This window comes from Ruegeria sp. BG9 (assembly GCF_056538305.1).
In genome coordinates this window covers 222,715-278,221 of the sequence record NZ_JBQFSY010000001.1, presented here as the reverse complement: position 1 = coordinate 278,221, position 55,507 = coordinate 222,715, and the positions used below count along the sequence as shown (strand labels likewise).

Below are 55,507 nucleotides of genomic sequence, written 5' to 3'. Positions count from 1 at the left end.
GTCAATCTCAGGCGGCAAAATCACGTCAAGCGCCGAGATGACCGGCGATCGGCTGTGGTCCCCGAAATCCACGGGGAACCGCGCGAAAACGGGCAATCAATAGGTCCGGATCAACCCGACCAGACGACCCTGAACCTTTACTTTTTCCTGCGGCAGAACGCGGGTTTCATAGGCGGGGTTCGCGGCCTCCAGAGCGATGGCCTTGCCGCGGCGGAAGAACCGTTTCAGCGTCGCTTCCTGATCCTCGACCAGAGCAACGACGATATCGCCATTGTCGGCGGTTGAGGTTTCGCGGATCACCACAACATCGCCGTCGTTGATCCCGGCGTCGATCATCGAATCTCCGCGGACCTCAAGTGCATAATGCGACCCTTGGCCCGAGACCATCGGGCCGGGCACCGCCACGTGGTGTGAGACATGGCTGATCGCCTCGATCGGAACACCGGCTGCGATCCGGCCCATGACTGGCAGTTCCATCGCGTCGACCGAGACCGGCTCGAAATTGGCAGGGCGCGGGCCTTCGGGCTTGTCGCCCTCGATCACGCGGGGGGTGAAGCCCGCTGTGGGCTCTCCGCCTAAGCTCTCTGGAAGTTTGACAATCTCAATCGCGCGGGCGCGGTGCGCCAGACGTCGGATAAAGCCGCGTTCTTCAAGCGCGGTGATCAGACGGTGGATGCCGGATTTGGATCGAAGGTCCAACGCCGCCTTCATTTCATCAAAGCTGGGCGGAACGCCGTCTGCTTGTACGCGTTTGTGGATGAATTCCAGCAAATCCAGCTGCTTCTTGGTCAGCATCGCTCATACCTCGTCGCTTATGCGTTTGCATTTGTTCTACGCATGTTCACGTTTTGTGTCAACGATTTTGGGGATGTTCTACAGCTGCAGGTAGTGAACTTGGGTCCCTTCGGGCAAGGCCGGATCCTGAGGCGGGCGCATCAGTAAAGCATTGGCGTCGGCCAGAACACTCAGCAAGGAACTGTCCTGATTCGCGCAGGCCCGAACGCCGTTTTCATCGACAATAGCGCGCATGTAGTGTTCACGCGGACCATTGGCTGCAAGCGGTTCGGTCAGTACGGCTGTTTTGAACGGGTTGAGAACGGCCTCCAGCCCCAGCATCCGCCGTACCAGAGGAACAAGGAACAAATAGCCGCAAACCATTGCACTCACAGGGTTTCCGGGCAACCCGACCATCGCGGCATCCCCCATGCGACCGGCCATCAGAGGTTTTCCGGGTCGCATGCGGATCTTGTAGAAGGACCGATCCATGCCCAACGCCTCGGAGACGTCAGACACAAGATCATAGTCGCCGACGGAGGCGCCTCCGATCGTGACCACAAGATCCGCGCCTTTGGCCAGTCCAAAGGCGGTTTCCAGCGACGATGCGGTATCCCGCGCGATGGGGAGAATGCGAACATGCGCGCCTTCACGCTCCAACAGCGCCTTCAAACCGAACGTATTCGACGCGATGATCTGATCCGGACCCGGAACTTCTCCGGGCATCACCAACTCGTCCCCGGTCGAGATCAACGCGATCTGAGGTTTCCGCGTCACGGGGACCTGAGGGATATTCATCGCCGCCATAAGCGCTATATCCTCAGGGCGGATCACGCGTGGGGCGGTGATTGTTGTGCCTTTGGTGAAGTCAATGCCTGCCGGTCGGATATTGGTCTTTTGGCCGGGATCGTCGCTGATGGTGATCAGGTCGCCCTTACGGTCGACATCTTCCTGAATCACAACGAAATCAGCACCTTCCGGCACTGGTGCGCCGGTAAAAATCCGTACGGCCTGACCCGGACCCACTACGCCGTCAAAGAGATTTCCAGCTGCTGATTCACCCACCAGTTTGAACATGGCGTGCAATTCGACCTCGGCCGCTTTGACTGCATAGCCATCCATGGATGAGGCCGCGAAAGGCGGTTGATCGCGCGTTGCGCTCACGTCCTGCGACAGGACACGACCTGCGGCCTCGGCCAAAGGGACGGTTTCTGCGGGAAGGGTCTCAACCAGATCAAAAAGCAGGGCGCGGGCGTCTTCGACAGTGATCATGTCGCCTCGTAACGCCCTGATTTGCCGCCGTCTTTCAGTAATACGCGAATGCCGCCTATCTCCATCGCTTTGTCGACCGCCTTGGTCATATCATAGACGGTCAGCGCTGCGGTCGAAACGGCGGTCAGGGCCTCCATCTCAACCCCGGTCTGGCCCGAGGTCTTGACGGTCGCCTCGATCTGAACGCCGGGCAGTTCGGGATCAAGCGTCAACTCGACCGCGACCTTGGTCACCGGCAGAGGGTGGCACAGCGGGATCAGGTCTGGGGTTTTCTTGGCACCCATGATCCCCGCAAGCCGCGCGATACCCAGAACGTCACCTTTCTTGGCGCGACCTCCTGAAATCAAATCAAAGGTTTCCAAGGCCATCTTGATGTGACCGGCGGCTACGGCCACGCGGTCGGTCACCTCTTTATCCGAGACATCGACCATATGAGCCTGTCCCTGGGCATCAAAATGGGTGAGAGGCATCACATCACTCCGGGGATCAGCGGGTTGGAGAGGATGTGGCGGGTGGCCGCGGTGACGTCATCCTGCCGCATTAGGCTTTCACCGATCAGGAAGCAGCGCGCGCCGTAGCGGGCGATATCCGCCAGATCCTCGGGCGTGCTCAAGCCGCTTTCACAGACGATGGTGCGATCTCCAGGCACCAGCTTGGACAGGCGGCGCGTTGTATCCAGAGTTGTCTCGAAGGTCTTGAGATTACGGTTATTTATCCCGATCAACGGGCTCTTGAGTTCTGTTGCGCGCTCCAACTCTTCCTGATCGTGAACCTCGATCAGGACGTCCATACCCCAGTCGAACGCTGTCTGTTCCAACTCGGCGGCCTGAGTGTCCTCGACCGAGGCCATTATTATCAGGATGCAGTCGGCGCCCAAGGCACGCGCCTCGACGACCTGATAGGGGTCGTACATGAAATCCTTGCGCAGCGCGGGCAGGTTGGTCGCGGCACGTGCGGCGGTCAGGTAGTCTTTCGAACCCTGGAAACTGGGTGTATCGGTCAAAACCGACAAACAGGCCGCACCGCCTTCTTCATAGGCTTTCGCCAGAAGCGGCGGATCAAAGTCGGGACGGATCAAACCTTTGGACGGGCTGGCCTTTTTCACCTCGGCAATCAGGCCATAGCCAGACCGGGCGGCTTTACGCAGAGCTTCGGCAAAGCCGCGAACCTCGGGTGCGCTCCTGGCTTCGCTTTCAAGCTCATCCAGGGATTTTTGCGCCTTGTCCGCTTCGATTTCTTCCAGCTTGTAGGCTTTGATTTTGTCCAGAACGGTCTCGGTCATGCAGCTTCCTGTGTGATCCGCGCCAGCGCGGTAACTTTTTCTTTTGCTTTGCCACTGTCGATGCTTTCAGCAGCCATTTCAACACCTTCGCGCAGATCTGACGCGGCATCAGCCACGACCAGAGCGGCCGCCGCGTTCAACAGCGTCGCATCGCGATAGGCCGAGGGCGCGCCGTCGAGTAGAGCGCGGAACGCGACGGCGTTGTCTTCGGGTGTGCCGCCGACGATGTCTTCGAACGGATGGACGGGCAGGCCAGCATCTTCGGGATGCAGTTCGACCTCCTTGATGCGGTCGTCCTCCAAAGCGGCGACCCAGCTTATGCCGGTGATTGTCAGTTCATCCGTGCCGTCTGAACCATGTACCAGCCAAGCGCGCTCAGACCCCAGCAGACCCAGCGTTTCGGCCATAGGGCGGATCAGCTCGCGCGTGAAGGCACCGGTTAGCTGACGCTTCACGCCTGCAGGGTTGGTCAATGGCCCGAGAATGTTGAAGATCGTGCGGGTTCCAAGCTCTTGCCGCGAGGGCATGACATGGGCAATCGCAGGGTGGTGCATCGGGGCCATCATGAAACAGATACCGGCCTCATTCAGCGCCTTTTCAACAACTTGAGGGCCAACCATCACGTTGATCCCCATCTGCGACTGCAGATCAGCAGTCCCCGATTTCGAGCTGAGGTTGCGGTTGCCGTGTTTGGCGACCGTCACACCGGCCCCGGCCGTCACAAAGGCCGTCGCGGTGGAAATGTTGAGGGTGTGCTTGCCATCACCGCCCGTTCCAACGATGTCCATCGCGCCCTCGGGTGCCTTCACCGCGTTGCATTTGGCGCGCATCACGGCGGCGGCGGCGGCGTATTCCTCAACCGTTTCGCCGCGCGTGCGCATCGCCATCAAAAGACCGCCGATCTGGCTGGGCGTGGCTTCGCCGTCGAAGAGGATGGCAAAAGCCTGTTCGGCCTCGGCACGGGTCAGAGGGCGGTCGGCGGACGCTCCGATCAGCGGTTTCAGTGCGTCGCTCATGCGGGGACTTTCAACTCTTGCAGGAAGTTTTTGAGCAGGGCGTGGCCATGCTCGGACGCGATGGATTCCGGGTGGAACTGGACACCGTGGATGGGCAGCTCTTTGTGCTGCAGCCCCATGATGGTGCCGTCTTCCAGCTCGGCCGTGATCTCAAGGCAGTCGGGTAGGCTCTCGCGTTCAACAACCAGCGAGTGATAACGCGTGGCCTCAAAGGGCGAAGGAAGCCCTGCGAAAACACCTTTGCCGGTGTGGTTCATGGTACCCATCTTGCCATGCACGATCTCATGGCAGCGCACGACCTTGCCACCAAAAGACTGCCCGATGGTCTGGTGCCCCAAGCACACACCTAACAGCGGAGTTTTGGTCTCGGCGGCGGCTTTGGTCAGGGCAAGACAGATGCCCGCCTGATCCGGGTCGCAGGGGCCGGGACTCAGCAGGATACCGGCGGGGTTCATCGCCATGGCCTCTTGCACATCCAGCGCATCATTTCGGCGAATGACCATTTCGGCCCCAAGTTCGCCCAGATAATGCACCAGGTTGTATGTAAACGAGTCGTAGTTGTCGATCAGCAGCAGCATTTGGCACTTGTCTTCGTTTGGGCATTTCAGGCTGGCGATGCAGCCCCGGGCCACGGTATAATGTCGGAACATACATGCTCAGGCCTGTGAGGCAGCGTCAAGAGGACATCCCGTTCTAGACCCGCCATCAGGTCGAGCGCCACAGAAGATGGCGCAGGATGGGCGAGGCAAGATTAAAGTCGAGAGGCACGAGCAATGCGTGGATTTTTCGGAGGAATGATCGTCGGGGCGGTCGTTGTTTTGATCGTGGGGGTGATGTTGTCGCTCAACACGCCGCTGGCCAATAAGCCGGTGGTCAAGACCCAGGCTCCCGAACCGGTAGATGTGGAAACACCCGAAGCGCCGGAACAAATCGCCGAGACCCCGTCGGACGCAGATCTTGTCGAACTGCCGCCTGCTGGGCCGAAACCCGCCGAAGAGCCGGACGAGGCGCTTGATCTGTCCGATCTGGAAACAGTGCCGGACGAACAGCCTGTCGTGGCTGAAGCCGGGGACGCGTTGCAGGAGCCTCAGGCCGAGTTGCAGGAACCTGAGGCCGAAGATCAAACCAGCGTTACCGTGATGACTGACGCGCCGGCTGCTCCGCAGGCACCCAGTACCGCCCCCGCCTTGCCGGAAACAGACGCGGCGCCGGTTGTTGTGGATGAAGCCCCGGAACCCTCTGCCGAGCCAGAAGATGTGGCGACGCTTTTGCCTGAACTGCCGTTGCAGCTTGCACCGGAAGAGGCCGAGTTAGATGAAGAGAATCCATTTGAAAACAGCCCAATCGCGGTGGAAGGGGATGAGGATACTTTGCCCCGCAATCTGCCCAAACTTGCCGCACTTCCCCAGATTGGCGGAGAAGACACGACCTCGACCAACACACTGGTTGGCACGCGCGTTGTCCCCCTGACCGAACGGGACGATGCCCCGGTTGAAACCAATGAAGCAGTCGTAGAAGAGATGACCGGAAAGCCGATCGAGGACTACGCTGCCAGCTTTGAAAACCCCGAAGCAAAGCCGTTGATGTCGATTATTCTGATCGATGATGAGGGCTCTTTCGGAGCCGAAGCGTTGCAGGACTTCCCGTATCCCGTCAGCTTCGCGATCAGCCCCTCTGATCCCGACGCCGCCGAGAAAATGGCGCGCCACCGCGCCGCGGGTTTTGAGGTTCTGGCCATGGCCGATCTGCATGAATCCGCCAGCGCGCAGGATGCCGAGGTGTCGATGGCCGTATGGTTGGACACGCTGCACGAGACAGTTGGTATTCTGGAAGGTGTCGAAAGCGGAATTCAGGGCAATCGGAAACTGGCCGATCAGGTTGCGTCGATTGCGGCGGCCACCGGTCGTGGGTTAATCACGCAAGATAACGGCCTGAACACGGTGCAGAAACTGGCCGCACGCAATGGCATCCCCTCTGGCGTGGTGTTCCGCGATATCGATGGTGCGCGGCAGGACCCAAAGATCATGCGTCGTTTCCTGGATCAGGCGGCATTCCGCGCCGGGCAGGAGGGGACGGTTGTAATGCTGGGACGCGTGCGCCCCGAAACGATCTCGGCCCTGCTGCTGTGGGGTCTTGAGGATCGCGGCAACCGTGTCGCCATGGCGCCGATCTCGGCGGTTATGAAACGCGAGGTTCAGTAGCGGATCAGCAGAAAAGTGAAGGGCGGTTGATCAAGTGATCAGCCGCCCTTTCTTTATGAGTTTCGGTTGCCCGTGAACCGGGCTGCGTCTGCCGCTGCGCGTCGTATGGCGTTGGATTTATGGACCGTTTCCATGTATTCGGCCTCGGGGTCGCTGTCGTAGACCACGCCGCCACCGGCCTGAATATAAAGCTTGTGATCCTTCACGATGGCCGTGCGCAGGGCGATACACATATCCATGTCGCCGCCCGCACTGAAATAGCCAACACCGCCGCCATAAACGCCGCGTTTTTCAGGCTCCAGCTCGTCAATGATCTCCATCGCGCGAACCTTGGGTGCACCGGACACGGTGCCAGCGGGCATTCCGGCAAAGAACGCATCCAGCGCGTCTTTGTCTTCGGCCAGCTCTCCTACCACGTTCGAGACGATATGCATCACGTGGCTGTAGCGTTCGATGATGAACTCTTCGGTCGGGCGAACGGTGCCGATCTTGGCGACCCGGCCGGTGTCGTTGCGACCCAGATCCAGCAGCATCAGATGCTCGGCAAGTTCCTTTTTGTCGGCCAGCAGGTCAAGTTCGTTCGCCTTGTCCTCTTCCGGGGTCACGCCACGCGGACGCGTACCGGCGATGGGGCGGATTGTCACTTCGCTGCCGAAGACGCGCACCAGAATCTCGGGGCTGGCACCCACGACCTGAAAGCCTCCGAAGTTGAAATAGAACATGAAGGGCGACGGGTTGGTGCGGCGGAGTGATCGGTAGAGCGCAAAAGGCGGCAGCGGGAAGTCCTGCGTCCAGCGTTGGGCCGGGACGACCTGAAAGATATCACCCGCGCGGATGTATTCCTTGGCCTTTTCGACCGCCTCCATATAGCCGGATCTGGTGAAATTCGACACTGGCGGTGCGACCTCATGCGCGTCCCCAAGGTCGCGGGTTTCGGCAGGCATGGCGCGTTCCAGATCACGCACCGCGTCCATCACACGCTCGGCTGCCTGCGCATAGGCGGCCTTCGCCGACTGGCCTTCGGTCACCCACGCCGGGGAGACGACTGTCACTTCGCCCTTTACGCCGTCCAGCACCGCAATGACCGAGGGGCGTTGCATGATGGCGTCGGGCAAGCCCAGCGGGTCGGGGTTCACATCGGGCAGATATTCGACCAGACGGACCATGTCATAGCCCAGATAGCCGAACAGCCCAGCCGCCGCCTGAGGCAGATCATCGGGCAGGTCGATGCGGCTTTCGGCTAGCAGCGCGCGCAAGTTGTCCATCGGATTGCCGTCTTGCGGCGTGAAGGCTTCGCCATCGAACCGGGCCGAGCGGTTCAACTCGGACTCCTCGCCCCGGCAGCGCCAGATCAGATCGGGCTTCATACCGATGATCGAGTAACGCCCGCGCACCTCGCCGCCGGTGACCGATTCCAGCACAAACGCATCCTTCTGCGCGCCGGTCAGTTTCAGCATCAGTGAAACAGGCGTGTCGAGATCAGCCGCAAGTCGCGTATAAACGACCTGGTTTTCGCCCGCTTCATAAGCGCGCGCGAAGCTTTCATATTCGGGTGTCAGGGCCATTTGGGTCTCGTTCAGTAACTCGCCTGTACGGCGTTCAGGGCCTGCTGGTCGACAACCGGGCGCGCGCGGGTTTGGGCGTCGCGCACATAGGCGTCAAAGATGTTCTGCGCCAGCGCCTGATTCATTTGCGCGGACAGAGCGTCGCTCAGTTGACGCAGCTCATCGCTTTCGGCCGGGGGCAGAACCTCGTCCAGACGAACGATCAGGGCAGTTCCTTCGCCGCCAATGACGCGCAGGTCGCCCGGCTCCATCTCGAAGACTTCGTTCATGAAGTTTGCAGGGACGTCATCCAGGAACGCAGTCCGCGTCAGCGCGTTTTCCACGCGGAACGGCAGGCCGGTGGCGGTGAAATCGCCATCCGTTGCCAGGGTGGTGACGACAGAATTGGCCTGCTCTTGCAGTGCTTTTGCTGTCTCGGCGGCAATCCAGGCAGCAGCGACGCGGTCACGGGCGCTGTCCAGAGGCTCTGGGCGTGGCGCCAGTTCTTCGTTCAGACGCAGAGCGAAAATCGAGCCGTCTTCCAAGAAGTCGATCTCGGGGAAGTCGCCGTCGCGTACTGCCTCGGCCGCGCTGCGGAAGCCGTCATAGGCGGCAACTTCATCCACACTGTCGCGGGTCCAGTCGATTTGGCCCAGCTCCATGTCGGTTTCCTGGGCCAGCTCTTCGAGCGTGGCACCACCGGCGAGCATATCGTTGATGTCTTCGGATTGTGCTTCGATCAGACGACGCGCGCGATCCGAGGCCAGTTCTTCCCGCAGGACAGGCTCGGCATCCTCGAACGGGACGTTGTTGGCGGCCAGCGAACCGTTGATGCGGAACAGCGCCGGGCCGAACACGGAGGGCAGAGGGCCAACGACCGAGTCCAACTCCGCTGCAAAGACCTCATCCGCGGCCTCGCCCAGATCGTCGCGGGTTACGTCGCCCAGATCAATGTCGCTCAGCTCAAGCTCGCGTTCGCGTACGAGTTGCTCGAAGGTTGTGCCGCCGACCTCAAGCTGGGCTTTGGCGTTGTTCGCAGAGTCTTCATCCGGGAAATTCAGGCGTTCGACCAAGCGGCGCTCCGGCTGCTGGTATTCATCGGCGCGCTCATCATAGAGGCGGCGCAGCGTGTCCTCATCCACTTCGACCGTATCCAGCAGCATTTCTGGCGACAGGATCGCATAGGTCAGACGCTTGGTGCGGGGCAGGGTGAATTGGTCGGTGTTCTCGTCGTAGTAGGCTTGGATTTGCGCATCGGTCGGATCGCCCACCGGTGTTTCCAGCGCATCCGCACCCAAAGTCGCCACGGTAAAGCTGCGGCGCGCGCCGATGTAGTTGGTCAAGGTGTCGGTCAGCGTTGAGGGCATTTCGACACCCCCGATGATCGCGCCCTGCACGATGGTGCGCGAGGATTCTTTGCGCAGGTCCGATTCGAACTCGGTATCGGTCATCCCGATCTGTTCCAGCTGAAAGCGATAAGCTTCGCGGTCGAACGTGCCGTTCACGCCTTGAAAGGCCGGGATCGAGACGATCTCGTCCTGCAGGTTCTCGTCGCCGATGGACAGGCCCAATTGACCGACCTCATTGTCGAGAGCGGCTAAGGCGGTCAGACGGGACAGGGCGAGCTGTTCCAAACCCAGCTCGCGCGCCTGAGACATCTGCAGGGCTTGGCCGGTCTGCGCCTCAACCGCGCGGATTTCGCGTTGAAGCTCACGAACATAGGCGTCGACCGAGATGCTCTCATCCCCGACCTGCGCAACCGTGCGGATGGTGCCGGTCAGGCTAGTGGCGCCAAACCCTGCGAGGCCTACGAACAGAAGGCCCATCAGAATCCAGACAAAGGTTTTCGAGATGCTGTTTTTGCCTGCGGCCATGATGCCCTCTTACTGCTTGCCCTGTTGGTTGCGGCCCTGAATACGACGGGCACCGCCGGGGGGCAAGCTTAGAAGGACAGAGCCTGCAACCGGTCGAACAATTGGGCGATCCCGGCGCGGTCCAAATTGGCAAAGGCGATACGCACCTGACGTTTTCCAGCCGGGTCATGATCAGGCATGAACATGGTGCCGGGCAGCAGCAGAATACCGGCCTCAGGCACCAGTCTTTGCGCCAACTCGTCCGACGGGAAGTCGAACGGGTGTTCGAGATAGGCGAAATAAGCACCAAGACCCAGCAAGCGCCAACCTTTGGCCTCAAGCTGCGGCATGCCTTCAGCAATTGCTGCGCGGCGGTCGAGGATTTCGTCCCGCTCTCCGGCAAGCCATTGCGACAGGTTCTGCATGCCCCAAAGGGCGGCAAACTGGCCGATTTGACCAGGGCAGATGGCGACAGTGTCTAGAAATTTCTCGGCCTCGGCCAGCAGACTTGCGCTGGTTGCAACCGCGCCGACGCGATGTCCGGTCAGGCGGTAGGCTTTGGAGAAGGAATAGAGATGCACCAGCGTCTCATCCCAGCCGGGCTTTTGGAACAGGTCGTGCGGAGGGCCACTTCGGCTGTCAAAATCGCGGTAGGTTTCATCGACCAGCAGGCGAATGCCTGCCTCGCGTGCGAGATCGTAGAAGGCGCTGAGCAGTTCGGCGGGGTATTCGACGCCGCCCGGGTTGTTTGGTGTCACAAGAGAAATGGCGCGGGTTTTATCGGTGATCAAAGCGCGCGCCGTCTCTGGGTCGGGCAGCAGATCATCGCCCGTGGGCAGGTCAATGGCCCGCACGCCTGTCATGTCCAACCACATTTTATGGTTGAAATACCAAGGGGTTGGGAGGATGATCTCATCCCCCTCGTCGGTGAGCGATGAAATCACAGCTGAGAATGCCTGATTGCATCCCGACGTTATGGCGATCTGATCTGGCGAAACCTGTCCTGCGTAGTGATCGCTGATTTGCGTCGCCAATTCGGCGCGCAGATCGTGATTGCCAAGCACAGGCCCGTAAAGATGAGCGCTGTCCTCGGTCACCGCGAACTCTGCCATAGCCTGGCGCATGGACAACGGCGGAGGGTCAACCGGCGCGGCTTGACTGACGTTGATCAGGGGCTGGTCGTCATGAAACACGACTCCGTCCAACCAACGCCGCGCCTCCATTACTGGAGGGGGGAAGGTGGACCGGGTGCGTGTTTGGGACATGGCAGAATCTTTGCGAGGCTCTGCCTCGCGCTCCGAGGTATTTTTGAACAGAAGAAGTTAGTCGGTGCCGCGATAAGGCTCGACATATTGCAGGGCCATATCCCAGGGGAAGAAGATCCACGTGTCCTGGCTGACTTCGGTGATGAACGTGTCCACCATGGGACGGCCTTTGGGCTTGGCATAGACGGTCGCGAAATGCGCCTTAGGGTACATCGCACGCACCAGTTCCAGCGTTTTGCCGCTATCGACCAGATCGTCGATGATCAGAACGCCTTCACCATCGCCCATCAGATTTGCATCTGGTGCCTTCAAAACTTCGGCTTCGCCTTGTTCCTGATGGTGATACGAGCGGACGCTGATTGTGTCGACGGTGCGGATGTCCAACTCGCGGCTGACGATCATGGCAGGGGCCATGCCGCCGCGGGTGATCGCAACAACAGCGCGCCATGCGCCATCATCCGGGCCTTGACCATCCAGCCGCCACGCCAGAGCGCGCGAGTCGCGGTGAATTTGATCCCAACTGATGTGGAAGCCTTTTTCGTGGGGCAGGCGGTCTTTGGCGCTCATGTTGTCTTAACCCTTTTCAACGTCCGGGGCATCGACGGCTTTCATGCCAACGATGTGATACCCCGAATCCACGTGCAGATTCTCTCCGGTGACGCCGCTGCTGAGGTCGGACAGCAGATACAGGGCCGAGTTGCCCACGTCGTCGATCGTCACGTTGCGGCGCAGGGGCGAGTTGTATTCGTTCCACTTCATGATGTAGCGGAAGTCTCCGATGCCGCTGGCGGCCAGTGTTTTGATCGGGCCGGCGGAAATCGAGTTAACGCGGATACCGTCCTTGCCCAGATCTTCGGCGAGATACTTGACCGACGCTTCGAGCGCGGCTTTAGCGACACCCATCACATTATAATGGGGCATTACCTGCTCGGCGCCGTAATACGTCAGAGTAATGGCGCTGCTGTCCTCGGACATCATCTTTTCGGCCCGCTGCATCACGGCGGTGAAGGAATAGACGGACACATCCATAGTTAGTTTGAAGTTTGCTCGGCTGGTGTCGACATAGCGGCCGCGCAGCTCGTTTTTGTCCGAGAAACCAATGGCGTGGACAACGAAATCCAGTTTGCCCCATTTCTCTTCCAGTGAAGTAAACAGAGCGTCGATCGACGCCTCGTCACTGACATCACATGGCAGCACGATTTCACTACCGAGTTGCGCTGCCAGAGGGTCGACACGTTTTTTCAGAGCATCGCCCTGATAAGAAAAGGCCAGCTCGGCCCCGGCGTTGGACAAGGCGCGGGCGATTCCCCATGCGATTGATTTGTCATTGGCCAGTCCCATGATGAGGCCGCGTTTTCCGGCCATCAACTGATTTGACATGATTGGTTCTCCGCCTGTCGTCGCGTTATGTTGCGATGGGTTTATGCCATTGACTGCCCTGCTTCAAGGCCGTGTGGTCTTGCCCGCGGCGGGTAATCGCCCTAGGCTTCCGACAAATACTTTCCAGGGGATGGAAATGACCGAGCGTGATGGCATTTTTGCTGGCTCCGATCCGTTTGAAATAGCGGCGCGGTGGTTGGGTGAGGCCGAACAGAATGAACCGAATGACCCGAACGCGATTGCGCTGGCGACCGTTGACAAAGACGGCATGCCGAACGCGCGCATGGTACTTTTGAAAGACATCGAGCCGGAGGCCTTTGTTTTCTATACCAACTATGAAAGTGCCAAGGCGGCTGAGTTGGATCAGGCTGAAAAAGCCGCTTTTGTCATGCATTGGAAATCTTTGCGGCGTCAGATTCGTGTTCGTGGTATAGTCAGTCGGGAAAGCGGGCCCAAGGCGGATGAATATTATGCGTCACGGTCGCTGAAAAGTCGGCTGGGTGCTTGGGCGTCTAAGCAGTCGCAACCCCTTAGCAGCCGAACGGCCCTGATGGCCGAGGTTGCCAAGGTGACGGCAAAACTTGGATCCAATCCGCCACGCCCTCCATTTTGGGGAGGATACCGGTTGGTTCCGACTGAAATTGAATTCTGGGCCGACGGCGCATTTCGCCTGCATGATCGGTTTAGATGGCGGAGGGCTGATCCGGGTTCCGCTTGGGATGTGCAGAGGTTAAATCCATGACGTTCACGTATCGCGAAATGCAACAGACCGAAATCAAAGGTTTTTTTCAGCTTGAATTTGCCTGCCATTGCCATAAAAACCGAAACCTTAACGCACTACTAAATCATTCGATGGGAACACCGTGCCTGAAGACCTGAACAACATGTACCGCGTTCGTGGACACGTAAAATGGTTCGATCCCGCAAAGGGATACGGGTTCGTTGTGTCTGATGAAGGCGGCCCGGATATTCTGTTGCATGTGAACGTGTTGCGGAATTTCGGGCAGAGCTCGGTCGCCGATGGGGCAGGCATCGAGATCATGACCCATCGTACGGATCGCGGTGTTCAGGCGGTCGAAGTTGTTGCTGTCGATCCTCCGGTGCGCGCCGACTCAATGATGTTGGCCGACTTTGCCGAGCTGGATCCGGCGGCGATTGCGGCCGCGCCGTTGGAAGCTGCACGGGTGAAATGGTTCGACAAAGGCAAGGGATTCGGTTTCGCCAATGTGTTCGGCCGGGATGAGGATGTGTTTTTGCATATCGAGGTTCTCCGCCGTTCCGGTCTTGCCGATCTGCAGCCGGGCGAAGCGCTTGCCATGCGGGTGATTGATGGCAAACGGGGCCGTATGGCGGCTCAGGTCTTGGCTTGGGAAGCGGCGCTGGATCACTAACACCATGATGCGGTTTTGGGCTTCTCTGGCAGTATGCGTGACATTTCTGGCAGAAAGCGTGGCCGCAGAATGTCGTCCTGACCGGGTAGAGTTGCGCAACGATCAGACTCATGTCCGATTTGATGTTGAACTGGCCGTGACCGGTCCCGAGAAATCGCGCGGGCTGATGTTCCGCGAGCACTTGCCGAACCGGTCTGGCATGCTCTTCGTCTACGACCCACCGCAACAGGTGGCGTTCTGGATGAAGAATACGCTGATTCCTCTGGACATGATTTTCGTCGATCACTCGGGCGTTGTGACCCGCGTGCATGAAGGTGCGATTCCCGGTGATCTGACTCCGATTGAAGGGGGCGGCGACATCTTTGCCGTGCTTGAAATCAACGCCGGTTTGTCCGCGCGTTACGGCATTCAGCCCGGCACCCAGATGCGGCACGAAATTTTTTCACAAGCGAGTGCGATTTGGCCCTGTTAGGGCTTTTCAAATCAGATCAGCATCGTTAGGAACGGCGCACGGTTCGGGGCGTGGCGCAGTCTGGTAGCGCACCTGTTTTGGGTACAGGGGGTCGTAGGTTCGAATCCTGCCGCCCCGACCACTTCTTCACTTATGTTGGTGAACCACCCATCGCTAGGTAGAGCGCGCTCAGCGCTTTATCCAGCGTTTTGCTTTCAACGGGAACTTCGACGGTTGCGCCGCTTTTCTGCGGCACTTGAAAGAACAGCCGCGCATCCACGCGGTACCCGCCAGAGGTTTTGGTTGAGGTCATGCGCATGATACTCTGCGGCAGATCCTCGGGCGAGCCATCATAGCTGAGAATCAAAAAGGCTGTGGTATCCGGTGGTAGAAACTCGCGGCACTCATAAGAATTGGCGTCGATTTTCTGGAAGGTTTCGCCGGGGCCGTCGCAACTGGTCTGGAAGGTTTCGAACAACCTGTCGGGGTAGGCGCTGAATTGAGCGCTACGCGACGCCGTTGGCAATTCTTGCGCTGTGCAGGCCGCGATTAGGGCGCCTATCGGGGCGAGGTGAAGCAACTTCATCGTTTTGCCTGCTCTTTGTTCAATGGGTTGACGCAAGGATATGGCCGAAAGGCCACAACATGATTCCCTGCCAGCTTAGCCAGCACAGGTCTGGATGATCAAACCCGGATAACCATGCTGGTAAAAAAGGCAATTTCATGTAGCCGGTTTTGCGATCGGCGTCGTCTCGCCGTGGATCACTCTGTGGAGGAATCAGATCTCCATGCACCCGACAAACAGGTCAACACAAAAGATTTCAAAAATGACTTAAAAAGGTCGTTGACCTGATATGCAAAGATACGCCAGATTGTATGGGCCGAATATGACGCCACTACATCTGGTATGAAAGCCGGAGAGGGCGCAGGGCAGGGACGGAACGCACACGAGTACATTTGTGCAACCGCAGCGGCGGTATCGCGCTCATACGGGCAGCGGTTGGTCCTTTGCGTCTGTCAAGTTCGGCATTGCTAGTGGCTTTGCATTTCCCAAGCCGCAGCGAGGGTAGACGGACATTAAAAGGCGGCGGACATGAAGATTGAAAGAAAATTTACCAAATCAGGGCAGGATGCGTATGCGGACCTCGATTTCGTCTCGGCAACGTCCGAGATTCGAAACCCTGACGGCACAATTGTTTTTCGTCTGGACAATATCCAGGTCCCCTCAAGCTGGAGCCAGGTGGCCAGTGATGTCATCGCACAGAAATACTTCCGTAAGGCGGGCGTACCCAGCAAGCTGAAGAAGGTCAAAGAAAAGGGCGTTCCTGAATTCCTGTGGCGCTCGGTCCCGACTGACGATGCCGAGTTCGAAGGTGAGACATCTTCGAAACAGGTGTTTGACCGTTTGGCGGGCGCTTGGGCCTATTGGGGCTGGAAGGGCGGCTATTTCTCAACCGAGGAAGACGCGCGCGCTTACTTTGACGAGATGCGTTACATGCTGGCGACCCAGCGTGCCGCGCCGAACTCGCCTCAGTGGTTCAACACCGGTCTTCACTGGGCTTACGGGATCGACGGCCCGGCGCAGGGGCATCACTATGTCGACTACAAAACCGGCAAACTGACCAAATCGAAATCCGCTTACGAGCACCCGCAGCCGCATGCGTGCTTCATCCAGTCCGTCGATGATGATCTGGTGAACGAAGGCGGCATTATGGATCTGTGGGTGCGAGAGGCGCGCCTGTTCAAATATGGCTCGGGAACCGGCACCAATTTCAGCCATCTGCGTGCAGAAGGCGAAGCGTTGTCGGGTGGCGGCAAGTCCTCGGGCCTAATGGGCTTTCTCAAGATCGGCGACCGCGCCGCTGGCGCGATCAAATCAGGCGGGACAACCCGTCGAGCAGCAAAGATGGTGATCGTCGATGCGGATCACCCGGACATCGAGCAATTCATCGAATGGAAGGTGATCGAAGAGCAGAAGGTGGCCTCGATCGTTGCCGGATCGAAGATGCACGAGAAGATGCTGAACGGCATTTTCGAGGCCATCCGCAGCTGGGACGGTGCGCAGGACGATGCGTATGATCCCAACAAGAATGATAGTTTGAAGAAAGCGGTTCGTGCGGCCAAAAAGGTCGCGATCCCCGAGACTTACATCAAGCGCGTGCTGGACTATGCGCGGCAGGGTCACGACAGCATCGAGTTCCCCACCTACGACACGGACTGGGATTCGGAGGCCTATAGCTCGGTCTCGGGTCAGAACTCGAACAACTCGATCCGCGTGACTAATGCGTTCCTGACCGCTGTTGAGAAAGACGCCGATTGGGAATTGATCAACCGGACCGACGGCAAGGTCGCCAAGACCGTAAAAGCACGCGATCTGTGGGAGAAAGTCGGTCACGCCGCTTGGGCCTGCGCCGATCCGGGCATCCAGTTCCATGACACGGTCAACGAGTGGCACACATGTCCCGAAGATGGTGAGATTCGCGGCTCAAACCCGTGTTCGGAATACATGTTCCTGGACGATACGGCCTGTAACCTCGCGTCGATGAACCTGCTGACATTCCTGAAGGATGGCGAGTTCCAAGCGGCTGATTACATGCATGCGGCGCGCCTGTGGACCCTGACGTTGGAAATCTCGGTGACCATGGCGCAGTTCCCGTCGAAGGAAATCGCCAAACTCTCCTATGATTTCCGCACCTTGGGTCTGGGCTATGCCAATATCGGCGGTCTGCTGATGAACATGGGCTACAGCTACGACTCGGACGAGGGTCGGTCGATCTGTGGCGCGCTGACCGCAATCATGACTGGTGTGGCATATGCGACCTCGGCTGAGATCGCCGGAGAGCTGGGTCCGTTCAAGGGCTATGAGCGCAACGCGGACCACATGCTGCGCGTCATTCGCAACCACCGCCGTGCAGCGCAAGGCGTGGCCAATGGGTATGAGAAACTGGCCGTAAAGCCCGTGCCTCTGGACCACAACAACTGCCCGGACAAACGTCTGGTCGATCTGGCCATGTCGGCATGGGACGAGGCACTGAGCCTTGGTGAACAGAACGGTTACCGCAACGCGCAGGCCACCGTGATCGCGCCCACCGGCACCATCGGTCTGGTAATGGATTGTGACACCACAGGGATCGAGCCGGATTTTGCTCTGGTAAAGTTCAAGAAGCTCGCGGGTGGCGGCTACTTCAAGATCATCAACCGCTCGGTGCCGTCGGCGCTGGAGAAGCTGGGCTATTCCTCGTCTGAGATCGAAGAGATCGTGGGCTACGCGGTTGGCCACGGCACGATCGGCAACGCGCCGGGCATCAACCATACCTCGCTGACCGGCCATGGTTTTGGCCCGAATGAGCTGGCTAAAGTAGACGCTGCACTGGAAAGCGCCTTCGACATCCGGTTCGTCTTCAACCAATGGACATTGGGTGAGGATTTCTGCACCGGCGTACTGGGCATTCCGGCGACCAAGTTGAACGACCCGACTTTCGATCTGCTGCGCCATCTGGGCTTTACCAAGGCCGATATCGACGCGGCCAACGATCATGTCTGCGGAACCATGACGCTGGAAGGCGCGCCGCATCTGAAGGAAGAGCACTATTCGATCTTCGACTGCGCCAACCCGTGCGGCAAGAAAGGCAAGCGTTTCCTTGGGGTTGATAGCCACATCACTATGATGGCGGCTGCGCAGAGCTTTATCTCGGGTGCGATCTCGAAGACGATCAACATGCCGAACGACGCGACCATTGAGGATTGCCAGAAGGCATACGAACTCAGTTGGTCGCTGGGTGTTAAGGCGAACGCGCTCTATCGTGATGGCTCGAAACTGTCGCAGCCTTTGGCGGCGGCGCTGGTCGAAGATGACGACGAAGCTGCGGAAGTGCTGGAAAGCGGCTCGACGCAGGAAAAAGCCGTCGTTCTGGCCGAAAAGGTGATCGAGAAGGTTGTGGTTAAGGAAATGATCCGCAGCCATCGCGAGAAACTACCCCATCGCCGCAAGGGCTACACCCAAAAGGCGATCGTCGGTGGCCACAAGGTTTACCTGCGGACCGGCGAGTTCGAAGACGGCAAGCTGGGCGAGATCTTCATCGACATGCACAAGGAAGGCGCGGGCTTCCGGGCGATGATGAACAACTTTGCCATCGCGGTGTCGGTCGGCCTGCAATACGGCGTACCGCTCGAGGAATTCGTCGACGCCTTTACGTTCACCAAGTTCGAACCGGCTGGGATGGTGCAGGGCAACGACTCGATCAAGAACGCGACATCGATCTTGGACTACATCTTCCGCGAACTGGCCGTGTCCTATCTGGACCGCACCGATCTGGCCCATGTGAAACCCGAAGGCGCGAGCTTTGATGATCTGGGCCGTGGTGAGGAAGAAGGCGTCTCGAACGTCTCCGAGATCAGTGACACAGCAGCGTCCAAGTCTTTGGAAGTGCTGAAGCAAATCAGCTCAACTGGGTATCTGCGCAAGCGTCTGCCGCAGGACCTGGCGATGTTCAACCCGCAAGCCGAGCTCAACGGAATGTCCGAACCGGCAGCCGCGTTTGAATCGTCGGCGGAAACGGCAGTGGCGACCGGCATGGACGCACGGACCAAAGCCAAGATGCAGGGCTATGAAGGGGACCCTTGCGGCGAATGCGGAAACTACACGCTGGTGCGCAACGGCACCTGCATGAAGTGCAACACCTGCGGCGCGACAAGCGGGTGTAGCTGAGTTTAGCGCCCTGGCAACCCGGGGTGCAGGGGTCGGTCGCTGCCTTATGTACCGGCCCCGACGAATACGGAGCGTGGCGCTGAGACTTACCATCAAAGCCATGTTCCACTCGGCCGACATGCCCGTGTTGGCCGGGAACAGGGTGGGGCGGAATATTGCTCCCTCCCACTCTTTCACGGGGCGGGTGCGCTCGCCCCATGCGCAGTCCAGGCCGCAGGCAAAAAAATACCGGGCGGTCAACGAAATGAGCCTGGAAGGCGAAACTGACAGGGGGCTTCGGCCCCCTTTCTTTTTGTTCAACGACCGGCCGCTAAGCTGAGTTTTGCCAGATCACCTCAAAACCGTCGGGCAAGTTCTGCCGAGGCGCGATGGGGGATTTTTGCCCGGCAACAAGCCGCAGAGGCGACTCGGCCAAACACGCGGAGATTGGCGCGAAGTGGCCTCGATCTCGCTATACGGGTGACGGTGGCTCGGTCCTGAGGTTTCTTGCGCTCGTCCGGACGCAAAATCCAAATATTCACTCAGGAGGCAAACTTATGACACCGAAATATCTGACCGCTCTCGCGGCTGTAGCACTCGCAATGCCCACTCTGGCCACTGCACAATCGGCAGCCGACGCAAATGGAGATGGCGTGTTGACCATCGAAGAGGTTCAAGCCGTCGTGCCCGAGGTTAACGCCGATACGTTCTCGGCCATGGATGCAAATGGGGATGGCGCATTGGATGCGGATGAAATCGCCATTGCGCAAGAAGCCGGTCTGCTGCCCCCAAGCAACGGCTGATTGCTGAATTAGACAGCGGCCCGAGTAATATCGGGCCGCTTTTCAATTTCTTACAGTGGCAAGTGAATGTTGAACTTGGCGCGAATTTCCGCGTCCAGCAGAGGGTCGAAATTCGCTGCAGACGGGCTGGATAGGATTTCGTTTTTCCGCGCGACGGCTTTTTCGATCAGGTCAGGCTTGTCCAATTCGGCCCATTCCTTGGGTGAGGTGCGGTCGCCGAATGTCGGGTACACATAGTCCGCCTGCATCCGGCTGAGCGTTGCATCCGTACCGAGATAGTGGCCGGGCCCGCCCATACACACCTCGGCGATTTGATCCAGCGCCAGGGTTTCGTCCGACACCTCAATTCCACGCACGCAGCGTTGTGCCTGTCCGATCAGGTCATCGCCCAGGATCAGGCTCTCAAGGCAGAACCCGAGAAGGGACGCGTGCATACCGGCAGCCTCGTAGATCATATTGGCGCCGGATAGGCCGGTCATGACGTTTGAACACATCTGCTCCCATCCGGCCTGCATGTCGGGCAGTTTCGAATCCGACGCTCCGGCAGCGGTTCCACCCGGAAGGTTGTAGAAATTATGCATCTGGGCGCATCCCGCGCTCAGCAGCGCCTGTTCGCCCGATCCCACGGACATCGCCCCGGTGCGCAGGTCCAAACCGAAGGGCCATGTGCCAAAGACGGCGGGCGCGCCAGGCACGACGGCATTTACGTAGACCAGACCGGCCAGGCATTCCGCTGTGGCTTGAGTGATGGCCCCTGCGATGGTCGACGGTGCGGTTGCTCCGGCCATGCCAGCGGACAGCAACAGGACCGGCATTCCCGCTTTGATGACCGCTTCCATGACTTCGCAGCTTTCAGTTGCGAATTTCATAGGTGGCACAACAAAGCAGTTCGAGTTCGAGATAAACGGACGTTCGCGCCATTTATCCTCACCGCCGGCGATCATGTGGATCATCTCCATCGCTGGGGCGACGTGGCTGGGTTCGGTAAAAGAGGTGCCGATATGTTTAAACGTACCTGCGCATGCCGCGTAGATCGTGTTCAGATCCATCTCGAGGTTGTCGGCGATGTCGCGGCACACCATGGGGCGCTGAACGAAGTGGATATTGTCCAGTTGCTCACAAATGCGAGAGGCATCGTGCAGGTCCTGTACGGTCGAGTCGCGGTAGTTTCGCCCATCCACGTCGACCATGCTGACCGCGGCACCTGCTGTGCCGTAATGAACCTTCGTCCCACTCAGCTCCAGATCGGTCTTGCCGTTTCGACTATACAACGTGACAGAGCGGTTTGCTTTGGCGATGGTGTCTTCGACCAATGCACGCGTGAAACGAATGCGCCCATCGTCACCAAGACTGCACCCAGCGCCCACCAGATAGTCGATCCCGCTTTGCGGAGCGTCCGCCAGCCCGATGGTTTCCAGAGCCTGAAGCGCCGCTTCGTGAATACGCTCCATCTGCGCTTGGGTCAGAGGCTTGTAGGTGCCGCCCTCCATCCCCGGGCGGACCGGGCGCAGATGGTCGGGCAGGGCTGCGGCGCGGGCGGCACGACGCGCTGCGCGTCCGCCAGTTCGTGCAGAGCTGCGAGTTTGTTCGTTCATTGTGGGTATCCGATTATTCAGGTGATTGAGATTGCGATCAAAATCAGACCTGTACTGGGCGTCCCCGCGCCGCACGCCCACGATCCGCGCCAATCGTGCGGCTGATCAGACGTATTTTCCAAATTTCGTTGTGCATTCAGTTCCTCGGACTTGCAGCCCCATCCTGAACAGCGGTAGATTTAAGTCTGTTCTGTTTGCGACCTCGCTGTCAATTATGTTGCTTTCTCGGTCGCGTGACGTTTGCCCATTGTCTTTTCCACAGGACTGCTTTTATTGTGTCCGAACGGGCATGGCGATTTTGACGCCCATAAGTCCCGCTTTTTTGAGTTTCGCTGCTGTGCCGCATGTGATGATCCATCTTTCACGGCATGGCAGACCGATTGTGCCCCGATCGGGGCAATGGAGTGCCTGAGCCCGGAAAATTCCGGGCGAAAGGAATAAATGGGCAGGCGGCGACCAAGATCGCGCCTGTCGGAGAAGAACCGCGATGACGCGCGCGCAACGTTTGAGAGACCGGGCAGGGGGCCACAGCGCCAGACCCTGCCGCGCGCCGTCTGATATCGCCCGTACAAGACACCTCCCCAAAAGTGCCTGTCCGCCTGGATGGGTCAGGACAACGCGTTTGGCGCGGTGCATCAAGGACACATGGCTAAGAAAATGCTTATCGATGCCACCCACGCCGAGGAAACTCGGGTTGTGGTGGTTGACGGAAACAAGGTCGAGGAGTTCGATTTTGAATCCGAAAACAAACGCCAGCTTGCTGGCAATATCTATCTAGCAAAAGTTACCCGGGTCGAACCGTCTCTGCAGGCGGCGTTCGTGGACTATGGCGGCAATCGCCATGGTTTCCTGGCGTTTTCGGAGATTCATCCCGACTATTATCAGATCCCCGTCGCCGACCGTGAGGCGCTGATGGAGGAAGAGCGCGCCTATGCCGAGGCGATGAAGGCGCGTGATGAGGCCGAGGAAGCAAAGCCCAAGAAACGCCGCTCGCGGTCGCGCAGCAAGGCAGCGGACGTCAAGTCGAACGACCCGGTCGAGACCTTGGATGTCTCGTCCGAGCCAACGGGTATGGAGACCATTGATCTCGACGACAGCGAAGAGAGTGATGATCTGACTGTGCCCGAGGGGACCTCTCCAATGGAGACGGTTGCTGAGACGCCGGTGGAAGAACCGTCTGAGGATGAAGCATCTGAGGCCACTGACGCTCCGGCTGCTGAGGAAGAGACTACTGAGGTTGAAGCTATTGAGGTCGAGACCGTTGAGGCGATCTCTGAAGAGCAGGCTGAAACCGAGGCGGAAGAACAGCCCGAAGCTACTGCTGATGCGGAAGAAGCCGAGGTTGACTCTGAGGAAGCCGCGCAGGCTGAGCCTGAGGCAGAAACCGCTGAGACAGAGCCTGCCGAAGGTGACGACTCAGACGACGAAGAGAAAAAGTCTGATGCGACCGCCAAGGATGATTCGATTGAATCGGTCGCCGATGAGGACGACAGCGAGGATATCCGTCCTCCGCGCAAGCCGCGCCCGCGCCGCTACAAGATCCAGGAAGTGATCAAAGTGCGCCAGGTTCTGCTGGTGCAGGTCGTCAAGGAAGAGCGGGGCAACAAGGGCGCCGCGCTGACCACCTATCTTTCGCTGGCCGGTCGCTACTGCGTCCTGATGCCTAACACCGCACGCGGCGGCGGCATCAGCCGCAAGATCACCAATGCGCCCGACCGCAAGAAGCTGAAGGAAATCGCTGCCGAGATTGACGTGCCAACTGGCGCCGGCCTGATCATCCGGACCGCAGGGGCCAAACGCACGAAGTCCGAGATCAAGCGCGACTATGAATACCTGCAGCGCATGTGGGAGCAGATTCGCGAGCTTACGCTGAAATCCATCGCGCCCGCAAAAATCTATGAGGAAGGCGACCTGATCAAACGGTCGATCCGGGATCTCTATAACCGGGACATCGACGAGGTTCTTGTAGAAGGCGAGGGCGGTTACCGTATCGCCAAGGACTTCATGAAGATGATCATGCCGTCCCATGCCAAAAACGTAAAACGGTATGAGGACGCGCTGCCTCTGTTCGCGCGCTATCAGGTGGAAAGCTATCTGGCCGGGATGTTCAACCCGACCGTGCAGCTGAAATCCGGTGGCTATATCGTGATTGGCGTGACCGAAGCGCTGGTGGCGATCGACGTGAACTCGGGCCGGGCGACCAAGGAAGGCTCGATCGAGGAAACCGCGCTCAAGACCAACCTTGAGGCGGCCGAGGAAGTGGCGCGCCAGTTGCGTCTGCGTGACCTTGCCGGTCTGATTGTCATCGACTTCATCGATATGGACGAGCGCAAGAACAACACGGCCGTTGAGAAACGCCTGAAAGACAAGCTGAAAACCGACCGCGCGCGCATTCAGGTGGGCCGCATCTCGGGCTTTGGCCTGTTGGAGATGAGCCGCCAGCGCCTGCGCCCCGGTATGCTTGAGGCGACGACTCAGCCATGCCCGGCCTGTCATGGCACCGGTCTGATCCGCTCGGACGACAACATGGCGCTGTCAATCCTGCGTCAGATCGAAGAGGAAGGCACCCGCCGTCGCTCTCGCGAAGTTCTGGTGCGCTGCCCGGTCAGCATTGCCAACTTCCTGATGAACCAGAAACGCGAACATATCGCCCAGATCGAGTCGCGTTACGGGCTGTCCGTGCGCGTCGAAGGCGACATGCATCTGGTCAGCCCCGATTTCTCGCTGGAGAAGTTCAAGACGGCAAGCCGGATCGTGCCCGAAGCGACCGCTCCGGTCGTCTCCGTCGATGCATCGCTGATGGATCTGGTTGACGCAACCGAAGAGGAAGAGGCCGAAGAAGAAGCGGTTCAGGCCGAAGAAGAAGCCAAGCCCAAGCGCAAGCGTCGTCGCCGTCGCCGCAAGAAGGGCGGCAACGATCAGCATGAAGCTGAGGCATCGGAAGCGGCTGAAGATACTGCTGCGGAGGTTTCCTCGGACGAAGCTAAGAAGGAAGACGCTGCTGAGGCATCGGACGAGGACGAAAAGCCCGCCAAGCCCAAGCGCCGCCGTGCGCCGCGTCGCAAGAAGAAAGACGTGGAAGCCGAAGCGCAGGATGCCCCCGAACAGGTGGCTGAGGCCCAGGAAGACGCCCCGGTGGAAACGGCCGATGTGGTTGCTGAAACTGAGACGGCTCCGGAACAGGCCGAAGAGGCTCCGGCGGACGTCGCTGAGGTTGCCGAAGCCACACCGGAACCAGCTCAAGACGCCGCAGAACCTGCTGAGGCGGTTGGAGCGGCAGCGCCTGCCGAGGCGGTGGAAGCAGAAGAACTGGTCGAAGCTCAACCGGCTGAGGAGCCCGCTCCAGTCGAAGAACCTGTTCCGGTCGAAGAGGTTGCCGAGGTTGAAGCCGCACCCGTAGTTGAGGAAACCCCAGCCGAACCCGTTCTGGAAACGGTTGCGGAAGAGCCGGAACAACCGGCGGAGCCGCCCAAGCCTAAACGGCGCGGCTGGTGGTCGCTCGGAAGCTAAAATGAGAAGCTAAAAAAGAAAAGGCGGGCTTGAGGCCCGCCTTTTTCGATTCGATTGCCTGCGACTTAGCCCGCTTTTTGGATCAGATACACCTGATGGCCGTTCTCTTCGCCTTGCGACAGTAGGGTGTGGCCGCTCTCCGAACAAAAATGCGGGACATCAACAATCGCCGCAGGATCATCCGCCAGCACGCGCAATACTGCTCCACCGGGCAAGGACTTCAACCTTTTGCGCGCTTTCAACACAGGCAAGGGGCACAACAGGCCCAGGGCATCGAGGGTTTCAGTAGGATTAGACATAAGGCTCAGATATTTCGCCCAAGGCGCAGTGTCCAGCGCGCAACCACGATGATGTGACTTAATAGCCCCGTGACGAAGCCGCCTTCTTACCATATGTGCTGAAACATGTTCGGAATAGATATCATCGACGCGGGTCTGCTGCCTGCCATGTTCATCGCCCTGATCGGCGGTTTGATCAGCTTTCTGTCGCCTTGCGTGCTGCCTATCGTGCCGCCGTACCTGGCGTATATGAGCGGCGTCAGCATTAACGAAATGCAAGATCAGGCCCGCGCCCGGCGCAAGGCGACTTTGACCGCCTTGTTCTTCGTTCTGGGTCTGTCGACCGTATTCCTGCTGCTTGGCTTTACAGCCTCGGCCTTTGGGGCGTTTGTTCTGAAAAATCAGGTTCTTTTCGCCAAGCTCTCGGGTGCGGTGGTGATTGTCTTTGGTCTGCACTTTCTGAACGTGTTCCGTATCCCTCTACTGGATCGCGAGGCGCGGGTGGAAACCGGAGACTCCGGCGGCTCGGTCTTTGGCGCCTATATTCTGGGTCTCGCATTTGCCTTTGGCTGGACGCCGTGCATTGGCCCTCAGCTAGGCGCGATCCTGTCGCTGGCCGCATCTGAGGCATCAGTCGCACGGGGTACTTTGTTGCTCGGCGTCTATGCGGCGGGTTTGGGTATTCCGTTCCTGTTGGCTGCGATGTTCCTGAATCGCTCGATGGGTGTCATGAACCGTATCAAACCCTATATGGGCACGATCGAGAAGGTTATGGGCGGGCTGCTTCTGTTCGTGGGCATCATGCTGATCACGGGCCTCTTCACCGAATTCAGCTGGTGGCTGCTGGAAACCTTCCCGGCGCTGGCGGTTCTGGGCTGATCCACCTTACCTTGGCCGCAATGCTGCGTTAACCTGCGCAGCAGAAGGTAAGGCCATGAGCAGTCAGACAAATCAGCCACAGCTGCGCAGGCGGCATGTGTTTTACATTCCCGGCTACGACCCGATCCCCGCGCGGCGCTACCGCGAGCTGTACCGGACCGAGTCGAAGGCGCAGGCTGAGATCACGGGATATCAGGTTGCGCTTGCGCCAAAGACGGGCAATGGCCCATTTGGCTGGCATGTTTCGTCCGTTCAGGATGGGATTGAGGTTCAAACAGATATCGAGGTTCTGGTTTGGTCCGATATCGTGCAGGACAGCATGTCGGGCTCGATTCTGGCGACCTACCGGCAGCTTGGTCAGACGGCGTGGACCTATATCTCAACGGGAACGTTGAAGAGGCTGCGGCAACTAACGAAGGGCCCGGTAATTGCTGCGCTCTATCCGGTGGGGATGCTGATGCTGCAACTTATCGCCGCCGTTTTCGTCGTGTTCCTTGCGGTCACTCTGGCTGGATGGTGGGGGCTGCTGCCGGGTTTGGCTTTGGCCTATGGTTTGCTGCGCTGGTTCCGCAAAATCGACAATCGGCTTTTCGCCTACTACCTGATGCATGATTACGCATACTCGGCGCAATTGCGGGGGGAGATGCCGGATAAACTGCTGCACCGCCTGGATGAGTTCGCGGATTTGATCCAGGCCGCGCTAAAGACTGATGTGGACGAGGTTCTGGTCGTCGGCCATAGCTCGGGCGCGTATCTTGGCGTTTCGGTTCTGGCGGATGTTCTGCGCAGACAGGCGTCAGATTTGAGACGGCCAGCACTGTCGTTTCTGACACTCGGGCAAGTGGTGCCGATGGTCTCGTTCCTGCCCAAGGCACAGAAACTCAGGTCGGACCTTCAATTCCTGTCTACGCAAGCGACTTTGACATGGGTGGATGTCTCAGCACCGGGGGATGGCTGTTCTTTCGCCCTATGTGATCCGGTCGCCGTTAGCGGTGTCGCGGGTCCCGACAAGAAATGGCCTTTGGTCCTGTCCGCCGCCTTTACCCAGACGCTGTCGCCCGAGCGGTGGAAAGCCCTGCGGTGGAGGTTCTTTCGGCTGCATTTTCAATACCTCTGCGCCTTTGATCGACCGGGAACCTATGACTATTTTCGCATCACTGCGGGACCTCTGACATTGGCAGAACGGTTCAAAGACCGCGCGCCGTCGAACAGCCGGATTGAGACGCCGGTTTCCAAATACACGGATACGAGCCGATGAAGCCGCCCAAGCCGCAGTCTCGCCCGGATCGAGTCTCTCTCTGGCGCTATCTAAAATTGTTTCGGCAGGACCTGTTGTCGGCGCAGCCTCAACGCCTCTATCGCGCGTGGATGGCCGAGTTTCGCACGCCGTTTTTCCGGTCCTACATGATCAATCAGCCGGATTTGGTGGATGAGGTCCTCAAGAAACGTCCGGATGATTTTCCGAAATCCAACCGCATCAGCGAAGGGTTGCGGCCGTTGCTGGGGGAGTCCGTGTTTCTGACCAACGGCGCGATGTGGAAGCACCAGCGTCGTATCATTGACCCTGCTTTTGAGGGCGGTCGGCTGAAGGATACGTTCCCTGCCATGCTCGCCGCCGCTGACGCTTGTGTGGATCGGCTGCGCCCTTTGGCGGGAACGAAAGCCGAGTGCGAACAGGTCACCAGCCATGCCGCCGCTGATGTGATTTTCCGAACCCTGTTTTCCGTGCCTATCGAACACGACATTGCCGCGCAGGTATTCGACAGGTTCCGAGCGTATCAGCGCGAGCAGCCCTTGTTGAACCTCGCCGCCTTCGTGCCGCTCCCGCGCTGGTTGCCCCGGTTTCATTCGCGAAAGACGCGTGGAGCCGCGCGAGAGATCCGCGCCCTTATTGCCAAACTGACGAAAGATCGGGCTGCCGCGATTGCTGCGGATCGCGCGCCCAATGATCTGGCAACAAAGATCATGAAGACACCGGACCCGGAAACCGGCAAGTGTTTTGATCCGGAGGAGATGGTCGATCAGGTATCGATCTTTTTTCTGGCCGGACACGAAACCAGCGCCTCGGCCCTGGCCTGGACGCTCTACCTGATGGCGCTCTATCCCGAGTGGCAGGAGAAACTGGCCTCGGAAGCGCAGGCGCTTGAGGATCGCTCTTTCGCGGTTATGTCCAAGCTGAAACTCAGCCGCGACGTGTTCCGTGAGTCGCTCCGGCTCTATCCGCCGGTGCCCATGATGGTCCGGCAGGCCAGTTGCCCCGATAGGTTTCGCAACAGAGACATTCCAAAAGGGTCGCAGATTGTGATCAGCCCCTGGCATCTGCATCGGCAAGAGCGGCTGTGGGACAACCCGGATGACTTCGATCCCATTCGTTGGGGTACGGAAAACGGCAAAACCTGTCTGCGTGAGGCCTATATTCCGTTCTCGACAGGCCCTCGCGTCTGTCCCGGGGCCGGGTTTGCGATGGTGGAGGGACCTTTGATCCTGTCCACATTGCTGCGCCATTTCAGATTCGAAACAATCCCGGACAAAACGCCTGTTCCGGTGGCTCATCTGACGGTCAGATCGCGGGATGGCATATGGTTGCGCGTGGTTGAGCGCTAACAAACTACCATCACCCATAACTGTGCTGTATGCGATGAAGGAAATCGGAATCAGTCTTGAACGGGAAAATACTATGTCCAAAGCAGAACAGCGCGCGCAGATGTCAAACGGAGCAGGCTTTATTGCAGCACTGGATCAAAGCGGCGGATCAACCCCGAAAGCTCTGGCACTCTACGGTGTGGATGCTGCGCAATACGCCTCGGAAGAGGAGATGTTCGGCGAAATCCAGAACATGCGCGCGCGGATCATCCTGGCGGATGACTTCACCAAGGACAAAGTGATCGGCGCGATCCTGTTCGAACGCACCCTTGGCGAAGAGATCGACGGCCGCAAGGTGGCCGATTACCTGTGGTCCGTCAAAGGGATCGTGCCGTTCCTGAAAATCGACAAGGGTCTGGAAGATACTGCAAACGGTGTGCAGATGATGAAGCCCATCCCGGGGCTGGCCGAGACATTGGCCCAAACGGAAGGCGTGTTTGGCACCAAGGAACGCTCGGTCATTCATGAAGCCAACGCCGAAGGTATCGCCGCCGTTGTTGCCCAGCAATTCGACGTGGCTCGCGTTGTAACCGACGCTGGCATGGTGCCGATTGTCGAGCCTGAGGTGAACATCAACTCGGAAACCAAAGCCGAGGCCGAGGACATCCTGAAAGCCGAAATCCTGAAAAACCTCGACCAACTGGCCGAAGGGCAGGAGGTCATGCTGAAGCTGACCATCCCAAGCGTCGCGAACCTCTTTGACGAAGTGGCCGATCACCCGCGTGTTCTGCGCGTAGTGGCCCTGTCGGGTGGTTACTCGACCGAGCAGGCCTGTGATCTGCTGGGGCAGAACGGCAAGATGATCGCGTCTTTCTCGCGCGCGCTGACCGAGGGGCTTTCGAAACAGCAATCGGATGCCGAATTCAACGCCGCCCTCGGCAGCAATATCGACAAGATCTTCAAAGCGTCCGCGTGACGCCTAAACCGGTTTGACGAAATCGCGGCGCATCTGCGCCGCTTTCTCACGGCTGACGCAGCCTATCGCGTGATCATTGATCAGCCCCATCGCCTGCATGAAGGCAAAAACGGTGGTGGGGCCGACAAACTTCCATCCCCGCTTCTTCAGGTCTTTCGACATCGCCACCGACTCGGCTGAGGTGCTGGCGGTCTGTGGCACTGGCGGTGAGGTCGGTTCATACCGCCAGACATACGCCGCGAGGGAGCCCTCCTGCGCCACCAACTCCTGCGCGCGGCGGGCGTTGTTGATCACGGCTTCGATCTTGCCGCGATGGCGGATGATACCGGCATCTTGCAGAAGGCGTTCGATATCGGCATCAGAAAACTCCGCCATCTTGTTGAAATCAAAGTCACAAAAGGCCCGACGAAAATTCTCGCGCTTGTTCAGGATCGTGCGCCAGCTGAGGCCGGACTGAAAGCTTTCAAGACACAGTTTTTCGAACAATCGTCGATCATCGGACACCGGGTAACCCCATTCCGTGTCATGATAGTCGAAGAACTCAGGCGCCGCTTGACACCATGCGCATCGGGCGAGGCCATCAGGACCCAAAATTGTTTTGCTCATGAATGTACCTATTTTGTTCTCATCCAAACTACACTCATAGCTGAGGCTCTGACAAGCGTCAAAGCTTGTCGCGGTACCAGTTCAGAACAAAAACACGAATGGCCGATGCCAACCCTGTTTCAGGGTCGCGTGCAACATCAATATCTGCCGCCAAAGCGTTGATGGGTTGTTGTTTTTCTTCGGCGATGTCGCGAAACGCACGCCAGAATTCATCCTCAAGCGAGACTGACGTCCGGTGCCCCTTTAGGGTCAGAGAGCGTTTGACCGGAGGGCCGCTCATTCATCCAGCTCGTGATTGTCCAGATCGCGGTTCTGCTTGTCTTTTTGCAGCTTCACGAGCTGTTTTTCGGCCTTGCTGCGCCCGAAGGCGACCGCATTTTGATCCGCGCGGGCCTTTTTTTCGGCCCGCGCTTTCTCTTTCCGATACCGGTTCAAGTTGACCGGCTTACCCATCAGTCTTTCGGGCCGATCATCTGTTCGGGGCGCACAACCGCGTCAAAGGTTTCTTCATCGACAAAGCCCAGCGCGATGGCCTCTTCCTTTAGGGTTGTTCCGTTTTTGTGCGCCGTTTTGGCAACTGTGGTGGCGTTGTCATAGCCTATGGTCGGGGCCAGAGCGGTCACCAGCATCAGCGATTCCTTCATCAGCTTGTCGATGCGCGGTTCGTTGGCTTGAATGCCCGACAGCATCCGTTCAGTAAAGCTGTCGGTGGCATCGCCCAGCAGTTGGATCGACTGCAGAAGGTTGTAGGACATCATAGGGTTATAGACATTCAGCTGGAAATGACCCTGGGAGCCCGCGAACTTAATCGCAGCATCATTGCCCATGACATGTGCGGCCACCTGAGTGAGGGCTTCGGCCTGTGTCGGGTTCACTTTACCAGGCATAATGGAAGACCCTGGCTCGTTTTCAGGCAGAATTAGCTCGCCCAGACCCGAGCGGGGGCCTGAGCCTAGCAAGCGAATGTCGTTAGCAATCTTGTAGCAAGACCCGGCGATGGTCGCCAATGCACCCGACAAGAAGACCATGGCGTCATGCGCGGCTAGGGCTTCAAATTTGTTCGGAGCGGTTACAAAGGGCAGGCCAGTAATTTCAGCCATGTTAGCTGCGACGGCTTCGTCCCATCCACCATGGGTGTTCAACCCAGTTCCAACGGCGGTACCACCCTGCGCCAGCTCGTAAATACCGGGCATTGCAGCCTCAACGCGGGTAATGCCCTGACGGATCTGATGGGCGTAAGCTCCGAATTCCTGTTCCAGTGTCAGGGGAGTCGCATCCTGCGTATGAGTGCGTCCGATCTTGATGATGCCCGCAAATTCAGCCGCCTTTTTCTCAAGCGTTTCGGCAAATTTGGTAAGACCGGGCAGCAGCACGTCGCGCACGCTGACCGCAGTTGCGATGTGCATGGCGGTCGGGAATGTGTCGTTCGACGATTGGCCCATGTTGCAGTGATCATTGGGGTGAACCGGGTCTTTCGAGCCGATGACGCCGCCCAGAATCTCGATCGCGCGGTTTGCGATCACTTCATTCGAGTTCATGTTGGACTGTGTGCCCGAGCCGGTCTGCCATACGACCAGAGGGAAATTGTCGTCGAATTTGCCCTCAGTCACCTCACCAGCGGCCTGAATTATCGCGTCCGCGATTTTGGCGTCCAGATTGCCGGTCGCTTTGTTCTCCATTGCGCAGGCTTTTTTGATCACGCCTAGAGCGCGCACGATGGCTACGGGCTGCTTCTCCCAACCGATGGGGAAGTTCATAATCGAGCGCTGCGTCTGCGCCCCCCAGTACTTGTCAGCGGGAACCTCGAGCGGGCCAAAGCTGTCGGATTCGGTGCGGGTCTGAGACATCGGGTACTCCGTCTGGTATGCAGTTGTATGCCGTTTAGCCAAGGCCGCGCCGCAACGCAATCGGCCAGTTGCGCGCAGCTTAAACTCAACAAAACCCAAGGTATAGGCGCAAGGCGGGTGAAATTGTTCTAATCGCGCGCACGAGCCCCATTGTGCGCGCCTGCCGCTGAGCTACAATATATGTGTGGCCATCGTGGAGGATGAAATGCCAATCTCAGCTCGGATGATCCCGTTGAAAACCATGCTGTTGGCCATGGGGCTGGTCCTGCTGGGCACGCTGGCAAACGCATCCAGTATCACGCCCTTCGTCGGGGACTACACCGGATCCGCCAATGTTGTCGACGTAGATGGAACTGCGACGCCTCGGGATATGAGCGTTTCGATCCATGAGACCCGCCACGGGTTCAATGTCAGCTGGACCACAACGACCTACAAGCTGGACGGGCGGGTCAAGCAACAGAAATTCTCGGTCGACTTTGTGCCCTCGGACCGGCCCGATGTGTTTTCGGCAGCCATGCAACGGAATGTGTTCGGCCATGAGGTGCCTCTGGACCCAATGAAAGGAGAACCCTTTGTCTGGGGCCGGATTGAAGGGGACACGATGACCGTGTTTTCCCTGTTTATTGATGCGCAGGGCGGCTACGAGTTGCAGCAATATGATCGAACCCTGGCCGAGGGCGGGCTGAATCTGTCGTTCTCGCGCTTCATCAACGGAGACAAATCCCGCGCGGTCGAGACCTTTTTGCAAAAACAATAAACCCCGCGACGGGCGCGGGGTTTGATGGACTACTTGCGGAAGCTGTCCAATGAGACGACGTCGGCGTCGTGGTGAACCTCGGGTTCTTCAACCTCGATTATCTCTTCTACGAATTCCTCTTCCGCGTCGTCATCCTCGGGTCCTTCAAAGCGCAGGCCGAATTCGACGGACGGATCCACGAAGGTTTTAATAGCCGTGTAGGGGATGTAGAGCGGTTCCGGCGCATCCCCGAAGTTCAACGTAATCGCAAAGCCGTTTTCGCCGACCTCGAGGTTTTCGAACCAATGTTGCATCACGATCGTCATCTCTTCGGGATAGCGGTCACGCAGCCAGTCCGCGATGTCGACGCCGTCCTCGCGGGTATCGAACGTGATGAAGAAATGGTGCGCGCCTGGCAGGCCGGTTTCAGAGACACCGGTCAGAACGGTTTTGATCAGCCCGCGCATGGCGGTGTGCATCAGGTTTCCATAGTCGATGTCTTGCGACATGTGTCATCCTCGAAAGTGGTTGCCTCCAGCATAGGCGTTTTGGCTGGAAACGAAAGGGCGGGTATCGCCGGATTGATCAGAATAACTGGATAGCGATGCCCGCGACGGCCATCAGTGCCAGAACCGTTGCCATCCCTAATTTTGCTCGAAAAATCAATACCCCAGCGGCGATAGTGAGCGCAACCGCAGTGAGGTTTAGCGAGTCCCACCCAGGCAGAGGTATCGAGACAGGCCCCCAACTGTATTGCGTGAGCGCACCGAATAGAACGTTCAAGGCGAACCACACGGAGAGGTTGAGAATCACACCTACGACGGCTGCCGTGATGCCATGCAAAGCGGCAGAGAGCCGAGGGCGGGTTGCCAGTTTGTCCAAATACGGAGCGGCCAGAAAGATCCAAAGGAAACACGGAACGAACGTCGCCCATAGCGCAACCGCACCTGCGGCGAAGGCCAGCGAGACACCTCCGTTGATTTGTCCGGTCAGCATCGCGACGAATTGCGTGACCAGAATCAACGGCCCGGGGGTGGTTTCCGCAAGGCCCAGCGCGTCGATCATCTGGCCGGTGCTGATCCATTGATATTGATCGACCACTGTCTGTGTCATGTAGGCCAAAACAGCGTAGGCCCCGCCAAAGGTCACCACGGCCAGACGGGCGAAGAACCATCCCAAGTCGCTGAGCAATTGATGACCGGACAGGGACAGGAGGACCAATGGTCCGAGCCAGAGCGGCACCCAAATGGCAACCGTGCGTAGGGTGCGGGAAAAACTTGCGCGTGGGGAGGTGTCTTGCTGCGCAACGGGTCCTTTGAAAGACACATAGCCCCATAGCGCGGCGGCCAGAATGATCAGTGGAAAGGGCAGGTTGAACAGGAAGATACCCAGGAACCCGATCCCCGCGATGAGGCGGTGTTCCGTGTCGGTCAATGCCTTTCGTGACAGCTTCAGGAGCGCTTGAAGAACGATCACGATGACCGTGGCCTTGATCCCCAGAAAACCGGCTTGCACAAGGGGCAGGGTGCCGAAGCTCGCATAAAGCAGAACCAGCGCAGCGATCACAACGGCACCCGGCAGAACGAACAGGGTGCCTGCAATCAACCCTCCGGTCACGCCCCGAAGACGCCAGCCCGCATAAGTGGCCAGCTGCATCGCCTCTGGCCCCGGCAGCAACATGCATAGGGAAAGAGCGCGCAAATAGGTTTCCTCGGACAACCAGGCGCGACGGTCTACCAACTCCTGATGCATCAAGGATATCTGCGCCGCAGGGCCGCCGAAGGACAAAAGGCCAATTCTGCCGAAGACCAGAACAAGGTCGCGCACTGAAGGCGTCATGTCACGTTAGCCCAACGGTCAAAATGCGCTCGGACAGCTGGTTTTTTCGATCACGAAGCATGACCCATTTCCCCGCAATGGCGGCCGTGCGCCGAATGCGCGCGGCACGTATGGCCTTAGCTATCGCGTCAGAAACTTGGGGGTCAAGGCGGCTTGGGTGTTCAGCTCCAATCCAGTCGCTGACCGGTCATGCAGACGGGCAGGGTATCCTGCGGAAACTGACCAAGTTGTTCAAAAAACGATATGAAATCGAACTGGTTGTAGGCCTCGACCATCTTTTCGCCTTTGAAGCGGGCCATGACCTGGCCCGTCACCTCCAGCGGGGCACCGTTGTCGGCGCGGAAGGTTTTGACGTGCAGAATGGCGGACACCCAATCCCCGTTTTCGATGATCTTTGGCAGCTCGACCGAGATTTCACCCAGAATATGCCGGAAGGCCATCACAAGATCGCGAAAATCATCGGCCCCAACCTGCATTTCGGGGATCAGCCCCTCGGCCATGGTTTCCGGCGCAAAGTACTGATCAATTGCATCGGTATTCCCTTGTTCCCAAACTTCCGAATACCACGCTTTCAAGATATCTGAGTGGGTCATCCCGGCCCTCCTGTCTGTCTGGGATGACTTTGGACAAAAGAGATGAATAAACTCTGAATCTGAGCCGAAATAAACGCAGACATAAGGTAGGGGAAATGCAGGTTTCTGTTGCCAGGTACCTGCGAACCCCGCCTTACGCGGCTAGGCGCAAGGGCTTAAGTTTCGGTCTTGTTACTGCTTACGCAGCAACTGCAACCGGAGCACGATTGTCGTTTGCAATTGTACTAGTTTCGCCGATAACGGTGGCAGACAGCCGAGACAAAGCTAACCCCTTTAGACGTTCGTCGATCCTATTTCGGCCCCAAAATCCTCAAACGAAGGATGTTTGGTGGAGCCGCCGGGTACCGCCCCCGGGTCCGATCCGCTTATTACGAGCGCGTTTATGTCCATAGTCCCGAAGGACAGAACTTATATAGGTGAGGAGATTTCGGGATGCAAACCCGGAAATGCCCTTAGAGCACTGTAAATCACGGGGTGCGGTTCAGATTTGCGGCGATCAGCCAGACGGCCAGGATCAGTTCAATTCCCCCGAAAATCATGGCCTTAGCAAGCGGTGGATTGTCTAGCAGCACCGACACAAACCGCCCCAAAGCCGCCCCAGCGTAGGCGACGCCCAACATGGCGTATGCCATGGGGTGGTTGAGCCAGATCACGGCGATGCCGGTGACCACAAACAGCCCTCCGACCGAGGCACGCATCTCGCTCAGACCCATGGTGCTGTTGGTCGGGGCCAGATCCAGCGCCGTCGCGGTGTGCAAAGGCGCGAGAAAGCCGAACAGGCCAAAGCCGATGGTCAGCAGGGCCGCGATGACGTTGAGGATATGTACCATGATCGTGCCTTTATCCGGTTACACCGCATAGGCGGCGTCAAAGAAGTCTTTCTCCAGCTCGACCGCCCGGTGGAACAGCCTTGTCACCTCGGCTTGCGCGTCAGGCGTCAAGGCGGGCCACGTCTTGTCGAGCTGCCCGCGCAGATACTCGACCACGCTTTCAAAGCCTTCTCCGGCATGTAGCGTGATCCATTCCGCGAACCAGAAGGGTAGGTCGGGTTTCGGCGGATTTTCCGGGCTGGCCCAGCTGAGATAGACCCATTCGGCAACAACTAGCACCGCAAGCATGTTCTCATACCGGCCCGAGGCTGCGGCCTCGGCCATCAGGTCCTGAAACGCCTTGGTGGCGGGGGCAGGGTCGGTGCTGGGTTGGGTGCCCAACGCTTCGAGCGAGCGCAGGAAATAGGTGTTTTCAGGCCCAGTAATCACCGCAAGAAACTGCGCGGCGGGAACGCTGTCGCCCAGGGTGGGCGCGTGTGCGATGGCGCTGGCCAGAAGGCGGACGAAGCCGTCGACGAACTGATAGTCCTGTTGCAGATACCAGCGCATCTTGTCCTCGGGCAGGGTACCGTCTGACAACTCGCGCGTGAAGGCATGGGTGGTAGCGGCCTGCCATTCGGCATCCTTGCCTTGGCGCAGCATTTCAGTGGGGCGCGTGTTCTGGGACACTTCGAAAACTCCTAACTTCGTTCACAGCAGGACAAAGCGGTTTTTCGGAACATGTGCAAGGTGTTCACGCGGCGACTATATTGCGGACCAAAGCCCCAGCACGCCGACCAAAATCAGGCTGAGTGCCCAGATTAGTTCCAGATTGAACCAGGTGCGTGAGAGGAATTGCAGCCCAAGCCAGCGATATACGCCATAGGCCAGAAGACCGCCTCCTAGGATCATTGCCGCCGTATGCAGTGCTGCCACGGCCAGAACCAGCAGGGTGTTTGTTGTCATAATCTGAGAGATGGCTTGATGCCCGGCATCCAGCTCATCCAAATTGCATAGACCCAGATAGATCGGAACAAGCATCAAGGCCGCGCCATGGGCGAGCGCGACCAAAAAGGACCAAAGCGCGAGTTTGCTGGGCGGCACGCGCGACAAAAACCGGGGGTGGTTGCGTGTGACAGCAATATAAAGCCCCATCGCAATGACGATCAGCGCGGCTCCAATGCGGATTTCGCGTTGGTAGTCGATCAACACAGCCATCATTGCAAATGGCAACAGGACACCCAGCATCGCCAGGAAATGACCGCCCGCAAGCGCCGCCAAGGCGCGCCAGAGGGCCGATTGGCGCTGCTCCATTAACGCGGAGGAGACAGCAAGCGGCCAGCCCATGCCGGGATTCAGCCCGTGATAGGCACCGCTGAGAACAACGGCCAGCCAGAGGCCAGCCGTTGATGTCATCAGAAATTCCAACTCAGACCGAGGGGTAGCAGAAACTGTCTGTCGAACAGTCTCCGCCCTCTAGCCGGATCTGGTGGCTGCGATAGCCTTCGGGGAACTCGACCCAGAACTTAGGATCCAAGGTCAGGCCGCCGTTCTCGCCGACATCTGCCTTGACCATGGCTGCGCCGCGTTCGCCGGGATAGAATTGGTCGTCCCACGTGGAATAGAGCGAGTTTGTCCAGTAGACCCGCTTGCCGTCGCGGCTGATTTCAACCATCTGCGGGCCATAGCCAAAGTCCTGACCGTTTGGATGTTTGGTCTTTTTGACGATCCCGCCAATTTCGACCTTGCCCGCTAGTGTCGGGTTCATCGGGTCCGAGACGTCATATTGGTGCATCTCTCCGGTGCCCCAGCAAGCGACATAGAGGTACTTGTCGTCGAGGCTCAGGTCGATATCCGTCACAAGCGGTGGAACGGCCGAGAAGCCTTTCAGCAAGTCTGGCAGGTCATCCGGGTCGGCCGGCTGCGGGTCAATGGTGATGGTTTTCTTGGCCTCAAACGTGCCGTCGTCGTTTCGCCACCATGTGAAGATCGCGCCTTGCAGGTTGGTTGTGTCCACAACGACGCCGCAGAACCCATACTGTTTGACCGGATCATGCGCAGGCCGGATCTCCAACGCCATCTGGTGGTTTTCGCCCAGATCAATGGTTTGGATATTGGTACGGCTGCGCAGGTTCCAGAAATGGATGCTGTGACCATATTTGTTGGACAGCAGATCCTCGGCCACGATTCCGTTCTCGAATTGCGGAGGAAGACCCCATTCGGAACTGACCATGTAGTCACGCGGCAGGTTCCACCAGAAATCATAGTGCTTGTCCTGCACGCCGCGTTCGATCTCATATCGGCCGATGATCTCGAAACTTTCACAATCCATGATGAAGATACCCGGAGGGCCATCGGTCCCGTCCTCTCCGCCGCCGCCCAGGGTGCTGACATAGATACCCTCGGGCCCGCAATGAATGGTGTGGGGGCGAGAATACCCTGTCTTTGCAAAGACTTCTTCGGGTTCGATGATCTTGTGGATCTTGGCCTCAAGCGGGTTCTTCACATCGATGACATAGATCCGGCTGGAGCGGATGCCCGGAACGATCAGATAGCGCCGTTCCAGAAACGCGTGCCCCGTCAGCGGCGAAAGCGCCGAAGAGCAAGCATTCCAGCCAAAGTGATGAAACTCATCGCCTTTTTCCGGCATGATGACCTGATGGACGATTTTTCCATAGTCGTCGGAAGTCGGATCGACATTCACAACCGCCAGCCCGTCAGGTTGCGAAAAATCCGGGCTGAGCATCAGCGTAAAAGCAAGCGTCTCAGTGGGGCCCTCCATCGCCAGCTTGGCAGATGGGTAAAAGGTTGGGTCCGGTCTTGTATTCATAACATCCTCCCGTAAGTCATTGATCTTCAATTCGTTCTGAGAGTTCCGGTCTTGACGCCGGGTGACATCCTGCCTGCTCGTGCTTCCTTTCTGCCTGTTGGTCTGCGTCAGATTTCGGGCCTGAGTGTCAGGCGGTTTTACGTTTGCGCTCGGCCACGTCTCGGGCCAGTTGGCGTGTATAGGTTTCAAGTTCGATCAGCATCGCGTCGACCGATGGGGCATCGCGCGCCTCAAGCGCGTCGGCGATCTTGGTGTGCAGTGCAATGATCTCTTCGCGAGAGCGCGCGGTGAAGGTGATCATGTTCATCAGCGGCTGCATGGCCTCGACCGCACCCGCCAGTTGATAAGACAGCACTGGATTGTCCGCGCCATCGACCAGCGCGCGGTGAAAGGCGACGTCTGAGGCGCAGAAAGCCTCATCGGTCAAACCTGGCTGAGCCTGACGAAAGATCTCGGCCCGCATCGTTGCCAGTTGATCCGCGGTGCGACGTTGGGCCGACAAAGGCGCACAGGCGCGCTCCAGCGCATACCTCGCCTCACACGCCGTATCGAAACTGACGGCGTTCATCGACAGAAGCAGGGTCGAGGTGGTGATTTGCTGCGAATAGGCGTCCTCAAAACTGATCCGGTTCACAAAGGCCCCGCCAGTTGCACCGCGTTGGGTACGGATCAGGGACTGCGCGGCCAAGCGCTTCAGGGCCTCGCGTACAGTGGGCCGCGACACCCGGAACTGATCCGCAAGTTCTGATTCAGAGGGCAGGCGCTCATCCACGATCAATTCGCCGGACACAATCGCGTTCCGAATGGCCTGTGCGATCTGGGCAGAGAGGTCTGCGGGATTTGCGGGGTCTATCTTCATTTGTGGCCAGTCTGAAAATTTTATTTGTCTGACATTTAAAAGTCTGACATTTGAAAAGCAAGAGAGTTGAGTCGGAGGATCACATGAGTCGCGCATTGTTCCGCAGCGGAATGTGGCTGGCGTTCTATGCTGTGATCCTGTGGGCGTGGTGGGTCATGTTCTCGATGAGCCGAGACATGGACCTCGACTGGATTGGTCGGCCGGGGCCGATGGGGCAGGCTATGGCGGCGATGGACCCGCGCATGGACATGTATATGCCCATGGCCGAGTTTGGCCCTTTGTTCTGGATGTGGGCGATCATGATGGCGGCGATGATGCTGCCGACGCTTGTGCCGACGCTCCGCAGCTATGACGACCTGATACGCAGCGCCAATGGTACGCGGGCTGGATGGCTGGGCGTTCTGGCCGGGTATTTCATCGTCTGGGTGGGATTTGCAGCGCTTATCGCGGGCGTTCAGCTTGCCCTGCTGTTCGGTGGGTTTGTCGATATGCTTGGCATCGCCAAGTCCAATTGGGTGGCCGGAGGGCTGCTGATCGTGGTCGGCGCCTTCCAGTTCACTCGCGCGAAAGAGGTCTGCCACGGCGTTTGTCATGCCCCAATGACGTATTTCCTGGGCCATTGGAAAACCGGCTTTGCGGGCGGTGTGAGAATGGGGCTAGGGCTCGGCGCGTTCTGCGTCGGTTGCTGCTGGGGCTTCATGGCGCTTGGCTTTGTTGGAGGCGTCATGAGCCTTTTGTGGATGGGTTTGGCGACCCTGTTCATGGTTTTGGAAAAACTCCCCCAGATCGGGCATGCTGTGACCCGACCTATGGGGTTCATACTGATCGCAGGCGGTGTTGCGCTGCTGATCTATCCCTTTGCTTACGGAGGATAAGCTGATGGCGAAAAACAGAAAACCCGAGGCCGACCGGCTTCCGATTAGTCAGCGGATCGACAGCCGTATGCCCAACCCCAAACGGCGGGAGATGAGCCCGACGGACTGGTCCATCAAAGGCGAGCTGATCCTGAACTGCTCATGCGACGTGTTCTGCCCCTGCGTGGTCTCTTTGGGCGCGCACCCTCCGACAGAGGGCCACTGCCACGCCTGGATGGGCGTGATCATCGACGAAGGGCATTATGAGGGCGAAGATCTGTCGGGCCTGAATGTTGGTCTTCTGGTCGATATTCCGGGTCGCATGGGCGAGGGGCAGTGGAAAGTCGCTGCCTATGTCGATGAACGCGCCAGCGGCAAGGCCTATAACGGGCTGCTGCAGATTTTTAGCGGTCAGGCCGGCGGCACCACTGGCCTGTTCACCATGCTGGTGAGCGAGATCATCGGGGCCGAGCGTGCTCCGGTCCAGATCGAACGGGACGGCAACAAGCGCAGGATTGCGATCGGTCGTAAAATCCAAGGCGAGATTGAGATGCTGGGCGGTAAAGACCCTGAGCATCCGGTGATGGTGTCGAACTCCAAATACTGGATGGGGCCAGACATCATCGTAGCGCGCGGAAACAAATCGAAAGTGCGCGATTATGGGCGCGTCTGGGATTTCGGTGGTAAATCCGCCGAGATCTGCCCGATTGACTGGCATGGGCCTAAGTGATGATCACCGGAGCATACGCAAGGGAAATGGCGCGCTACAATCACTGGCAAAACAGCCAGTTGGCGGAATTTCTTCAAGCGCTTTCGCCCGAGGAATTGGTGCAGGAACGCGGCGCGTTTTTCGGCTCGATTATGGGCACGGCGAACCACTTGCTGTGGGGTGACTGGATCTGGATGTCACGCTTTGACAAAGGTCCGGGACCGGAGAGCAACATCCACCGAGCCGGAGGGGGCATCCACGAAAGCGTGCATCTCTGCCCTGATCTCGATAGCTGGCTGGCTCTGCGCGTGGCTATGGATGATCGGATCTCGGATTGGGCGGATACGCTTGGGGATGAGGTTCTGTCGGGGCCTTTCACATGGTACTCAGCCGCAAAAGAGGCTGATGTTACTTTGCCTTACGCGCAATGCGTGATGCATTTCTTCAACCATCAAACTCATCATCGTGGACAACTACACAAAATGCTGACCGAAGCCGGTTCCGAGGCCCCGGTCAGCGATCTTTGCTTCATGCCAAAGGAGGGCTGAATGCCGCAAATATCCCTGTCTCGTCGCCTGCGTCGCACGCCGTTTTCCGAAGGCGTCGAAGCCGCTGGTGTCAAAGGCTACACGGTTTACAACCGGATGTTGTTGCCGACGGTCTTTGAAAGTGTCGAGGCCGACTACCATCACCTGAAAAAGAACGTTCAGGTTTGGGACGTCTCCTGTGAGCGTCAGGTTGAGCTGCGCGGGCCGGACGCTGCGCGTCTGATGCAAATGCTGACACCGCGTGACCTGCGCGGCATGCTGCCCGGGCAGTGTTTCTACGTGCCGATTGTGGACGAAACCGGCGGGATGCTGAACGATCCCGTGGCGGTGAAACTGTCGGAGGATCGTTGGTGGATCTCTATCGCCGACAGCGATTTGTTGCTTTGGGTCAAGGGGTTGGCCAACGGGTATCGTCTGGATGTGCTGGTTGATGAGCCGGACGTGTCGCCCTTGGGCGTTCAGGGGCCAAAAGCAGATGAACTGATGGCCCGCGTTTTCGGAGACCGTGTACGTGATATTCGTTTCTTCAAGTTCGACATGTTCGAATTCGAAGGGCGCGATCTTGCGGTTGCCCGCTCGGGCTACTCCAAGCAAGGTGGGTTCGAGATCTATGTCGAGGGCAGCGACATCGGTATGCCTCTGTGGAACGCTCTGTTCTCGGCGGGCGAAGACCTGGACGTGCGAGCCGGGTGTCCCAACCTGATCGAGCGGATCGAGGGAGGGTTGTTGTCCTACGGCAATGATATGACCGATGACAACACACCGCATGAATGTGGGCTGGGCAAGTTCTGCAATACGCATACCGCCATCGGCTGCGTGGGCCGGGATGCGTTGTTGCGTGTGGCCAAAGAAGGTCCGGTGCAACAGATACGTCCGATTGCGATCGACGGAGATGCGGTGCTGCCTTGTGTCCAGCCGTGGCCTGTCTTTGCGGACGGAAAGCAGGTGGGTCAGGTGACGTCTGCGGCCTGGTCTCCGGATTTCTCGACCAATGTTTCGATTGGTATGGTCAAGTTGAGCCATTGGGACGCCGGAACCAAGGTTGAGGTTGAAACGCCTGACGGTATGCGGAGCGCGACGGTGCAGGCGAAGTTCTGGATATGAGGGCTCGTTGCGCGACTCCACCGGGTTATTTTGAGCCAGCCGTAGGACTTGGCTGGCCGCCAAAAATGAAAGGATAGCAATATGTTCAATGCTTTGATTATGGAAAAGGATGAAGAAAGCGGTCTGGCAAGCCCCTCGGTCAAGCCGCTCTCGCTGGAGGATCTGCCTGACGGAGAGGTGACGGTTGCTGTTGAGTATTCGACAGTGAACTACAAGGACGGACTGTGCTTGTCCGCCAAGGGCGGCGGCCTGGTGCGGAACTATCCGCACATTCCCGGTATCGACTATGCAGGAACGGTCGAGGCGTCCTCGGACGACCGCTACAAGCCCGGTGACAAGGTGGTTCTGACCGGCTGGCGAGTGGGTGAGGCCCATTGGGGTGGTTATTCGCAGAAGGCTAACGCTCGGGCCGATTGGTTGGTGCCCTTGCCGGATGGGCTGGACGCTCGGCAGGCGATGGCCGTCGGAACAGCCGGGTTTACGGCCATGTTGGCGGTGATGGCGCTGGAGGATCACGGGTTGACGCCGGATCGTGGGCCTGTGCTGGTGACTGGTGCTGCTGGAGGTGTTGGTTCGGTGGCGACGGCTATTCTGGGCAAGCTGGGCTATGAGGTCGCAGCTGTGACCGGACGCCCAGAGACCGGAGACTACCTAAAATCGCTTGGCGCCACGACTATCGTGCCGCGCGAAGAGCTGAACGAGACCACGAAGCGCCCGTTGGAGAGCGAAACCTGGGCGGGCTGTGTCGATGCCGTTGGCGGTGACATGCTGGCGCGCGTTTTGGGTCAGATGAAGTACGGCTGCTCGGTCGCTGCGGTTGGGCTTGCTGGCGGTGCGGGGTTGCCTGCGACAGTGATTCCCTTCCTACTGCGCGGCGTGAACCTTCTGGGGATTGATAGCGTGATGCAGCCTTATGATAACCGTCTGCGGGCTTGGCAGCGCATCGCGACCGACCTGCCGATGGACAAGCTGGAGGCCATGGTGCATCCGGCAGCTCTGTCCGATTTGCCCCAACTGGGCGCGGATATTTTGAAAGGCCAGGTCAAGGGCCGCGTTGTCGTCGACGTAAACGCCTGATTCAGGAAAATAGCCGGGGCAGAACTGCCCTGGCTTAACCTTCGGGTCGGCAAAAGGACCGAAACAGTTCTGGTCATTGCCACAATTCATGCTCATGATTGCTATACATCCCAAATGCGATGGCTTAAGACCCATCCAAACAGCACTTGAAGACGGGGAGTGAGCAGCATGTCTGACGACTTCGAACTGGACACCGACGATCTGAAACGCCGCATGGATGGCGCGATGTCCAATCTCAAAACTGAATTTGCCTCTCTGCGCACCGGGCGGGCCTCGGCCTCGATGCTGGAGCCGGTGATGGTGGATGCCTATGGCTCGATGACACCGATCAACCAGGTTGGCACGGTCAATGTGCCTGAACCTCGGATGGTGACAGTAAACGTCTGGGACAAAGGCCTTGTGGGCAAGGTTGAAAAGGCGATCCGTGAAAGCGGGCTCGGCATCAACCCCCAGCTGAACGGCACCATTATCATGCTGCCGATCCCGGAACTGAACGAAGAGCGCCGCCGCGAACTGGGCAAAGTTGCCGGGCAATACGCCGAAAGCGCGCGGGTTTCGATCCGTAACGTGCGGCGCGACGGTATGGATCAGATCAAGAAAGCGAAATCGGACGGAATGTCCGAGGATGACCAGAAGTTCTGGGAAAGCGAAGTTCAGGATCTGACCGACACGATGATCAAAGCTGTTGATGCCGCGCTTGAGACCAAGCAGTCGGAAATCATGCAGGTCTGAGCCGGTACTGATGCCCAAGGATCCCCATACGGACGTGCAGGCTGGCCCAAAGCATGTCGCTATCATCATGGATGGCAATGGTCGGTGGGCGCAGGCGCGTGGCCGGCCTCGGCTTTTCGGTCACCACGCAGGTGCGAGGCGCGTACGTGAGGTGGTCGAGGCCTGTCCGGGGTTGGGCATAAAATACCTAACCGTTTTTGCGTTTTCGACGGAAAACTGGAAGCGGACTCAGGTCGAAGTCGCTGGCCTCATGAGCCTGTTTCGGCGCTACATCATCAAGGAAACGCGCACTCTGGCCGAGAACGGCATTCGCGTGCGCTTTATCGGCGATCGGGTCCGCTTGGATGCCAAGCTGATCGACCTGATGGATTCGCTGGAAGAAGCCACAAAGAACAACGATTTGGTCCATCTGACTGTCGCTTTGAACTATGGCGGCCGAGATGAGGTGGCGCGGGCCACAAAACGTCTTGCACGGGATGTGGCCGAGGGGCGACTGAAGCCCGAGGATGTGGATGAAGAAACCCTGCCCAAGTATCTGGATACACGGGTTCTTCCCGATCCCGATCTGGTCATTCGCACCAGCGGAGAGGCGCGGATCTCAAATTTTCTCCTCTGGCAGTCTGCCTATTCCGAATACGAATTTATTGACACGCTCTGGCCGGATTTCACCGCCGCCGAGTTGGAGCGTCTGTGCCGCAACTACGGCTCGCGCGAGCGGCGTTTCGGAGCGGTTCTGGCATGAGCGAAGGCCGATGGTCTGATCTGACCGCACGGATTCTGTCCGCAGTCGTTTTGGTCGCAATTGGCGCGGTCGAGGTATGGCTGGGCGGGTTGTGGTTTGAAAGCTTCATCGCGGTTGCCTGCGGTTTGATGACCTGGGAGCTGGTACGCATGATCGAACCGCAGCGCGGAGGCTTGGCCATGCAACTCGGTATTCTGACCGGGGTTGCGGTGATCATCAGCTATCACGTGCCGCCGCTCTATAAGTTGCCGTTTCTGGTGGCTCCGGCGCTGGTCGGGGCAGGGCAGGTCACCTGTTCGCGCGGCTTGTACTTTCTGTTTGCCTTGTGGATCGCGGGCGCTGGTCTGGGGTTCATTTCCATTCGTGAAAACATGGGCTTCGGTTGGATGGTCTGGCTGATCGCGGTCGTCGTGGCCACGGATGTTGCTGGGTATTTCGTGGGCAAGGCAATTGGTGGCCCGAAATTCTGGCCCAAGGTCAGCCCCAAGAAGACATGGTCGGGCACAGCTGGTGGCTGGGTCGCGGCGGGCCTGATTGGCGTGGGTTTCGCACTGCATGGCGGATTTGGAGTGCTGTTCGTTCTGGTCTCAGTTATGGCGTCCATGGCCAGCCAGGCGGGCGATATCGTTGAAAGCGCGGTCAAACGGAAATTCGGTGTCAAGGACAGCTCGAACCTCATACCGGGGCATGGCGGCTTTCTCGACCGGTTTGACGGCATGATGGGTGCGGCGTTGTTTGTGCTGATCGCAGGGCTGGTTTACGCACCCGGAGAGATGTGATGCGCAAAGTCTCAATCCTTGGGGCGACCGGATCGGTTGGTCAGAATGCGATTGACCTTATTGCGCGCGATATCGAAGCCTATGATGTGGTCGCCCTGACAGGTGGCTCGAATATCCGACAACTGGCCGAGGATGCCCGACGGCTTGGCGCGAAACTCGCTGTCACCGCGTTTGAGGACCGATTGCAGGACCTGCGTGATGCGTTGCAGGGCAGCGGGATCGAGGTGGCGGCGGGTCAGAGCGCGATCGTTGAGGCCGCCGCGCGCCCGGCGGACTGGGTGCTATCCGCGATCGTTGGCGCCGCCGGTCTCGCGCCTGGTATTGAGGCGTTAAAACAGGGCGCAACGCTGGCGCTTGCCAATAAAGAGACTCTGGTCTGTGCGGGCGCCCTTGTGTTGCAGACGGCCCGTGAAAACGATGCGCGTGTACTGCCCGTCGACAGTGAGCATTCAGCGGTGTTTCAGGCATTGGTCGGTGAGGATATGGATGCGGTCGAGCGCGTTATCATCACCGCAAGCGGCGGAGCGTTCCGGGATTGGCCGCTCGAGGATTTGGCGTCCGCGACCGTTACGCAGGCCTCAAGCCATCCGAACTGGGACATGGGGCAGCGGATCACGATTGATAGCGCATCCATGTTCAATAAAGCGCTTGAAGTCATTGAAACCCGAGAGTTCTTTGGCGTCGATCCGGACCAGATCGAGGTATTGGTTCATCCAGAATCCATTGTTCATGCGATGGTCGGGTTTCGGGACGGGGCGCTGATGGCACATCTGGGCCCGCCTGATATGCGGCATGCAATTGGTTATGCTCTGCACTGGCCCGAACGCCGCAATCTGCCGGTTGAGCGGCTGGATCTGGCGCAACTCAGCCAGTTACGCTTTTCCCATCCCGACCAGAACCGCTATCCTGCGCTGAAACTGGCCCGAGACGTGATGGCGCGCGGCGGCCTTTCGGGGGCGGTTTTGAACGCCGCGAAAGAACGTGCTTTGGATCACTTCATCGAAGGTCGGATCGGTTTCACGACCATGGCGGAGGTCGTGTCACGCGTTCTGGACCTGTTTGATGCCGAGGATGGCCTTATTAACGCCCCTTTGACCCTTGATAACGTACAGCAAACGGACCATCTCGCACGGCAGTGGGCGGATGAAACCGTGATCAAACGAGCAGGATAGAGTTTTGGACGTACTTTCGCTGATCCCTCAGTTCGGAAATTTGCTCTGGACGATTGTGGCCTTTGTGATTGCCTTGTCCGTGATCGTCGCGGTTCACGAATACGGGCATTACATCGTCGGCCGCTGGTCTGGCATTCATGCCGAAGTGTTCTCGATTGGGTTCGGACCTGTTCTGTGGAGCCGCGTGGACAAACGCGGCACGCGGTGGCAGATCGCGTTGTTGCCCTTTGGCGGCTACGTGAAATTCCTTGGTGATGCCAATGCAGCCTCAGGCAAGGATGAAGAGGCGATGGGTGACATCGCGCAGCAGCAGCCGGAATATCTGCGCCACACCATGCACGGAGCACCCCTGTGGGCGAGAACAGCCACTGTGGCGGCAGGGCCGGTGTTCAATTTCGTCATGTCGATTCTGGTCTTTGGCCTGATCTTCTGGTCTCAGGGCGTCACGCGTGAGCCGCTGACGGTTGGAGAACTGAAGCCGCTGCCGGGAACAGAGCAGGGGCTGCAGGAGGGCGATGAGATTCTGGCGATTGCCGGGATTGAAGTCCCTGATTTCGACGAAGAAGGCGCGTGGAGCGACTTCACCGATGCGCTGCCGGTCGAGCCGGTGCTAGACTATACAGTCCTGCGCGATGGCGAAACGCTGGATGTCTCAGCCCCTTGGCTGTTCCCGCCGCTGATTCAGCAGGTCACACCGCGCAGTGCGGCGTTTGATATCCAACTGGAAGGGGGCGACGTCATCACCTCGGTCGATGGAGATCCGATCTTTGCCTTCGAGCAGTTGAAAGAACATGTCGAAGGCTCGGACGGTCGCGTGTTGTTGTTGAACGTCTGGCGTGAAGGGGCGGAGCTTGAATTCGCGCTTGCTCCGCGTCGAACCGATGAGCCTCAGCCGGATGGCGGGTTCGTCACCCATTGGCGGATCGGGATCGTTGGCGGTATGATGCTGCAACCCGCGACCGAGCCTGCGGGGCTTTGGGATTCGCTGGTTGGTGGCGTGGGTCAGACCGGGCGCATCATCGAAGGTTCTTTGTCCGGCATGTGGCACATGATTACCGGTGCGATCAGCACCTGTAACATCTCGGGTCCGATCGGTATCGCCGAGACCTCAGGCGCTATGGCCAGCCAGGGCGCTCAAAACTTCATCTTCTTCATCGCGGTGCTGTCAACGGCCGTGGGTCTTCTGAACCTTTTCCCGATCCCGGCGTTGGACGGAGGGCACCTCGTGTTCTACGCCTATGAGGCGGTCTCGGGCAAACCGCCCAGCGACAAAGCCCTGCGGATTTTGATGACCCTCGGGATTGCGGTAGTTCTCAGCCTCATGGTCTTCTCGGTCAGTAACGATCTATTTTGCTGATTGTGGCGCAAGCGGCGCAATCGCGCCGCATTGATGCCTCATTTCGGAGGTAAAAAATAGCCGCTGAAAATGAGGCGGCCATGACCAAAGCTATTCAAAAATCCTATCAGAGTGTCAGCGTCCTGTTTGTTCTGAACTGGGATGTGCTTTTGTGCTTTGGTCTAACGGCGCTGGCGCTTGCTGGCGGCGCGTATCTCGCCGGTCTCTGATTCCCCAAAACCCTATAAGAATGCGTGTCAGGTGACCTATCGTCGCCCCGATGGTTTTGGAGTTTTGACAAGCGCATTCAATCTCGTTACTCAGCATTAAGTCCTAAATTTTTGGGTAGAGAAAAAATGGCTGACGGGCGAGGCGCGGGTATATCCTGCGGAGGGCAGATGACAACAAACAAGATTTTGTGGCGCACACGATCATTTCTTTTTCTTACTGCGGCAATGGGTTTACTGGCTTTGCCGCATGCAGCACAGGCGCAAAACTTTACCATCAACTCCTTCGAGGTTGAGGGCAACCGGCGCATTGAGACAGGTACAATCATCCAACGGACGGGAATCGAACCCGGGCAGACGGTTTCGGCCGGTCAGTTGAACGACGCCTATCAGCGTGTACTTGACAGTGGTGTTTTTGAGACAGTCGAATTGACACCTCGTGGCACGACTCTGGTGATCGAGGTGCAGGAATACCCGACAATCAACCAGATCAGCATCGAAGGGAATCGTCGCGTCAAAGATGATCTTCTGCTGGATGTGATCTCGTCCGAGCCGCGCCGTGTATTCACTCCGCAGGCGGCCGAGGCGGACGCCGACCTGATTGCCGAAGTCTATTCCGCCCAAGGCCGGGTATCGGCAACTGTGATCCCGCGCGTCATCCGGCGAAACGACAACCGCGTCGATCTGGTGTTTGAAGTTGCAGAAGGCACCACGATTGAGGTTGAACGCGTCAGCTTCGTGGGCAACCGTGCCTTCTCGGACCGCCGTTTGCGTCGCGTGCTTGAGACCAAACAGGCGACCTTCCTGCGGACATTCTTCCGCAACGATACGTTCATCGGGGACCGGATCGAATTCGACAAGCAGGTCATTCGGGATTTCTACCTGTCACGAGGTTATGTCGACTTCCGTGTGAACAGTGCCAATGTTGAATTCACCCGAGAGCGGGACGCTTTCTTCCTAGTCATGAACATCACCGAAGGGCAGAAGTTCTCGTTCGGCAAAATCACGACCGTAAGCGAGATCCCGGGTGTGGATCCGTCGATCTATCAGGATGCTCTGAAGATCAAGCCGGGCGTGACCTATTCGCCGACCCTGATCGAGAACTCGATTGCGCGTCAGGAACGGCTGGGTGTGAAGCAGGGCGTGGATTTCCTGCGGGTCGAACCGCGCGTCACACGCAACCCGCGTGATCTGACGCTGGATGTGGAATTCGTCCTCAGCCGTGGGCCACGGATTTTCGTGGAACGCATTGATATTGAGGGCAACACAACAACGCTGGATCGGGTGATCCGTCGTCAGTTCGACACCGTGGAAGGCGACCCGTTCAACCCACGCGAAATCCGTCAGGCGGCTGAGCGGATCAACGCCCTAGGCTTCTTTGCCAACGCCGAGGTCGAGCCGCGCGAAGGATCCTCGCCCAGCCAGGTGATACTGGATGTGGATGTCGAGGAACAACCTACCGGCTCGTTGAGCCTTGGTGGTAGCTACTCGGTCTCGGATGGTTTCGGTGTCGCCATCGGCTTGAATGAATCGAACTTCTTGGGCAGGGGCCAGAACCTGGGTCTGACCATCTCAACTGCTCAGGACGCCGAGCAATACTCGCTGAGCTTTACTGAGCCTTACCTATTGGGCCGCAAACTACGTTTTGATCTGGGCCTGGGTATCGCGACCACGAACTCCAGCTTTGCCAGCTATGATACGGACCGCGTGTTTTTTAACCCACAGCTGACTTATTCGATCGGCGAGCTGTCGGCCTTGCGCGTGCGTTACGGCTGGGAACGCTCGGAAATGACCCAGCAGGACAACGAGGCGAACGGTGCGGTCATCACATCGGAGATCGCGCAGGGTGAGCGGGTCAACAGCAGCTTTGGCCTGACCTATGTCTATGACAGCCGTATCGGCGGCCTGAACCCGAATGCGGGTGTCCTGTTCGAACTTGGCTTCGATGCAGCCGGTTTGGGTGGCGACAACAAGTACTTCAAGACCACGGCGCGCACGATCGCGCAAACCCGTGTATGGAACGAAGAGGTCGTTCTGCGCGCGACACTTGAGGCTGGTGCGCTTCACTGGTCGGGGAATGACTTCAGCCGTACCATCGACCGTTTCGTTTTGGGGCCGAACACCTTCCGCGGGTTTGAACCGGCCGGTCTTGGCCCGCGTGATCTGTCCAACGGGCAGGACGACGCTATCGGAGGCAACTACTACTGGGTGGCGCGGTTCGAAAGCGACTTCCCATTGGGGCTGCCGGAAGAACTGGGTCTGCGGGGCGGTTTGTTCTACGACGTCGGCAACCTTTACAACATCAATGACGTAAACACCGCAGGTGCAAATATTGTGGGTGCGGATGGCTCCATTCGTCACGTCATCGGTGTGTCGGTTCTGTGGGAAACACCGTTCGGCCCGCTGCGTTTCAACTTCTCGAAAGCGTTGAAGAAGGAAGACTTCGACAAGGAACAGAATTTCGACCTGACCGTTCAGGCTCGGTTCTGATCCGGCATGCGGTTGCGAATATCTAGACGCGCATGGGGCCCGGTTCGGGCCCTTTGCCTTTTGCTGGGCCTTGTACTTGCGTCCCAAACAGCGGCGCAGCAATTGGGCGTGCGTGATCCGCTGGTCCTGACCATCTCAAGCGACCGATTGTTTGCGGATTCGGCGTTCGGCCAGCGCGTGTTACGCGAGATCGAATCCGAGGGTGCTCAGCTCGCGGAAGAGAATGAGCGGATCGTTGCGGAACTCAGCAGCGAAGAGAAAGACCTGACTCAGAAACGCGCCGAGCTGGCCCCAGAGGATTTCCGCCCTCTTGCGCAGGCCTTCGACGAAAAGGTGCAATCGCATCGCGAAGGCCAGCGCGCCAAACTGGACGCTTTGGCCCGGCGTAGCGAAGAAAGCCGCCAAACGTTTTACGCCTTGGCGCAGCCCGTTCTAATCGAACTGATGCGCGAAACAGGGGCCGCCGTCGTGCTGGAACGCGCAAATGTATTCCTTAGCGCCGACACCTCCGACATCACGGATGATGCGATTGCCCGCATCAATGCCGCAATTGGCGATGGAACCGGCCTGCAGGACGGCACAGGCGAATAGGTTCGCTTGCCCTCAGGGGCGGGTATTGCTAACCACGCGGAAACTGACACATCCAAATAACGGGACGAGTGAACGATGACGACGGAAACCAAAAGCGCCGACATTCAGCTGATTCAGCGGATATTGCCGCATCGCTATCCGTTTCTGCTGGTCGACAAGGTGGTCGACATCGACGGCTATCAATCGGCCCGTGGCATCAAGAATGTCACCATGAACGAGCCTCATTTCCAGGGCCACTTCCCCGGAACGCCGATAATGCCGGGTGTCACCATTGTCGAGGCGATGGCGCAGACCTCGGGCGTGATGCTGGGCGTCGGCATGGATGTCATTGATACCGAGCTTCTGATCTATTTCATGAGCATCGACAAATGCAAATTCCGCCGCAAAGTGGTGCCGGGTGACGTGCTGGAGATGCATGTCGAAACCCTGCGCGGCAAGAAGGGCGGCAAGCTGTTCAAGTTCAACGGACGCGCCACCGTTGACGGTGAGGTCGCAGCCGAAGCCGAATTCTCGGCCTATGTCGATTGGGACATGGAAAAAACAACATGAGCGGCATTCACCCAAGCGCAATCATCGAAGACGGTGCGCAGATTGGTCAGGACTGCGTGATTGGTCCGTTTTGCTACGTGGGTCCTCAGGTCAAACTGGGCGACCGGGTCGAGCTGAAGACGCATGTGGTCGTCACAGGTGATACCACGGTCGGCGACGATACTGTCATCTTCAACTTCTCAGTGATCGGTGAGATCCCGCAGGATCTGAAATTCGGGGGCGAGAATACGCGGCTTGAGATCGGCCAGCGCAACCGCATCCGCGAGCATGTGACCATCAACACGGGCACCGAAGGCGGTGGTGGTGTGACTCGGATTGGCGACGATTGCCTGTTTATGGCCGGAGTTCACGTGGCCCATGACGTTCAGATCGGCAACCGCGTGATCATGGTGAACCACGCGGGCGCGGCGGGGCATTGTATCGTCGAAGATGATGTGATCGTCGGCGGCATCTCGGGCCTGCACCAATGGGTCCGCGTCGGTCGCGGCGCTATCATCGGCGCGCTGACCATGGTTCCGAATGACGTTATTCCCTACGGTCTGGTGCAAGCGCCGCGTGGCGAGTTGGACGGGTTGAACCTTGTTGGCCTGAAACGTCGCGGTGTATCGCGTGAGGATATCTCGGCTCTGCGGGCGGCGTTCAAGGAACTGTCCGGCGGCGAGGGGACTTTTCAGGAACGCGCCCATCGCGCAGGCAAGGACACCGACAGCGAATATGTTCAACGCATTGTCGAGTTCGTCACCGGTCAATCAGATCGCTCGTTCCTGACGCCGAGGAAATAACCAAATGCTGGCTTTGATCGCAGGAACGGGTGTTCTGCCGGACGCTGTCGTGGACGCTCTGCCAGACCGTCCGTTGGTCTGCGCGATGGAGGGGTTCGAACCTGAGAGCCTGTCTGTAGACGTCGTTTTCCGTCTGGAGCAGCTCGGCAGCTTTCTCGCAGATCTCAAGGTGCGCGGCGTGACGCAGATCTGCATGGCGGGTGCGGTGCAGCGGCCAAAGGTCGATCCCACGCGGATTGATGCCGCAACGATGCCTTTGGTGCCGATCATTCAAAAGGCGATGATGTCGGGTGATGATGGCGCTTTGCGCGCTGTGATCGGTATCTTTGAGGATGCGGGCCTGGCCGTCAAAGCCGCGCATGAGATCGCACCTGACCTGCTGCCTCCGCTGGGATGTCTGACCGAGGCGCATCCGTCCGAGGCCGATCTGGGAGATGCGGATCGTGCCGCAGGTATTCTGCGCGCAATGGGCAGCGCAGATATTGGTCAGGCCTGTGCCGTCTCCAAAGGGCAGGCTCTGGCGGTTGAGAGCATTTTTGGCACTGCGTGGATGTTGCAATCGTTGACCCAGCGGCCTGATGCGGGCGGCGGGGTTCTGTTCAAAGGCCCAAAACCCGATCAGGATCGCCGTGTTGATCTGCCTGCAATCGGTCCGGAGACCGTCACTGATGCGGTGGCCGCCGGTCTGACGGGTATTGTGATCGAAAAAGGCGGCGTGATGGTGCTGCGGCGGGATCATGTCATCGCCGAGTGCAACCGCCTTGGCCTGTTCCTCTATGTGCGCGAGCGGGCTGTCTGATGCGCGTTTTTCTGGTCGCCGGAGAACCTTCGGGCGACCGGCTGGGCGGCGCTTTGATGGAGGGTCTAAAGGCGCTGGTCCCTGATATCACGTTTGACGGGGTTGGCGGGCCGCTGATGCAGGCTCAGGGCCTGAACAGCCGCTTTCCCATGTCCGAGCTCAGCGTCATGGGGTTGGTCGAAGTTCTGCCCAAGTTCTTCCATCTCAAACGCAGGATATCTGAGACGGCACAGGCCGTGCTGGAGACACAGCCCGATGTTTTGATCACCATCGACAGTCCGGATTTCTCATTGCGTGTGGCCAAACTGGTGAAGGCGAGCAGCGAAATTCGCATTGTTCACTATGTCGCCCCCAGCGTCTGGGCCTGGCGCCCGGGTCGAGCGGACAAGATGGCGAAGGTGATCGATCACGTTCTTGCGCTGCTTCCTTTCGAGCCGCCCTACATGGAGCGCGCGGGGATGGAGTGCGATTTTGTCGGCCACCCGGTCGCAAGCGAACCGCAGGCGACGGAGGCGGACATCAAGGCCTTCCGTGATGCCTACGATCTGGGGGATGCCCCGCTAATACTGGCCCTGCCGGGGTCGCGCCGGGGCGAGGTCGACCGGCTTGCACCTGTCTTTGGCGAGACACTCTCGCTCTACCTGAAAACCCGCCCGGAAACGCGGGTTATTGTGCCAGCGGTGGCCCATATAGTCGACACGGTGACGGATCATCTGCACAGCTGGCCCGGATCACCTGTGGTGGTTGACCCACGTGATCTGCCCTCGGATCAGGCGGTGAAGCAAAAGCGGGCGGCTTTTGCGGCGGCGGATCTGGCATTGGCCGCGTCAGGGACTGTGTCACTGGAGTTGGCGGCGCAGGCCACGCCGATGGTGATTGCATATAACCTCAACTGGCTGACAACTCTGATTGCCAAGCGGATGGTGCATCTGGACACGGTGACTCTGGTCAATCTGGTCTCGGACACGCGGACAGTGCCAGAGTGTCTGCTGGACGATTGCCAACCCGACCAGATCGCCGAAGCCCTGACAAAGGTCGCCGCGAACCCGGAAGCGCAACGTGAGGCCATGGCGCTCACGATGGATCTTCTGGGCCGCGGCGGCGAAGCGCCTGGGCTTCGCGCGGCGAAGGCCGTTTTAGCCCGGATGACCAAAGCT

At 58.6% G+C, this 55,507-nt stretch carries 56 protein-coding genes, 1 tRNA gene and 1 other RNA gene (2 of these 58 running past the window's edge); 31 read left to right on the top strand and 27 right to left on the bottom strand.

All coding sequences use genetic code 11. The annotated features are described in order from the left end of the window. Positions 1–103: the 3' end of a ComEC/Rec2 family competence protein gene (locus ACR0I8_RS01420; protein WP_170688723.1), read on the top strand. 1,949 nt of this gene lie to the left of the window's left edge; the window shows 103 of its 2,052 coding nt (coding positions 1,950–2,052); its start codon lies beyond the left edge, outside the window; it ends in the stop codon at positions 101–103. Here ACR0I8_RS01420 and lexA read toward each other — a convergent pair. The 6 genes from lexA to ACR0I8_RS01390 form a co-directional block, all read right to left on the bottom strand. Next, entirely contained in the window at positions 97–795 is a 699-nt protein-coding gene (gene lexA / locus ACR0I8_RS01415) for a transcriptional repressor LexA (protein ID WP_170373813.1), read from the bottom strand. The genes ACR0I8_RS01420 and lexA overlap by 7 nt on opposite strands. Positions 796–873: 78 nt before the next feature. Further along, complete coding sequence (locus ACR0I8_RS01410; protein ID WP_170688722.1) at positions 874–2,046, bottom strand: molybdopterin molybdotransferase MoeA; 1,173 nt, start codon at positions 2,044–2,046, stop codon at positions 874–876. Beyond that, complete coding sequence (gene moaC, locus ACR0I8_RS01405; protein WP_170688721.1) at positions 2,043–2,516, bottom strand: cyclic pyranopterin monophosphate synthase MoaC; 474 nt, start codon at positions 2,514–2,516, stop codon at positions 2,043–2,045. The genes ACR0I8_RS01410 and moaC overlap by 4 nt, the downstream gene beginning before the upstream one ends. Further along, on the bottom strand, positions 2,516–3,328 hold the full coding sequence (gene trpC, locus ACR0I8_RS01400) for an indole-3-glycerol phosphate synthase TrpC (protein WP_170688720.1): 813 nt from the start codon (positions 3,326–3,328) through the stop codon (positions 2,516–2,518). The genes moaC and trpC overlap by 1 nt, the downstream gene beginning before the upstream one ends. Next, positions 3,325–4,344 carry an anthranilate phosphoribosyltransferase gene (gene trpD / locus ACR0I8_RS01395; RefSeq protein WP_170688719.1) on the bottom strand — a complete coding sequence of 340 codons (1,020 nt, stop codon included), beginning with the start codon at positions 4,342–4,344 and terminating at the stop codon, positions 3,325–3,327. The genes trpC and trpD overlap by 4 nt, the downstream gene beginning before the upstream one ends. After that, positions 4,341–4,922, bottom strand: coding sequence for an aminodeoxychorismate/anthranilate synthase component II (locus tag ACR0I8_RS01390; RefSeq protein WP_170688980.1), 582 nt, complete (start codon positions 4,920–4,922; stop codon positions 4,341–4,343). Before ACR0I8_RS01390 ends, trpD begins: the two co-directional genes overlap by 4 nt. 195 nt (positions 4,923–5,117) lie before the next feature. Here ACR0I8_RS01390 and ACR0I8_RS01385 point away from each other — a divergent pair, with 195 nt between their 5' ends. Then, positions 5,118–6,545 (top strand): polysaccharide deacteylase family 2 protein, encoded by a 1,428-nt coding sequence (locus ACR0I8_RS01385; protein ID WP_170688718.1) that lies wholly within the window; start codon positions 5,118–5,120, stop codon positions 6,543–6,545. A 53-nt stretch (positions 6,546–6,598) separates the two neighbouring features. Here the strand turns inward: ACR0I8_RS01385 and trpE are convergent, their stop codons facing one another. The 5 genes from trpE to fabI form a co-directional block, all read right to left on the bottom strand. Then, complete coding sequence (gene trpE / locus ACR0I8_RS01380) at positions 6,599–8,110, bottom strand: anthranilate synthase component I (RefSeq protein ID WP_170688717.1); 1,512 nt, start codon at positions 8,108–8,110, stop codon at positions 6,599–6,601. 11 nt (positions 8,111–8,121) lie between these two features. After that, a complete protein-coding gene (locus tag ACR0I8_RS01375) occupies positions 8,122–9,963 on the bottom strand; it encodes a SurA N-terminal domain-containing protein (RefSeq protein ID WP_170688716.1) in 1,842 nt (613 codons plus the stop codon). A gap of 68 nt (positions 9,964–10,031) precedes the next feature. Continuing rightward, complete coding sequence (locus ACR0I8_RS01370; RefSeq protein WP_170688715.1) at positions 10,032–11,207, bottom strand: aminotransferase; 1,176 nt, start codon at positions 11,205–11,207, stop codon at positions 10,032–10,034. Positions 11,208–11,264: 57 nt separating this feature from the next. Beyond that, the gene (gpt, locus tag ACR0I8_RS01365) at positions 11,265–11,774 is read right to left on the bottom strand and encodes a xanthine phosphoribosyltransferase (RefSeq protein WP_170373804.1); all 510 of its coding nucleotides are present in this window, start codon (positions 11,772–11,774) and stop codon (positions 11,265–11,267) included. Between the two features lie 6 nt (positions 11,775–11,780). After that, positions 11,781–12,587, bottom strand: coding sequence for an enoyl-ACP reductase FabI (fabI, locus tag ACR0I8_RS01360; RefSeq protein ID WP_170373803.1), 807 nt, complete (start codon positions 12,585–12,587; stop codon positions 11,781–11,783). A 136-nt stretch (positions 12,588–12,723) separates the two neighbouring features. On the opposite strand from fabI, the gene pdxH reads away from it, so the two are divergent. The 4 genes from pdxH (at position 12,724) to ACR0I8_RS01340 (ending at position 14,571) form a co-directional block, all read left to right on the top strand. After that, positions 12,724–13,329, top strand: a complete 606-nt coding sequence (gene pdxH / locus ACR0I8_RS01355; protein ID WP_170373802.1) for a pyridoxamine 5'-phosphate oxidase — start codon at positions 12,724–12,726, stop codon at positions 13,327–13,329. A 121-nt stretch (positions 13,330–13,450) separates the two neighbouring features. Then, on the top strand, positions 13,451–13,978 hold the full coding sequence (locus ACR0I8_RS01350) for a cold-shock protein (protein ID WP_170373801.1): 528 nt from the start codon (positions 13,451–13,453) through the stop codon (positions 13,976–13,978). A 4-nt stretch (positions 13,979–13,982) separates the two neighbouring features. Then, a complete protein-coding gene (locus ACR0I8_RS01345) occupies positions 13,983–14,450 on the top strand; it encodes a DUF192 domain-containing protein (RefSeq protein WP_170688714.1) in 468 nt (155 codons plus the stop codon). Positions 14,451–14,494: 44 nt separating this feature from the next. Further along, positions 14,495–14,571 (top strand) — tRNA-Pro (locus ACR0I8_RS01340). Between the two features lie 9 nt (positions 14,572–14,580). Here the strand turns inward: ACR0I8_RS01340 and ACR0I8_RS01335 are convergent. Next, on the bottom strand, positions 14,581–15,015 hold the full coding sequence (locus tag ACR0I8_RS01335) for a hypothetical protein (RefSeq protein ID WP_170688713.1): 435 nt from the start codon (positions 15,013–15,015) through the stop codon (positions 14,581–14,583). A gap of 507 nt (positions 15,016–15,522) precedes the next feature. On the opposite strand from ACR0I8_RS01335, the gene ACR0I8_RS01330 reads away from it, so the two are divergent. Continuing rightward, the gene (locus ACR0I8_RS01330) at positions 15,523–19,137 is read left to right on the top strand and encodes a vitamin B12-dependent ribonucleotide reductase (protein ID WP_170688712.1); all 3,615 of its coding nucleotides are present in this window, start codon (positions 15,523–15,525) and stop codon (positions 19,135–19,137) included. A 536-nt stretch (positions 19,138–19,673) separates the two neighbouring features. After that, positions 19,674–19,919: an EF-hand domain-containing protein gene (locus ACR0I8_RS01325; protein ID WP_170373797.1), complete on the top strand. Its 246-nt coding sequence runs from the start codon at positions 19,674–19,676 to the stop codon at positions 19,917–19,919. A gap of 50 nt (positions 19,920–19,969) precedes the next feature. Here the strand turns inward: ACR0I8_RS01325 and ACR0I8_RS01320 are convergent, their stop codons facing one another. Then, on the bottom strand, positions 19,970–21,514 hold the full coding sequence (locus ACR0I8_RS01320; RefSeq protein ID WP_170688711.1) for a trimethylamine methyltransferase family protein: 1,545 nt from the start codon (positions 21,512–21,514) through the stop codon (positions 19,970–19,972). A gap of 645 nt (positions 21,515–22,159) precedes the next feature. Here ACR0I8_RS01320 and ACR0I8_RS01315 point away from each other — a divergent pair. Continuing rightward, positions 22,160–25,024, top strand: a complete 2,865-nt coding sequence (locus ACR0I8_RS01315) for a ribonuclease E/G (protein WP_170688710.1) — start codon at positions 22,160–22,162, stop codon at positions 25,022–25,024. 65 nt (positions 25,025–25,089) lie between these two features. Here ACR0I8_RS01315 and ACR0I8_RS01310 read toward each other — a convergent pair whose 3' ends face one another. Next, positions 25,090–25,323, bottom strand: a complete 234-nt coding sequence (locus ACR0I8_RS01310; protein ID WP_170373795.1) for a sulfurtransferase TusA family protein — start codon at positions 25,321–25,323, stop codon at positions 25,090–25,092. A 105-nt stretch (positions 25,324–25,428) separates the two neighbouring features. On the opposite strand from ACR0I8_RS01310, the gene ACR0I8_RS01305 reads away from it, so the two are divergent. From ACR0I8_RS01305 to ACR0I8_RS01290, 4 genes are all read left to right on the top strand, one after another. Then, on the top strand, positions 25,429–26,181 hold the full coding sequence (locus tag ACR0I8_RS01305; RefSeq protein ID WP_170373794.1) for a cytochrome c biogenesis CcdA family protein: 753 nt from the start codon (positions 25,429–25,431) through the stop codon (positions 26,179–26,181). A gap of 55 nt (positions 26,182–26,236) precedes the next feature. Further along, positions 26,237–27,439 (top strand): hypothetical protein, encoded by a 1,203-nt coding sequence (locus ACR0I8_RS01300; protein WP_480702656.1) that lies wholly within the window; start codon positions 26,237–26,239, stop codon positions 27,437–27,439. After that, the gene (locus ACR0I8_RS01295; protein WP_170688708.1) at positions 27,436–28,785 is read left to right on the top strand and encodes a cytochrome P450; all 1,350 of its coding nucleotides are present in this window, start codon (positions 27,436–27,438) and stop codon (positions 28,783–28,785) included. Before ACR0I8_RS01300 ends, ACR0I8_RS01295 begins: the two co-directional genes overlap by 4 nt. 73 nt (positions 28,786–28,858) lie before the next feature. Further along, on the top strand, positions 28,859–29,740 hold the full coding sequence (locus ACR0I8_RS01290; protein WP_170548543.1) for a fructose bisphosphate aldolase: 882 nt from the start codon (positions 28,859–28,861) through the stop codon (positions 29,738–29,740). A 3-nt stretch (positions 29,741–29,743) separates the two neighbouring features. Here the strand turns inward: ACR0I8_RS01290 and ACR0I8_RS01285 are convergent, their stop codons facing one another. From ACR0I8_RS01285 to fumC, 4 genes are read right to left on the bottom strand one after another with little or no spacing between them, the layout of a single operon-like run. Beyond that, complete coding sequence (locus ACR0I8_RS01285; RefSeq protein ID WP_170688707.1) at positions 29,744–30,346, bottom strand: DNA-3-methyladenine glycosylase I; 603 nt, start codon at positions 30,344–30,346, stop codon at positions 29,744–29,746. 58 nt (positions 30,347–30,404) lie between these two features. Next, on the bottom strand, positions 30,405–30,626 hold the full coding sequence (locus tag ACR0I8_RS01280) for a ribbon-helix-helix domain-containing protein (protein ID WP_170466824.1): 222 nt from the start codon (positions 30,624–30,626) through the stop codon (positions 30,405–30,407). Continuing rightward, positions 30,623–30,799 carry a DUF4169 family protein gene (locus tag ACR0I8_RS01275; RefSeq protein ID WP_170688706.1) on the bottom strand — a complete coding sequence of 59 codons (177 nt, stop codon included), beginning with the start codon at positions 30,797–30,799 and terminating at the stop codon, positions 30,623–30,625. The genes ACR0I8_RS01280 and ACR0I8_RS01275 overlap by 4 nt, the downstream gene beginning before the upstream one ends. After that, positions 30,799–32,193, bottom strand: coding sequence for a class II fumarate hydratase (gene fumC / locus ACR0I8_RS01270; RefSeq protein ID WP_170688705.1), 1,395 nt, complete (start codon positions 32,191–32,193; stop codon positions 30,799–30,801). Before fumC ends, ACR0I8_RS01275 begins: the two co-directional genes overlap by 1 nt. 241 nt (positions 32,194–32,434) lie before the next feature. On the opposite strand from fumC, the gene ACR0I8_RS01265 reads away from it, so the two are divergent. After that, positions 32,435–32,950 carry a hypothetical protein gene (locus tag ACR0I8_RS01265; protein ID WP_425083199.1) on the top strand — a complete coding sequence of 172 codons (516 nt, stop codon included), beginning with the start codon at positions 32,435–32,437 and terminating at the stop codon, positions 32,948–32,950. A 29-nt stretch (positions 32,951–32,979) separates the two neighbouring features. Here ACR0I8_RS01265 and ACR0I8_RS01260 read toward each other — a convergent pair whose 3' ends face one another. From ACR0I8_RS01260 to ACR0I8_RS01220, 9 genes are all read right to left on the bottom strand, one after another. Next, complete coding sequence (locus ACR0I8_RS01260) at positions 32,980–33,438, bottom strand: ClpXP protease specificity-enhancing factor SspB (protein ID WP_170373786.1); 459 nt, start codon at positions 33,436–33,438, stop codon at positions 32,980–32,982. A 76-nt stretch (positions 33,439–33,514) separates the two neighbouring features. Beyond that, the gene (chrA, locus tag ACR0I8_RS01255) at positions 33,515–34,768 is read right to left on the bottom strand and encodes a chromate efflux transporter (RefSeq protein ID WP_170688704.1); all 1,254 of its coding nucleotides are present in this window, start codon (positions 34,766–34,768) and stop codon (positions 33,515–33,517) included. A gap of 161 nt (positions 34,769–34,929) precedes the next feature. Next, complete coding sequence (locus ACR0I8_RS01250) at positions 34,930–35,361, bottom strand: ester cyclase (protein WP_170688703.1); 432 nt, start codon at positions 35,359–35,361, stop codon at positions 34,930–34,932. A gap of 94 nt (positions 35,362–35,455) precedes the next feature. Further along, positions 35,456–35,803: a transfer-messenger RNA gene (gene ssrA / locus ACR0I8_RS01245) on the bottom strand. Positions 35,804–35,828: 25 nt separating this feature from the next. Next, a complete protein-coding gene (locus ACR0I8_RS01240) occupies positions 35,829–36,191 on the bottom strand; it encodes a DUF4345 family protein (RefSeq protein ID WP_170458314.1) in 363 nt (120 codons plus the stop codon). Between the two features lie 18 nt (positions 36,192–36,209). Continuing rightward, positions 36,210–36,860, bottom strand: coding sequence for a TenA family protein (locus ACR0I8_RS01235; protein WP_480702653.1), 651 nt, complete (start codon positions 36,858–36,860; stop codon positions 36,210–36,212). Positions 36,861–36,935: 75 nt separating this feature from the next. Beyond that, entirely contained in the window at positions 36,936–37,586 is a 651-nt protein-coding gene (locus tag ACR0I8_RS01230) for a hypothetical protein (RefSeq protein WP_170373782.1), read from the bottom strand. Positions 37,587–37,599: 13 nt separating this feature from the next. Beyond that, a complete protein-coding gene (locus ACR0I8_RS01225) occupies positions 37,600–39,000 on the bottom strand; it encodes a selenium-binding protein SBP56-related protein (RefSeq protein WP_170688702.1) in 1,401 nt (466 codons plus the stop codon). Between the two features lie 127 nt (positions 39,001–39,127). Beyond that, complete coding sequence (locus tag ACR0I8_RS01220) at positions 39,128–39,859, bottom strand: GntR family transcriptional regulator (protein ID WP_170688701.1); 732 nt, start codon at positions 39,857–39,859, stop codon at positions 39,128–39,130. Between the two features lie 83 nt (positions 39,860–39,942). Here ACR0I8_RS01220 and ACR0I8_RS01215 point away from each other — a divergent pair, with 83 nt between their 5' ends. The 17 genes from ACR0I8_RS01215 to lpxB all read left to right on the top strand — a co-directional run. After that, positions 39,943–40,734 carry a DUF2182 domain-containing protein gene (locus tag ACR0I8_RS01215; RefSeq protein WP_170688700.1) on the top strand — a complete coding sequence of 264 codons (792 nt, stop codon included), beginning with the start codon at positions 39,943–39,945 and terminating at the stop codon, positions 40,732–40,734. 4 nt (positions 40,735–40,738) lie between these two features. Next, positions 40,739–41,443, top strand: coding sequence for a DUF1326 domain-containing protein (locus tag ACR0I8_RS01210; protein WP_170458301.1), 705 nt, complete (start codon positions 40,739–40,741; stop codon positions 41,441–41,443). Further along, on the top strand, positions 41,443–41,970 hold the full coding sequence (locus tag ACR0I8_RS01205; RefSeq protein WP_170638657.1) for a DinB family protein: 528 nt from the start codon (positions 41,443–41,445) through the stop codon (positions 41,968–41,970). The genes ACR0I8_RS01210 and ACR0I8_RS01205 overlap by 1 nt, the downstream gene beginning before the upstream one ends. Next, entirely contained in the window at positions 41,971–43,074 is a 1,104-nt protein-coding gene (locus ACR0I8_RS01200) for a dimethylsulfoniopropionate demethylase (protein ID WP_170688699.1), read from the top strand. A gap of 81 nt (positions 43,075–43,155) precedes the next feature. Beyond that, on the top strand, positions 43,156–44,151 hold the full coding sequence (gene acuI / locus ACR0I8_RS01195; protein WP_480702651.1) for an acryloyl-CoA reductase: 996 nt from the start codon (positions 43,156–43,158) through the stop codon (positions 44,149–44,151). Positions 44,152–44,319: 168 nt separating this feature from the next. Then, positions 44,320–44,883: a ribosome recycling factor gene (frr, locus tag ACR0I8_RS01190; protein ID WP_170373774.1), complete on the top strand. Its 564-nt coding sequence runs from the start codon at positions 44,320–44,322 to the stop codon at positions 44,881–44,883. Positions 44,884–44,893: 10 nt separating this feature from the next. Further along, positions 44,894–45,625, top strand: a complete 732-nt coding sequence (locus tag ACR0I8_RS01185; protein WP_170688697.1) for an isoprenyl transferase — start codon at positions 44,894–44,896, stop codon at positions 45,623–45,625. After that, the gene (locus ACR0I8_RS01180) at positions 45,622–46,404 is read left to right on the top strand and encodes a phosphatidate cytidylyltransferase (RefSeq protein WP_170688696.1); all 783 of its coding nucleotides are present in this window, start codon (positions 45,622–45,624) and stop codon (positions 46,402–46,404) included. The genes ACR0I8_RS01185 and ACR0I8_RS01180 overlap by 4 nt, the downstream gene beginning before the upstream one ends. Continuing rightward, positions 46,404–47,576, top strand: coding sequence for a 1-deoxy-D-xylulose-5-phosphate reductoisomerase (gene dxr / locus ACR0I8_RS01175; protein ID WP_170688695.1), 1,173 nt, complete (start codon positions 46,404–46,406; stop codon positions 47,574–47,576). The genes ACR0I8_RS01180 and dxr overlap by 1 nt, the downstream gene beginning before the upstream one ends. 4 nt (positions 47,577–47,580) lie before the next feature. Further along, positions 47,581–48,933: an RIP metalloprotease RseP gene (gene rseP / locus ACR0I8_RS01170; RefSeq protein WP_170688694.1), complete on the top strand. Its 1,353-nt coding sequence runs from the start codon at positions 47,581–47,583 to the stop codon at positions 48,931–48,933. Positions 48,934–49,013: 80 nt separating this feature from the next. Beyond that, positions 49,014–49,142 carry a hypothetical protein gene (locus ACR0I8_RS01165; RefSeq protein ID WP_419737989.1) on the top strand — a complete coding sequence of 43 codons (129 nt, stop codon included), beginning with the start codon at positions 49,014–49,016 and terminating at the stop codon, positions 49,140–49,142. Positions 49,143–49,310: 168 nt separating this feature from the next. After that, a complete protein-coding gene (bamA, locus tag ACR0I8_RS01160; RefSeq protein ID WP_480702649.1) occupies positions 49,311–51,629 on the top strand; it encodes an outer membrane protein assembly factor BamA in 2,319 nt (772 codons plus the stop codon). A gap of 108 nt (positions 51,630–51,737) precedes the next feature. Beyond that, the gene (locus ACR0I8_RS01155; protein WP_480523598.1) at positions 51,738–52,220 is read left to right on the top strand and encodes an OmpH/Skp family outer membrane protein; all 483 of its coding nucleotides are present in this window, start codon (positions 51,738–51,740) and stop codon (positions 52,218–52,220) included. Positions 52,221–52,295: 75 nt separating this feature from the next. Further along, complete coding sequence (gene fabZ, locus ACR0I8_RS01150) at positions 52,296–52,769, top strand: 3-hydroxyacyl-ACP dehydratase FabZ (RefSeq protein WP_170373767.1); 474 nt, start codon at positions 52,296–52,298, stop codon at positions 52,767–52,769. Next, on the top strand, positions 52,766–53,551 hold the full coding sequence (gene lpxA / locus ACR0I8_RS01145) for an acyl-ACP--UDP-N-acetylglucosamine O-acyltransferase (RefSeq protein WP_170373766.1): 786 nt from the start codon (positions 52,766–52,768) through the stop codon (positions 53,549–53,551). The genes fabZ and lpxA overlap by 4 nt, the downstream gene beginning before the upstream one ends. 4 nt (positions 53,552–53,555) lie before the next feature. After that, entirely contained in the window at positions 53,556–54,350 is a 795-nt protein-coding gene (locus ACR0I8_RS01140) for a UDP-2,3-diacylglucosamine diphosphatase LpxI domain-containing protein (RefSeq protein ID WP_170688692.1), read from the top strand. Then, positions 54,350–55,507: the 5' portion of a lipid-A-disaccharide synthase gene (gene lpxB, locus ACR0I8_RS01135; protein WP_170688691.1), read on the top strand. 9 nt of this gene lie beyond the right edge of the window; 1,158 of the gene's 1,167 nt are visible here — the first part of the coding sequence; it begins with the start codon at positions 54,350–54,352; its stop codon lies beyond the right edge, outside the window. The genes ACR0I8_RS01140 and lpxB overlap by 1 nt, the downstream gene beginning before the upstream one ends.

What these genes read in the sequence shown, in the direction of transcription:
- lexA (WP_170373813.1), bottom strand. Translation starts at nt 795, where the DNA reads ATGCTGACCAAGAAGCAGCTGGATTTGCTGGAATTCATCCACAAACGC.
- ACR0I8_RS01410 (WP_170688722.1), bottom strand. Translation starts at nt 2,046, where the DNA reads ATGATCACTGTCGAAGACGCCCGCGCCCTGCTTTTTGATCTGGTTGAG.
- moaC (WP_170688721.1), bottom strand. Translation starts at nt 2,516, where the DNA reads ATGCCTCTCACCCATTTTGATGCCCAGGGACAGGCTCATATGGTCGAT.
- trpC (WP_170688720.1), bottom strand. Translation starts at nt 3,328, where the DNA reads ATGACCGAGACCGTTCTGGACAAAATCAAAGCCTACAAGCTGGAAGAA.
- trpD (WP_170688719.1), bottom strand. Translation starts at nt 4,344, where the DNA reads ATGAGCGACGCACTGAAACCGCTGATCGGAGCGTCCGCCGACCGCCCT.
- ACR0I8_RS01390 (WP_170688980.1), bottom strand. Translation starts at nt 4,922, where the DNA reads ATGCTGCTGCTGATCGACAACTACGACTCGTTTACATACAACCTGGTG.
- ACR0I8_RS01385 (WP_170688718.1), top strand. Translation starts at nt 5,118, where the DNA reads ATGCGTGGATTTTTCGGAGGAATGATCGTCGGGGCGGTCGTTGTTTTG.
- trpE (WP_170688717.1), bottom strand. Translation starts at nt 8,110, where the DNA reads ATGGCCCTGACACCCGAATATGAAAGCTTCGCGCGCGCTTATGAAGCG.
- ACR0I8_RS01375 (WP_170688716.1), bottom strand. Translation starts at nt 9,963, where the DNA reads ATGGCCGCAGGCAAAAACAGCATCTCGAAAACCTTTGTCTGGATTCTG.
- ACR0I8_RS01370 (WP_170688715.1), bottom strand. Translation starts at nt 11,207, where the DNA reads ATGTCCCAAACACGCACCCGGTCCACCTTCCCCCCTCCAGTAATGGAG.
- gpt (WP_170373804.1), bottom strand. Translation starts at nt 11,774, where the DNA reads ATGAGCGCCAAAGACCGCCTGCCCCACGAAAAAGGCTTCCACATCAGT.
- fabI (WP_170373803.1), bottom strand. Translation starts at nt 12,587, where the DNA reads ATGTCAAATCAGTTGATGGCCGGAAAACGCGGCCTCATCATGGGACTG.
- pdxH (WP_170373802.1), top strand. Translation starts at nt 12,724, where the DNA reads ATGACCGAGCGTGATGGCATTTTTGCTGGCTCCGATCCGTTTGAAATA.
- ACR0I8_RS01345 (WP_170688714.1), top strand. Translation starts at nt 13,983, where the DNA reads ATGATGCGGTTTTGGGCTTCTCTGGCAGTATGCGTGACATTTCTGGCA.
- ACR0I8_RS01335 (WP_170688713.1), bottom strand. Translation starts at nt 15,015, where the DNA reads ATGAAGTTGCTTCACCTCGCCCCGATAGGCGCCCTAATCGCGGCCTGC.
- ACR0I8_RS01330 (WP_170688712.1), top strand. Translation starts at nt 15,523, where the DNA reads ATGAAGATTGAAAGAAAATTTACCAAATCAGGGCAGGATGCGTATGCG.
- ACR0I8_RS01325 (WP_170373797.1), top strand. Translation starts at nt 19,674, where the DNA reads ATGACACCGAAATATCTGACCGCTCTCGCGGCTGTAGCACTCGCAATG.
- ACR0I8_RS01320 (WP_170688711.1), bottom strand. Translation starts at nt 21,514, where the DNA reads ATGAACGAACAAACTCGCAGCTCTGCACGAACTGGCGGACGCGCAGCG.
- ACR0I8_RS01315 (WP_170688710.1), top strand. Translation starts at nt 22,160, where the DNA reads ATGGCTAAGAAAATGCTTATCGATGCCACCCACGCCGAGGAAACTCGG.
- ACR0I8_RS01310 (WP_170373795.1), bottom strand. Translation starts at nt 25,323, where the DNA reads ATGTCTAATCCTACTGAAACCCTCGATGCCCTGGGCCTGTTGTGCCCC.
- ACR0I8_RS01305 (WP_170373794.1), top strand. Translation starts at nt 25,429, where the DNA reads ATGTTCGGAATAGATATCATCGACGCGGGTCTGCTGCCTGCCATGTTC.
- ACR0I8_RS01300 (WP_480702656.1), top strand. Translation starts at nt 26,237, where the DNA reads ATGAGCAGTCAGACAAATCAGCCACAGCTGCGCAGGCGGCATGTGTTT.
- ACR0I8_RS01295 (WP_170688708.1), top strand. Translation starts at nt 27,436, where the DNA reads ATGAAGCCGCCCAAGCCGCAGTCTCGCCCGGATCGAGTCTCTCTCTGG.
- ACR0I8_RS01290 (WP_170548543.1), top strand. Translation starts at nt 28,859, where the DNA reads ATGTCCAAAGCAGAACAGCGCGCGCAGATGTCAAACGGAGCAGGCTTT.
- ACR0I8_RS01285 (WP_170688707.1), bottom strand. Translation starts at nt 30,346, where the DNA reads ATGAGCAAAACAATTTTGGGTCCTGATGGCCTCGCCCGATGCGCATGG.
- ACR0I8_RS01280 (WP_170466824.1), bottom strand. Translation starts at nt 30,626, where the DNA reads ATGAGCGGCCCTCCGGTCAAACGCTCTCTGACCCTAAAGGGGCACCGG.
- ACR0I8_RS01275 (WP_170688706.1), bottom strand. Translation starts at nt 30,799, where the DNA reads ATGGGTAAGCCGGTCAACTTGAACCGGTATCGGAAAGAGAAAGCGCGG.
- fumC (WP_170688705.1), bottom strand. Translation starts at nt 32,193, where the DNA reads ATGTCTCAGACCCGCACCGAATCCGACAGCTTTGGCCCGCTCGAGGTT.
- ACR0I8_RS01265 (WP_425083199.1), top strand. Translation starts at nt 32,435, where the DNA reads ATGCTGTTGGCCATGGGGCTGGTCCTGCTGGGCACGCTGGCAAACGCA.
- ACR0I8_RS01260 (WP_170373786.1), bottom strand. Translation starts at nt 33,438, where the DNA reads ATGTCGCAAGACATCGACTATGGAAACCTGATGCACACCGCCATGCGC.
- chrA (WP_170688704.1), bottom strand. Translation starts at nt 34,768, where the DNA reads ATGACGCCTTCAGTGCGCGACCTTGTTCTGGTCTTCGGCAGAATTGGC.
- ACR0I8_RS01250 (WP_170688703.1), bottom strand. Translation starts at nt 35,361, where the DNA reads ATGACCCACTCAGATATCTTGAAAGCGTGGTATTCGGAAGTTTGGGAA.
- ACR0I8_RS01240 (WP_170458314.1), bottom strand. Translation starts at nt 36,191, where the DNA reads ATGGTACATATCCTCAACGTCATCGCGGCCCTGCTGACCATCGGCTTT.
- ACR0I8_RS01230 (WP_170373782.1), bottom strand. Translation starts at nt 37,586, where the DNA reads ATGACATCAACGGCTGGCCTCTGGCTGGCCGTTGTTCTCAGCGGTGCC.
- ACR0I8_RS01225 (WP_170688702.1), bottom strand. Translation starts at nt 39,000, where the DNA reads ATGAATACAAGACCGGACCCAACCTTTTACCCATCTGCCAAGCTGGCG.
- ACR0I8_RS01220 (WP_170688701.1), bottom strand. Translation starts at nt 39,859, where the DNA reads ATGAAGATAGACCCCGCAAATCCCGCAGACCTCTCTGCCCAGATCGCA.
- ACR0I8_RS01215 (WP_170688700.1), top strand. Translation starts at nt 39,943, where the DNA reads ATGAGTCGCGCATTGTTCCGCAGCGGAATGTGGCTGGCGTTCTATGCT.
- ACR0I8_RS01210 (WP_170458301.1), top strand. Translation starts at nt 40,739, where the DNA reads ATGGCGAAAAACAGAAAACCCGAGGCCGACCGGCTTCCGATTAGTCAG.
- ACR0I8_RS01205 (WP_170638657.1), top strand. Translation starts at nt 41,443, where the DNA reads ATGATCACCGGAGCATACGCAAGGGAAATGGCGCGCTACAATCACTGG.
- ACR0I8_RS01200 (WP_170688699.1), top strand. Translation starts at nt 41,971, where the DNA reads ATGCCGCAAATATCCCTGTCTCGTCGCCTGCGTCGCACGCCGTTTTCC.
- acuI (WP_480702651.1), top strand. Translation starts at nt 43,156, where the DNA reads ATGTTCAATGCTTTGATTATGGAAAAGGATGAAGAAAGCGGTCTGGCA.
- frr (WP_170373774.1), top strand. Translation starts at nt 44,320, where the DNA reads ATGTCTGACGACTTCGAACTGGACACCGACGATCTGAAACGCCGCATG.
- ACR0I8_RS01185 (WP_170688697.1), top strand. Translation starts at nt 44,894, where the DNA reads ATGCCCAAGGATCCCCATACGGACGTGCAGGCTGGCCCAAAGCATGTC.
- ACR0I8_RS01180 (WP_170688696.1), top strand. Translation starts at nt 45,622, where the DNA reads ATGAGCGAAGGCCGATGGTCTGATCTGACCGCACGGATTCTGTCCGCA.
- dxr (WP_170688695.1), top strand. Translation starts at nt 46,404, where the DNA reads ATGCGCAAAGTCTCAATCCTTGGGGCGACCGGATCGGTTGGTCAGAAT.
- ACR0I8_RS01165 (WP_419737989.1), top strand. Translation starts at nt 49,014, where the DNA reads ATGACCAAAGCTATTCAAAAATCCTATCAGAGTGTCAGCGTCCTGTTT.
- bamA (WP_480702649.1), top strand. Translation starts at nt 49,311, where the DNA reads ATGACAACAAACAAGATTTTGTGGCGCACACGATCATTTCTTTTTCTT.
- fabZ (WP_170373767.1), top strand. Translation starts at nt 52,296, where the DNA reads ATGACGACGGAAACCAAAAGCGCCGACATTCAGCTGATTCAGCGGATA.
- lpxA (WP_170373766.1), top strand. Translation starts at nt 52,766, where the DNA reads ATGAGCGGCATTCACCCAAGCGCAATCATCGAAGACGGTGCGCAGATT.
- ACR0I8_RS01140 (WP_170688692.1), top strand. Translation starts at nt 53,556, where the DNA reads ATGCTGGCTTTGATCGCAGGAACGGGTGTTCTGCCGGACGCTGTCGTG.